Raw genomic sequence first — 55,690 nt, 5'->3', positions numbered from 1 at the left:
TGATCTCGCCGATCGACGTCATCCCCGAGTTCCTGCTGCTCGTCGGGGTGGCCGACGACTTCGGCGTCTTCCTGTGGCTGATGGGCTCACTGCTCGGCGAGAGCGGGCGCTACGTCGACTGGGAGAGGACGCACGTCAGAGTTCTTCCATCCTGAGCCAGGCGCGGGACGGGAGCGGGTGGCCGAACAGGCGGGCGGCGTTGCCGTAGGCCACCCGGGCGATGTCGGCCGGCGGCAGGCTGCCCATGTTGCGGGTGATGTTCTGCTGGGTGTCGGGCCAGGTGGAGTCGGAGTGGGGGTAGCCGCTCTCCAGCAGCACGTGCTCCAGCCCGACCGCCAGGCGCACGCCCGACAGGGCGTGGTCGTTGAGCGTGCCGAAGAAGAAGTTGCGGCGGAGCACCTCGCTGGGCTTGAGCCCGCCCTCCCAGGACGCCTCTCCCGCGACCGGGTGGTCCAGCGCGTAGTCGGCCCGCTCGGCCAGCATCGGCAGCCAGCCCACCCCGCCCTCCACGATCAGGATCCGCAGCGCGGGGAAGCGCAGCGGCACGCCCGACCAGAGCCAGTCGGCGCAGGCGAACATGGCGCTGGCCGGCATGAGCGTGGTGATCGCCTCGATGGGGGTGTCGGCGGACGGCACGGGGGTCCAGGAGCCCGTCCCGGTGTGCAGGCAGACGACGGTGCCGGTCTCCTCGCAGGCGCGGAAGAACGGGTCCCAGTGGTCGCTGTGGATCGACGGCAGGCGGAGCCGGGCCGGGAACTCGGGGAAGAGCACGGCCTTGAAGCCCTTGGAGGCGTTGTCGCGGACCTCCTTGGCGGCGATCTCGGGGTCGGCCAGCCAGGGCAGCTGCAGGGCGATGATCCGCTCGGGGTAGGTGCCCGCCCAGACGTCGACGTGCCACTCGTTCCAGGCCCGCAGGACCGCCAGGCCCAGCTCCTGGTCGCGGGTCCTGGCGAAGACCATGCCGGACTGCCCGGCCAGCATGCCGGGGAAGCAGAGCGACGCCCAGACGCCGCCGCGGTCCATGTCCTCGATCCGGGCCTCGATGTCGTGGCAGCCCGGCCGCATGTGCTCGAACCGGACCGGGTCGAGCGTCCACTGCTCGCGGGGGAGCCCGGCGCCGACGTCGATCCCCGCGCACGGGTAGGTGGCGCCGCCGTACCGCCAGACCTGGTGGCCGGAGTCGGTCTCGACGACCTTGGGGGCGAGCTCGGCGTACTTCTCGGGGAGCCGTCCCTCGAACATGCCGGGCGGCTCGATGAGGTGGTCGTCGACAGAGATGATCACATAGTCCCGCCGCCTGGGCTCGGGATCGGGGAGCAGCGGCGTCGTCACGGGATCAACGGTACGGCGCTGGCATAACACTGAACAAGCCACCAGGTCTCGTGTTGATCCCGGATGTTCCCCGGGACCGCCGGAGGGGGAACGGGCGGCGGCCCCGGGGGTCCGGACCCGCCGGGCCGGTGCAGGTCGTGGCGGGTCCTGGGGGCGCCCCTACCCGTCGGACGGCGAAATATCAGATCTTTACGGGGAATGTAGGTTTGGCCGGGCAAGGTGTCTTCCCGGGGCGCGGACCGCCTCACCGGATCCGGCGAGGCGGTCCGTCAGGGCCCGTCCTGCCGGCCGGGCCGGGGGCTCGCCCTGACGCGGGCGGCCGGCGTTTCGGGGAGGGAGGCGGACGTGCTGACGGATGTTCCGGCGCGGACGGACACGGCGGCTCGGGAGGGCGGCGCGGCGCGGGCGGACGCCTGGGCGGCGCCGGGCGTCGCGGCGCGGGCGGGCCGCGCCGGGCGGGCGACCGGCCGGTTGAGGAGGGCCCTGCGGCGGGAGCCGGGGCCCGTGCGGGGAGCGGGCCTGGCCGCGGTCGTCCCGGTCCGGGGCGGGATCCCGTACGGCGTGCGCCTCGCGCTGCTCTTCGTCCTCGCGCTCTCCACCGTGGTCGTCCACCTGAACCAGGCCCCGCCCCTGCGCGACGCCGAGGAGCTCATCGGCGACCTGCGGGCCGGAGGCGTGACCAAGGTCGTCTACGACGCCAGCTGGCCCGCCTACGGCACCCTGACGTGGTCGCACGGCCCGCTCTCCTGGAGCCAGGCCCGCTTCGACCAGCCCGGAGACGTCTGGGACCCGGAGAGCACCCGGCTGGTCCCCGAGGCACTGGAACGCCGCCAGGAGGCCTTCCTGGCCCGGGTGCGGGCCGCGGCGGGCCCCGAGGTGGAGATCGTGCGGGCCGGGGGCGGCCGGGGGCCGATGGGCATGTCGGCGGTCTCCCCCGCCTACGGGCGGTGGTGGGAGCCGTTCGCGCCGGTCGCGGTGGCGGCCGAGCTGCTGGCCTGGCTGCTCATGCTCACCCGCCGGGACCACCGCCACGCCGGCCGCCCCGCCTGGTTCTGGCTGTTCCTGACCGGTGGTTCGTTCCTCTACGTCCTGCTGGAGCCGTACCCGCTCCGGCGCGGTCCGTACGAGCCGCTGCCGGTCAGGCACCGGCTCGACGGGACGAGCGGGTTCGTGATCGCCGCGACCGTCGCGTTCGCCCTGGGGCTCGCCGCGGCTTGATCACAACGGGTAGGAATAAGGGGTGGAAGACGAACAGATCCGCCCGTTCTGGAGGGTCGCGGGGTTCGCGGTGCGGCTCACACTGCTCGTGCTGCTGCTCGCGGGCGCCTTCCTCGTCGCGCTGAGCGTCACACCCTCCGACCGGACGCTGGGCGAGTTCCGCGCGGCGCTGGAGGCCGATCGCGTCTCCCGGGTCGTCTACCGGCCGCAGGAAGGCGGCGTATCCCGGCTGGTCTGGTCCGAAGGTCCGCTGGTCTGGCACGAGGTCCCGGGACTGCTGACCGGGGAGGGCCCGGGAACCTACCCGGTGGAGCAGTTCCGGCGCGACATCCACACGATCCCGGGCCGGGTGGTCAGGGAAGGGCCGGAGCGCGACTCCAGAGGGATCTTCCCCAACTGGCCGTTCCTCGTTCCTGTGGCACAGGGAGCCTGGACGGTCGGCGTCGCCTGGGTGCTCGCCCTCCTGATCATGATCGGTTCGGTGCCCAGGCTGGGCAACCGGTGGGCCTGGTTCTGGCTGTTCACCGTGGGCCAGATCGGGGCGATCCTCTTCCTGCTGCTGGAACCCCGGCCGATCTGGCGCGGGATCGGGCGGGAGCGCGCCGCCGGGCAGGAGCCGTCGGGAGAGCCGGAGCCCCGCAGCCGGCTGAACGTACGGCTGGGCGGCGGGACGGGCTGCCTGCTCTCGATCGCCGTGGGCATCGTCTCCGCGATCGCCGCCGTGGGGCTCGGCATGCTCATGGGCCTGCTCCTCGGCTGAGCGGCCGCGCCGGGATCCGCGTGCGCGAGGCGTGTGCTCCGGGTGACGCGCCTCTGCGGGAGAGTCGCGTCACCCGATCACGAGACGTGCGGGGCCGCCGTCTCCGGTTCCCCGGCCTGCTCGGTCTCTCCGGCCTGCCCGGTCTTCCCGGCCCGTCCGGCGGCCTCGGCCTTCAGATCGGCGGCCTCGCGGCGGATCAGCAGGGCCCAGCCGCCGACCGCGATCCCGATGAACAGCCACCACTGCACGCCGTAGGCCAGGTTGAGGCCGCCCCCCTCGCCCACGTCGGGCGCGGGCACCGGCTCGGGCGCGTCGGCCGCCGCGGGGGACTGCTCGACGAGCTCCACGTACCCGCCGAGGAGCCGGTACGGCAGGCCCTTCCCGATCGCCCCGGTGTTGATCAGCAGGACCTGCCCCGGCGGGAGCCCCGCCCTGTCGCGGATGCCGGAGGACTCCTCGGTCTCGGCGAGGCGTAGCCGTCCGGTGACAGTTACCTCACCCGTGCTCGGCGCCGGGACCTCGGGAAGGGCGTCGGCCGTCGCGCCCGCCCTGACCCAGCCCCGGTTCACCAGGACGGCCTCGCCGGTCCCGGTGGTCAGGGGGGTGAGCACGTAGAAGCCGACGGCGCTGTTCTGGACGCGGCGCCGTACGAGGAGCTGGCGGGCCGGGTCGAACGTGCCCGTGGCCGTGACGGTCCGGTACTTGTCCTGCTCGCGCACGGCGCCGCCGGCGGAGGTGAGCGAGGAGACCGGGACCGGCGGGGCGTCGAGGTTGGCGGTGGTCCGGTCGCTGCTGGTGGAGCGCTCCTCGTAGCGCCCGAACTGCCACTGGCCGAGGAAGACGAAGGCGGGGATGACCAGCAGCACCACGATGTGGAGCGCGATCCATCGGGGAGTCAGCAGGAACCGGTACACGCCACCAAGGGTAGGCACCGCACCGACCGCCCCGTTCCCCGGACTCTCCGGTGAGCGGGTCTTTCGACGTGGTGGCGTTCCGCGGACGCCGCGATCGTCGGAACCGTGACTCCGGGAACCGTGACTCCAGGAACCGTGACCCTGGGAACCGCGACTCCGGGAATCGCGACTCCGGGAACCGCGACGCCCGTCCTCCCCGTCCCGGGCGGGCCCCCGCCGCGCCCGGCGGGAACGTTCCCGCGCCTCCCGGTGCGGGGCCGGTCGGCGGCGAACCCGGGTGGCCCGGGGACGGGAGTTGAAGAAGTTCTAAGGGAGGCGATCCCGCTGCCGAGTGGACCGATAGAGCCCTTGTTGAATCTACGGGAAACTCTCCCGGACACTTCGGACATCCCGTACGGTCAGTGGGGTTTGTCCCCGAGCCCCGGAGCCGCCGCCCCATGACTCTGCTCCAGTCGCCCTCCGGCGTCCAGGTGTGTCCGCCGTCCTCCGGGGCCTCCGCCCCGTCGCCCTCCGGGGCGCCGGTCCCGCCCGCCGGGACGCCGGCCGCGCCGTCCGGGCGGGGAACTCCGGCCGCGCTGCCCTCGCCGGCGGCGATGTTCAGGCACGCCGCGCCCCGGGTGCTGGAGGCGATGGTCCTCCCCGCCGCGGTCTTCTACGCCGCGATGGTGTTCACCGGCCTGTACGGCGCGCTCGCGGTGGCCCTGGCCTGGGTCTACGGCGGGGTGGCGTGGCGGCTGGTGCGGCGCCGGGCGGCTCCCGGCATGATGCTGCTGGCGGCCGGGGCGATCACGGTGCGCGTGGTGCTGGCCGTCCTGAACAAGAACCCGGTCTTCTTCTTCCTCCCCGAGTGCCTGGGCATCTTCTGCGCGAGCATGGCCTTCCTGCTGACCGCCTCGCTCCGGCGCCCGCTGATCCAGCGGGTGGCGGCCGACCTGGTCCCGCTCCCCGACCACCTGAACGAGCACCCGCTGATGCGCCGCTTCTTCTTCCGGCACTCCGTCCTGTGGGGGTGCGCCCAGTTCCTCAACGCGGGGTTGAGCCTGTGGCTGCTGATCACCCTGGACACGGAGATGTACCTGATCGTCCGGACCTCCGCGGTCGCGGTGCTGCTCGGCGGGGCGGCGCTGGTCTCGGCCCTCGGCTTCCGGCGCTGCCTGCGCGCGCTGCCGGCCTGAGGACCGGGCTCTCCGCCCGGCCGGGACGGTCCGGCGGCCTGCCCGGCCTGCCCGGTCAGCCGGTCGCCCGGCCCGCGGCGGCGGCCGCGGCGGCCGGGGCGCCGGGCCCGGGGACGGGGGTGACCTCGCGCGGCCCGCCGATCTCGTGCCCGTCGGCGCACCGGAAGCGCTGCTCGACGGCGGCGCCGCAGCCGCGGTGGGTGAGGAGCACCGGCGGGCCGTCGGGGTCGGACAGGTAGCGGTCCCCCCAGTGCATCAGCGCGACCATGATCGGATAGAGGTCCAGACCCATCTGGGTCAGCCGGTACTCGTCCCGCTGGCGCTGGCCGGGCTCGCGGTAGGGGACCTTGCGGAGCAGGCCCTCCTCGACCAGCCGGGTGAGTCTGGCGCTCAGCACCTGCCGGGGAGCCCCGGTGGCGGCCTGCATGTCGGCGAAGCGGCGTACCCCGCTGAACGCCTCCCGGAGCACCAGGAACGTCCATTTCTCGCCCACGACGCCCAGCGTGCGCTCGATCGAGCAGTTGTCCACCCGGAAGGGCACGTTGCCGAGATTCACCTCACCCATGCCCGCATCGTAAGTGGCCACGACGTCACCTCCAACGCCACCTAAGTCTAGTTGACAGACCTAGGTGGCGTGCGCGACTCTGAGTCCATGATTCGAACTCAGCTCGTGCGATCCCGCCGCGATCCGGTGCGGACGCCGCCGGGAGGGACGCTGCCGGGAGACGCGCTGCCGGGAGAGGTGCTGCCGGGAGGCGGGGTCGAGATCCGGCCCGCGCGGATGGATGACGAGGAGCGGATCCGCCGGTTCCTCGGAGGGCTGTCCGTGCACACGCAGACGCTGCGGTTCTTCACCGGGATGGGCCGCCCGGCCGCGAGCACGGTGCGGGCGCTGCTGGCGGTGGACGACCGGCGCGACGCGCTGCTGGCGGTGTGCGGGGACGCCGTGGTCGGGCACGCGATGAGCTTCCGGACCTGCGGGTCGGGCCGTGGTGCGGGCGGTGCGGAGGCCGCCCGCACGGAGACCTCCCGGACGGAGACCTCCCGGACGGAGACCTCCCGCACGGAGGCCGCCGGTGCGGAGGCCGCCGCAGTGGAGATCGCCGTCGTGGAGATCGCCGTCGTGGTGGCCGACGACTGGCAGGGCCGCGGGCTCGGCTCCCGGCTGGTCCGCCGCCTGGTCCGCCGGGCGACGGCGGGCGGGGCGCAGGCCCTGCGCATGGACGTGCTCGGCGGCAACCGCAAGGTGCTGAGCATGATCCGCAGAGAGTGGCCGGAGGCCGTCATGCGTGCCTCTTCCGGGACGGTGGAGATCTCCACTAAGATCGGCTCAGCCTGATCCGTGCCGGAACATTTGCGGAACAAGGTTCTGTTGCTCCACCATTGACCTCGTGAAGAGTGCCAAGAACGGACGCGACGGCCGGAGCCGGATCGTCGACGGAGCCCTGCGCCGATTCAGTCAGGACGGCGTCTCGGCGACCACCCTCGCCAGCCTCCGCGACGAGAGCGGGGTCAGCGTCGGCAGCTTCTACCACCACTTCGCGAGCAAGGAGCACGTCTTCGGCGTGCTCTACGCCGAGACCCTCGACATGTACCAGAGCGCCTTCATCACCGAGCTGCGCCGCCACGAGGACGCGCGCGACGGGATCGAGGCCATCGTCGCCCTGCACATGTCCTGGTGCGGCGAGCACCGCGAGCGGGCGCACCTGCTGATCAGCGAGCGCCCGCCCAAGCGGGACGAGCCGGGCGGCACCGAGGTGTCCGATTCGCGCCGGGCGTTCTTCCGGCAGGTCTCCGACTGGTGGCGGCCGCACATGAAGGCCGGCCTGCTCCAGCCCGTCCATCCCACGATGTGCTACGTGCTCTGGCTCGGCCCGGCAATGGAGATGTGCCGGCTGTGGTTCGCCGGGGCGCACCAGCCCACGCCGGAGGAGATCGCCGGGCTCTGCGAGGCGGCCTGGCAGGGCCTGCGCCGGCACCCCGGCTGACCGGACGGCGTCCCGGCGGGCCCGCTCCGGGGACCCCGGCGGGGTGAAGGTCCTCGGCGGCCCGGCCGCGGGGCTCAGCGCGCCGCCGCCAGGTGGCGCATCCTGGTGGGCACGTGCCAGCTCTTCTCGTCCAGCGAGATGTCCAGCCGCAGGTCCTGGCGGTGGCGGCGGAGCCCGGGCACGCGCAGCCGGTCGCTGACGGCGAACCTGCCCTGCCGGGGGTAGCCGAACCCGAGCTCGCCGGGGAGCACCCGCAGCTCGTCGCGGTTCCCGCAGCGGGGGCAGGTCCAGGCGACCAGGTCCATGCCCCGGTGGTAGTCGTGGCAGGCGCGGAAGTACTCGTCGGGGCGGAAGCGGGATTCGCAGGCGAGGCAGGGCAGCAGCATGGTGATCCTTAGGGCCGAGTGCGGCGGCCATCCAGGATTACCCTGAGGCGCTTGAGTTCCGCTTGCAGATTCCTTACGTCGATCTGTAACAGTCTGGTCACTTTACGTATTGAGTCGTGGATCATGTGAAGATGGTGGGGTGAAAGATCCGCTGGTCCGGTTGCGGGAGTCGATGCTCGCGACCGGGTACACCCTCGACGGCGTGCGCGAGCGTCTCGGCGACGTCGCCGCCACGGCCCTCTCCCGGGAGGAGCTCGTCCCGGCCCTGCGCGCCACCCGGGACGGGGATCCGCTCGGCACGCTGATCCGGCTGTGGTGGCTCGGCGTCCCGGTGGAGCCGCCGCCGGGCCTGCCGGTGGCCGAGCTGGCCGCGGCGGGCCTGCTGGCCGCCGCCGACGGCGGGCAGGTGGTCGCCGCGGTCCATCTGCAGCCCTGGGAGACCGGCGGCTACGTCGTCTCCGACCGGAAGGTCCGGCCGGGGGACCCCGCGCTCCGCGCCGACCACGTGGTCGGCGCGGGCGGCGCCTCGGCCAACCTCGCCCAGCTGGTCTCCCGGCGGCCGGTGCGGCGCGCCCTCGACCTGGGCACCGGCTGCGGGGTCCAGGTGCTGCACCTGGCGGACCGGGCCGAGGAGATCGTCGCCACCGACGTCAACCCCCGTGCCCTGGAGCTGGCCCGGCTGAGCTGGGCGCTCTCCGGGATCGAGGGGGTGGACGCCCGCGAGGGCTCGCTCTTCGAGCCGGTGGCGGGCGAGCTGTTCGACCTGGTCGTCTCCAACCCGCCCTTCGTGATCTCTCCCCGCGGCCGGTTCACCTACCGCGAGTCCGGCCTGCGGGGCGACGACTTCTGCCGCGACCTCGTACGGCAGGCGCCCCGCCTGCTCAACCCCGGCGGCACCTGCCAGCTCCTGGCCAACTGGCTGCACGTCGAGGGGGAGGACTGGCGCGATCGGGTCGGCGGCTGGCTGGCCGGGACCGGCTGCGACGGCTGGGCGGTGCAGCGGGACGTGCAGGATCCGGCGGAGTACGTCGAGCTGTGGCTGCGCGACGCCGCCGAGCAGGGCACCGCCCGGTACGGTGAGCTCTACGACGACTGGCTCGGCTGGTTCGAGGCGGAGAACGTCACCGGGGTGGGCTTCGGCTGGATCAGCATGCACGACTCCGGGAGCCTCGACCCGGTCGTCCGGGTGGAGGAGTACGGCGGGCGGGTGGAGCTCCCGGTGGGCGGGTACGTGGACGAGGTGCTCGCCGCGATCGGCCGGGCGCACCGGCTGACCGGCGCCGAGCTGCTCGCGGCCCGGCTGAGGTTGGCCGGCGGCGTGGTGGAGGAGCGGATCGGCCCGCCCGGAGCGGAGGACCCGTCCACGATCATGCTCAGGCAGACCAGGGGACTGGGCAGGACCGCCCGGGCGGGGATGGTCGAGGCGGCCCTCGCGGGCGTCTGCGACGGAGACTATCCACTGGCCCCGCTGCTCTCCGCGATCGCCGACCTGACCGGAGAGAGTGCCGCTGACCTGCTGGAGAAGGCTCCCGACAGCCTCCGCGCGCTGATCGCCGAAGGGTTTTTCCACATATCCACAGGGTGATCCTCCACAGGCTGTGGATATCCCGCGATCGATTGTTGATCGGACGTTGACCGGGATGGGAGACGCTCTGGCCATGGCACGGACCCGGGGGGTGAAGGGCCCGTGCCAGAGGTTCGGCCGGTCGCCGACATGAGGCGGCTAGCCACCGCGAGGTGCACCGGTAAACCCGGGCCCCCTACGCACCGAGCGGTGGCCACGGCGCCCGGCCGGACCTCGGCCCCCGAATCACGGCTCCCCCGAGGCGGCGGCTGCCGGCCTCCGAGCCGCGACGCGCAGCGTCGCCATAGACAAAGGACCCCGGTGATCAACCACGTGTGGATGACGCGTCTCGACGACGACCTATACGACGGGCTCGGAGTCGTTGCCGATCCCGTCCCGGTCGAGGAGCGCGCGCAGGTCCCCGGCCTCCGGGGCGCCCAGGCGGGCGAAGAGGTCGTGGGCGCGCCGGAGGCAGTCCCGGCTCCGCCCGGCGCTGCCCTGCCCGGCGAGCGCCCGGCCTAGCACCCACAGGGCCTGCGCCTCGCCGTACGGGTGGCCGATCTCGCGGCTCACGGCCAGGGCCTGCTCCGCGTGCCGTACGGCGTCGCCCGACCGGTCGGCGGCGATGAACGTCTCGGCCAGCCGGGAGCAGACCCGCTGCTCCCAGACCCGCTGGTTCCCGGCCCGGAAGAAGGCCAGGCACTCGGCGTGGTGGTGGACCGCCTCGTTCAGCCGCCCCACCCGGGACAGGATCATGCCCAGGTGGTAGCGGGCGCGGGCGGTGCCCGCGCTGGAGCCGATCTCACTGAAGATCGCCAAGCCCTGCTCGGCGGCGGCGATGGCCTCCTCGGGCTGGCCGAGGAACAGGTGGTCACGGGCGGAGTAGCTGAGGGTCAGGGCCTCGCCGCCCTGCGCGCCGATCTCCCTGAACGTCTTGCGCGCCGAGTCGAACCAGGCCAGCGCCTCGGTGTGGCGGCGCTGCCTGCCGACCACCACGGCCAGCGCGTTCATCGTCTCGCCGGCGACGATCCGGTCGCCGCCGGCCGCCAGCTCCAGCGAGGCCCGGAACTCCCCCTCCGCCTCGGTCAGCCGGTTCGCGCCGAACAGCAGCCTGCCGAGCACGTAGCGGCAGCGGAGCTCGGCGGAGGCCGCCTCCAGCCGCCGGGCGGCGGCGAGCACCTCCCGGGTGCGCAGGTCGAACTCGCGGCCGTGGCTGCCCGACTCCAGCAGCGGTTCCATGGCCAGCAGCAGGTCGGCCGCGGGCAGCAGCCCGCCGGCCGCGGCGGCGGCGCCCGCCGCCTGGGAGATCGCGGCGAACAGCGCGTCGGCCTCGACCGCGAGCCAGGTCACGGCCTCGTCGGCGGAGGAGAACGGGCGTCCGGGGCCGGAGAGCGCGAACTGGTCGGCGACCACGCTGCCCTCGTAGGCGAGCCGGTGCGCCGCCGCGGCCGAGGCCAGGTAGAAGCCGTGCAGCCGTTCCAGCGCGGCCGGTCCCGCCTCCGGGTCCGGGCCGCGCTCGGCGGTGCGGCGGGCGAAGAGCCGCAGCAGGTCGTGGAAGCGGTACCGCCCGGGGGCGGGAGCCTCCAGGAGGCTGGCGTCCACCAGGGACTCCAGGATGTCCTCGGTCTCCACCGGGTCCAGGTCGAGCACGGCCGCGGCGGCGGAGACCGAGATGTCCGGCCCGCCCGGCAGGGAGAGCAGCCGGAACGCGCGGGCCTGGGCCTCCTCCAGCTGCCCGTACCCGAGGGCGAAGGTGGCCTCCACTGCCAGGTTGCCCACCCGCATCTCGTCCAGGCGGCGGCGCTCGTCGGCCAGGCGCGAGACCAGCGAGGCGACCGTCCAGGTGGGCCGGGCCGCCAGCCGGGCCGCCACGATCCGCACGGCCAGCGGCAGGAACCCGCAGGCGGCGACCACGTCCATGGCGGCGGCCCGCTCGGCCGAGACCCGCTCGGCCCCGGCGACCGCGCCGAACAGGGCCAGCGCCTCGTCGGGCTCCATCACGTCCAGGTCGAACAGGCGGGCGGCGGCCAGGTCGGCCAGCTTGTGGCGGCTGGTCACGATCGCGGCGCACCCGGCCGAGCCGGGCAGCAGGTGGGCGACCTGTACGGCGTCGCGGGCGTTGTCGAGCAGGACCAGCATGCGCCGCTCGGCCAGGAGCGAGCGGAACAGCGCCGAGCGCTCGGCCAGGCCGTCGGGGATGACGTCGGCGGGCAGGCCCAGCCCGCGCAGGAACGCCGCCAGCGCCGACTCCGGCGCGGTCGGCTCCTCGCCGTAGCCGCGCAGGTCGGCGTAGAGCTGCCCGTCGGGGAACAGGTCCTGCATGGCGTGGGCGACGTGCACCGCCAGGGCGGTCTTGCCGACGCCGCCGATCCCGGAGATGGCGGCCACCGGGACGCTCTCCGCGCCGGCCGGGGTGGAGAGCAGGGTGCGCAGCCGGGTGATGATCTGACCGCGGCCGGTGAAGTCGCCGACCGCCGCCGGGAGCTGGGCCGGGCGCGGCAGCTCGGGCGGCTCGGGCGCGGGAGACGCGGTCTCCCCGGCCGGGGCGGCGGGCGCGGGCCGCACCGGGGCGGCGGGGGCGAGGCCGGGGTCGGCGGCCAGGATGCGCCGGTGCAGATCGGCCAGGTCGGGGCCGGGGTCGATGCCCAGCTCGTCGGCGAGCACCCGGCGCGTGTCGGCGAAGACGGCCAGCGCGTCGCCCTGCCGCCCGCACCGGTAGTAGGCCAGCATGAGCTGGGCGCGCAGGCGCTCGCGGAGCGGGTGGTCGGCGGTGAGCGCGACCAGCTCGGAGACGGCGTCGGCGTGCCGGCCCAGCTCCAGGTCGAGGTCCATGAGGCTCTCCACCACGCTCATCCGGCGCTCGGACAGCCGGCCGCGCTGGTGCTCGGCGTAGGGGCCGACGGCCCCGGCCAGCGGCTCCCCGGTGCACAGCGCGAGCCCCGCGCGCAGGTGCTCGGCGGCGGCGCCGAGGTCCCCCGCGCGCCGGGCGGCCTCGGCCTCCTGCGTCCTGCTCTCGAAGAGGGCCAGGTCGAGGGCGTCGGCGGGGATGCGGAGCGCGTAGCCCCGGCCCACCGAGGTCAGCAGCTCCGGCCGGGTGCGGGGGGAGCGCCCCGGCTCCAGTACGGCCCGCAGCCGGGAGACGTAGGTGCGCAGCGCCCCCAGCGCCCGCGGCGGGGAGCCCTCCCCCCAGACCGCGTCGATCATCTCGGTCGGAGTCACCGCCCGGCCCTCGCGCAGGAGCAGCATCGCCAGAATGGAGCGTTGCAGCGGGGTGCCCAGGTCCAGCTCGGCACCGTCACGCCAGGCCTGGACAGGGCCGAGTATCGCGAAGCGCAGCCCGGCCTCGCCGCCCTGAACAGCCATTTTCCGAATCTCCGCACTAATGGGAAGTTTTATGACCGAATGATAGATCCATGCATGCCCACTCCATAGACGGAGCGTCACCGCCGAAGGGGGCGTTGATCGGTCGTTGATCAGGCGTTGAGCCGTATCCGTGATGCTGTGACATGCCGGACATGGCCCCGAACGGGGGCGGTCGTGACCGGCGGAGGGCTGTGGGGACAGCCGTGAATGCATGTCCGATAGATGAACAAAGGCCCACCCGTAAAAAACCGGGTGGGCCTTATGCTCCATGGAGATGCGAAGTTACGGGGGACGCGCTACGCGGCCTCGACCAGTCCGAGCCGCGCGTGCAGGCGTTCTCGCACGATCGGCCACTCGGAACTCAGGATCGAGTAGAACGCGGTATCTCGGACCGTGTCGTCGGCGCCCCGGCTCTCCGCCCGCCGCACACCGTCCAGGTGCGCGCCGAGGGCCTCGATGGCGGCCCGTGAGCGTACGTTCCGTACGTCTGCCTTCAGGGTGATGCGGTGGACCTGCCAGGTCTCGAAGGCGAGCGAGAGCATCAGGAACTTGCTCTCCCGGTTGACACCCGTGCCCTGGGCCGAGGCGGCCAGCCAGGTGTAACCGATGTCCGCCACGGACGGGACCTCGCCCACCGCTCCACGCGCACCCGGAGGCCAGGGCATGGGGCCCTGCCAGTACTCCAGGTTCATGAGACGGGTGGCACCGACGATGCGGTCGGTGTGCAGCCACCGGACGGCGAAGGGCATCGTGCGGCCCTCCGCCTGCTCAGCCAGAGCGGCCTCCACGTAGGAGGCCATCTCCTCCCGGCCATGGGGAACGCGGGTGAAGCCGTAGGTCGAACGGTCTTCACCCGCCGCGGCGACGAGGTCGTCGACGGCCGCGAGGCTGAGCGGTTCCAGGCGCACGGAGCGCCCGGACAGGGTGACAAAAGCGGGCATGAGCACATGATGAGGGCTGAGTCACGTGTCTTATGCCAAATGGCACGCGACATCTCGGTGAGCATCTGGGAAAACACCGTGTCCCCGCACCGAGGGCGGGTGAAATGCCAGCTCAGAGGCGGTGATCCCGCTGCGGGGACGGGGAGCGGCCGGGCGCCGTTATCCAACTGATGCCTGCGGCGAACACCCCGCCGGGAAAGGTCACGCGGCGGTGCCGGCGGAGGCGGGCCCTTCCCGGCGGTGGTCGGCGTCCAGGCGGCGGAGCGCGGCGTCGAGGTGGTCGAGCGAGGCCGCGATCCAGGGCAGCGCGAGGGGGTCGGCGGCGTCCAGCGCGGCCAGCCGCCGCTCGGCGGTCTCGCCGTACAGGAGGCTGGTGGCGACCCGGACCCGGAGCCCGGCGGGGTCGTCGCCGAAGGCGTGCCCGGGGAGCACGCCGACGCCGTACCGGTCGAGCAGGCGGGCGGCCAGCTCGCCGGAGGTCGCGAAGTCCAGGCCGGTGAAGTCCGGGTAGAGGTAGAACCCGCCCCGGGGCGCGGCGACCGTGACGCCGGCCCTGGTGAACCGGGCGTGCGCCGCCCGCGCCACGATTCCGTGCAGCCGCCTGCTCCGCGCGATCCGCTCGCCGATCTCGGCGGGCTCGGTGTAGGCGTAGGCGGCCGCGTGCTGGACGGGGGCCGCCGGGCTGGACCAGAGCTCGCTGGCCACCGCGAGCAGCCGGGCGCGCAGCCCGGCGGAGGGCAGCCGGGTCACGCCGATCCGCCAGCCGCCCAGGGCCAGGCTCTTGCTGAGCCCGGTGGTGACGACGGTGCGCTCCGGGGCCAGGTCGGCGGGGCTGACGAAGCCGGCCGCGGGGTCGTGGACGAGGTCCCGGTAGATCTCGTCGGAGATGATCATCAGGTCGAGCTCGCGGGCGATGTCGACGATCTTCTTGACCGTGTCGGTCTCCGCCAGCGTCCCGGTGGGGTTGTCGGGCAGGGTGACCAGCAGCGAACGCACGTCGCGCCCCCGGGCCCTGGCCCGCCGGACCGCGGAGGCGACCAGCCCGGGGTCCGGCGCCCCTCCCTCGCCGGGGGGCGCCGGAACGGGCAGGGGCCGCACCCCGGCCAGCTCCGCCTGGGCGGCGTAGCTGACCCAGCTCGGCATCGGCAGCACGACGTCACCGCCGATCGCGAGCAGCAGGCCGTACAGCAGGGACTTGCTCCCGGGCCCGCAGACCACCAGGTCGGGGTCGGTGGGCAGGCCGCGGCGGTGCCAGTACCCGGCCGCGGCCTCGCGCAGCGCGGGCAGTCCGGCGACCGGCCCGTACCCGTTCTCCCCGGCGGCGCCGGCCAGCCGTTCGCGCAGGGCCGGGTGCACGGGGAGCCCGGCCTCGCCGAAGGCCAGGTTCAGCACGCGCTCTCCCGCCCGTCTCCGCCGGTCGATTTCCTCATTTGCCGCCAAAGTGGCAGAAATAGTGATGTTCATGGATGTTTCTCCTCTTTTAGGAACGTTCCCAGAATCGGGGGTACAAGGCATCAGGACAAGCTTCGAATCATGTGGGTGGGCGTAAGGAAGTCCGATGCTCGATCTGCGTCGTCTTGCCTTGATCTGCGAGTTCGCCCGGAAGGGGAGCATCGCGGCGACCGCCGTCTCGCTGGGCTACAGCCCCTCGGCGGTCTCCCAGCAACTGGCCGCGCTCGAACGGGAGGCGGGCGCCGTCCTGATCGACCGGACCGCCCGCAGCGCCGAGCTGACCGACGCCGGACGACGCCTCGTCGCCCACGCCGAGCGCATCCTGGCCATGGTCGAGACCGCCGAGTCCGACCTGTCGGCCCAGTCCGGCACCCCGTCGGGCCGGATCGTCCTCACCGCCTTCCCCACGGCGGCCGTGGCATTCGCCCCCGCGCTGGCCGGATCGCTGCGCCGGCACACCTCCCTGACCCTGCGGATGATGCAGAGCCGGGCGGGGCGCGGGTTCCGCGAGGTGCAGTCGGGAGAGGCGGACATCGCGCTGGTGGACGACTGGTACGGCCGCATGCACGCCTCGGCGGCCGTGCGGGTCTTCCCGCTGCTGCACGACCCGCTGGTGCTCGTGGTGCCGCGCAGGCACCGGCTCGCCTCGTCCGACGAGCCCGTCGACCTGGCGGAGCTGCGCGACGAGCCGTGGATGGCCACCCCGGAGGGGGAGCCGTCCCGGCTGGCCGTCGACCGCATGCTCGCCGACGTCGGCGGGGCCCAGCCGGTGCCCTGGGAGTTCGAGGGGCTGAGCACGATCCTCAGCCTGGTGGCCAAGGGGGTCGGCATCGCCGCGGTCCCCGCCCTGGCTCTGGCCGCCGGGGTGCGCGGCATCGCGGTCCGGGAGATCCCCGGGAGTCCGGCCGGCCGCGACGTGCACGCCGTCGCCCGCGCCTCCAGCGTGCACCGTCCCGCCGTCGCCGTCACGCTTCGGGCCATCCACGTCGCCGCCCGCTACCTCGCCGCCGACCTCACCGCGCTGGAGTCGGCGATCCCGGCGGCCCCCGCGGCTCCGGACGCCCGCTGACCGGGGCCGCGGGGGCCGCCCGGTCCGGGGAACGGGCCGCCGGGCGCGCCGCCGCCGTACACTTCAGCCCATGCCTCCCTCGTACGCGCTCGAACGCCTGCTGTCCGGCGGCGGGTCGAAACCGGTGGCCGGGATCGACGAGGTCGGGCGGGGGGCCTGGGCCGGTCCGGTGGCGGTCTGCGCGGTGGTCACCGACCTCTCCGAGCCGCCCGCCGGGCTCACCGACTCCAAGCTGCTCACCCCGGCCCGCCGCGAGGCCCTGGTTCCCGAGATCACCGCGTGGGCGGCCGGGATCGGGTACGGCGAGGCGTCCCATGAGGAGATCGACGCCCTGGGCATGACCGAGGCGCTGCGCCGCGCCGCCGGCCGGGCCCTCGCCGAGCTGCCCGTCCGGCCCGGCGCGGTGATCCTGGACGGCAAGCACGACTACCTCGGCGCCCCCTGGCCGGTCCGGTGCGAGATCAAGGGCGACCAGTCCTGCGTCTCCGTCGCCGCCGCCTCGGTGATCGCCAAGGTCCGCCGGGACGCCTACATGGCCTCCCTCGGCTTCGAGGAGTACGGCTTCGCGAGCAACGCCGGCTACCCCTCCCCGGTCCACCAGCGGGCCCTGGCCGAGCACGGTCCGACCGAGCACCACCGCCTGTCCTGGTCCTACCTCGACAAGCTGCCCCGCTGGAGTCATCTCAGGAAGCACCGGGACACCGCGGCGGGCGCGGGCCAGCTCGGGCTCTTCGGGTAGCGCCGGTGCGCGTCGGAGTCTTCCTGGTCGCGGCGGGCTTCCCGGGACGGCCGCCGGGCCGGGCGCTGCGCGAGACGGTGGAGGCGGTGGCCGCCGCCGAGGAGGCCGGGTTCGACGACGCGTGGATCGCCGAGCACCACTTCATGTCGTACGGCGTGTGCCCGTCGGCGGCGACGCTGGCCGGCGTGGCGCTGGGCCGGACGAGCCGGATCCGGGTGGGGACCGCGGTCAGCGTGCTCTCCACCCGGCACCCGGTGGACCTGGCCGAGCAGGCGGCGGTCCTGGACCATGTCTCGGGCGGGCGGTTCGAGCTCGGCGTGGGCCGGGGCGGGCCGTGGGTGGACCTGGAGGTGTTCGGGACGGGGCTGGACCGGTTCGAGCGGGGCTTCGCCGAGTCCCTCGACCTGCTCTGCGCCGCGCTGGACCGCGACGACGGCGGCACGGTCGCCGCCGACGGGGAGTTCTTCCGGTTCCGGGAGGTGCCGATGGTCCCGGCGGCCCGGCTCCGGCCGGTGGTGGCGTGCACCTCGCCGGAGACCGTGGCGCTGGCGGCCGACCGGGGGCTGCCCATGCTGCTGGGCATGCACGTGGGGGACGAGGAGAAGGCCGCCATGATCCGGTCCTACACGGACCGGGCGTCAAGGAACGCGACAGGGCCGGGGACAACGGGGCCGGGGACAGCGGGGCATCTCGGCTCCGGGACGGGAACCGGCGGGCACGCCGCCGGCCTCGGGGACGCCGGGCACATCGCCGCGGCGGTCGGGTACGTGGCCGACTCGACGGCGCAGGCCGTACGGGAACTGAAGGAGAGCCTGCCGCGCTGGCTGGAGCCCGGGCTCGCGGGCTACGTCCCGGTGGACGGCCGCGCCCGTCCGAAGCGCGATATCTCGGCCTACGTCGACTTCCTCTGCGCGACCCACCCGGTCGGCTCACCGGACCACTGCGTCGCCTCGATCGAACGCACCGCCGCCGCGACCGGCCTGCACCACCTGATCCTCATGGTCGAGGGCACGGGCGACCGCGCCCGCACCCTCGAGAACATCAGAAGACTCGGAGCCGAGGTCCTGCCCCGGGTTCGTCGGCTGGACCAGCCCGGGTAGAGGACGCGTGCTTCTCGGAATATCCGGTCCCGAATGGTTCCGTCGAGATGGCGCTTGGCCACCAGGTCGACAGGACAGAGGTCAGGAGACAGGCGTGTGCGGAGCGGCACACCACCGGCCGCAAGACGATCCGGCATCCCGAGATCGGTGACATCCTGCTCGACTGCGACGTGCTCATCGTTCCGGGCGCCGACCTGCGCATGGTGACCTACACGGCGGCGGCCGGGAGTGAGGACGCGGGCAAGCTCGACCTGCTGCGCGTCACAGAGGGCCGGGCTGCTCACAGAACGCGGCGAGCCGGGCTCTCGGGAGATCAAGACGCATCCGAGTCCGGAGTGATCAGCTCGATGGTCGGGAAGTAGGTCCGGTAGCGAGCCATGTCACGTGTGATCAGGCGGTAGGACTTCACCGCCGCATGTGCTCCTATGAAGAAGTCCGGCAGGGGCGACGTTTTCTGCCCGCCGCGTTGCCGGTATGCGCTGAAGGCCTGGCCCGCAAGGAAAGCCGCTTCGTAGGGGATCTGCTCACGTTCGTAGTCTTCGGCGGAGATGATTTGATCGAGGCTCTCGATCGAGTCGAAGCTCGGGCACACCTCGGCGTACACGATCGGGTTGATGACGAGTCGTCCTTCATCTCTGGCCTGGATGATTCTCTCGCCTGACCAGTCCGCCCATTTGGGGTCCTCTGTCAGGACATCCAGAAGTACGCAGGAGTCCACCAGGGTCACGGGAAGGGGTGGGAGGACATGAAGGTGCACCTTACTGATCCCAGTCGTCGCCGCGGAACAGCCGCATGATCTCGTCGGTGCTCATTTTGGTGGTGGCGGCGCCCCGCATCCTGCGAACCAGCCGCTGGCCCCGGCTCTCGCTGCCCTCACGACGCACGATGGTCAGCGTGTTGCCGACCTCGATCACGTCCACCTCGTCACCTTCGGTGATTCCGTACTTCTCACGAAGATCGGCAGGGATCGTTACCTGTCCCTTGCTGTTGATTCGCATCCCACGGTCGCCTGTTCGAGTAGTCATGTATTACTTCTACTACCCGATACTAAGCTTGTCGCCGGTTTCAGGGAATCCACGGGTGCGGGCGGCGCGCCCGTACCCGTGGGAACGTTGGACGACTCGGGCAGGTCAGCAGTCGACGAGTTCGGGGGACTGGTTGAGGATCTGGGACCTTGCGGTGACGAACTCGGCGTGGGCCTTGGTGGCGGAGGGGTCGAAGACCGCGACCCGGTGGCAGTTCTGGAAGGCCAGCTTCACGCCGAAGTGGCGCTCCAGGGCGCCGCGCATGGAGTCGCTGGCCAGGCAGCGCAGGAGCTGGCCGCGGGCGGCCTCGTCCGGCGGGGGAACGGTGTTGTCGGCGAACTCGGCGCCGGTGCGCGCACGCTCGTGGACCAGGTCGTTGATCAGCGCCCAGGCGTAGGGCAGGGAGTCGCGGACGCAGGCGACGAATGCCTCGTCGTCCACCTCCCCGGCCCTCGCCTGGTCGAGAAGATCGTTCGAAACGGTCAGCGACATGCTGCGTTCTCCTCTCAGAAGGGGATCATTCAGACGGTAGATCGGGTCCGGTGACCGCTCCATCTAGCGCTGGAGCGACACTCGCGTGGGCCCGAAGGTGAAACCGGGGTCGATCTGGGCGGCCAGGTCCTCCCCCGTCGCCTTGTTCGCCCAGGCCTGCGCGTTGCGGAGGTGGAACTCGGCGGCCTGGCGGCCGAACCTCTCCCAGTCCTTCTCCTGGGAGTCGAGGTGCTTGCCGAGCACGGCGAGCGCCTCGGCGTTGGCGGGTTCGAGGTCGCCCAGGGTGAACGGGCGGCCCTGCTCCAGGGCCCGGACGGCGGGCGAGTGCTCCAGGCAGACCAGCAGGTCGTCGCCGACGTGCTCGCGCAGGAAGTCGACGTCGCCGGGACCGTGCACCTTGTTGCCGACGACCGCGATGGGCACGCCGTAGTCGGCGGCGTAGTCGCGGTACTGCCGGTAGACGCCGACGCCCTGCCGGGTCGGCTCGGCGACCAGGAAGGTCATGTCGAACCGGGTGAACAGGCCGGAGGCGAAGGAGTCGGCGCCGGCGGTCATGTCCACCACGACGTACTCGCCGTGGCCGTCGACGAGGTGGTTGAGGTAGAGCTCGACCGCGCCGACCTTGGAGTGGTAGCAGGCCACGCCGAGGTCGTCCTCGGCGAACGGGCCGGTGACCATGAGCCGGACGCCCTCGGGGGCGGTGGCGGCGAAGCGGGAGTGGATCGGGTCGTCGCCCGGGACGAGGCCGAGCAGGCGGGAGCCGCGGCCGGGCGGGGTGGTCTTGACCATGGCGGCGGCCGAGGTGATCCGGGGGTTGTCTCCGCGCAGGTATTCCTTGATCTCGGCCAGGTGGGAGCCCATCGGCCGGGGCAGCCCGGTCTCCTCCACACCCAGCACCATGCCCAGGTGCTGGTTGATGTCGGCGTCGATCGCGACGACCGGCCCGCCCTGGCCCGCGATGTGTCTGGCGAACAGGGCCGACAGGGTCGTCTTGCCGCTCCCGCCCTTGCCGACGAAGGCCACTCTCATGATGACTGATCCAATCTGATTATGAAAACCATTGCAACCCCTGGAGTGGCCATCATGCCACGCTCCGCACGCGGGAGGGGGGAGGATGCCGGGAAAACGAACACGGACCGTGGTCATACTCATCGTGTCATGGTCATTTGACTCAGATTGTCTGCTCCGTCCACCGGTGACAAGGGGAGGGCGGCAGAAGGGACATACCATTCCGTATGGCATGCTCGTCGTATGGCGACACGACAGGACTGGCTGGACGAGGGGCTCACGATCCTGGCCGCCTCGGGTGCCCCGGCCCTGACGATCGAGCTGCTGTGCGAGCGGCTCGGGCTGACCAAGGGCTCCTTCTACCACCACTTCCGGGGCATGCCGGGCTACCGCGCCGCCCTGCTCGACCACTTCGAGACCAGGTGCACCACCGAGCTCATCGACCTCGCCGAGGCGGATCCGCACGCTCCGGCGGCGGCCCGGCTGGAGCGCCTGTTCGACCTGGTCGGCAGCTCCGGCGACTCGCCCGCCCTGGAGGTCGCGATGCGCTCCTGGGCGCAGCAGGACGAGCGGGCGCGGGCCGTACAGGAGCGGGTGGACCGGCGGCGGACGGACTACCTGCGCGCACTGTGGGAGCAGCACGGCGGCGAGGAGCCGGAGACCATGGCACGGCTGCTCTACCTGGTCCTCATCGGCGCGGGCCACCTGGTGCCCCCGCTGACCTTCGCGCAGGTCCGTGAGATCTACGACCTGGCCCTGCGCCCCCACCTCCACGAGAAGGAGCGATCACGGTGATACCGCAGCTGCGCGCGCTGACCGAGGGCGCCGACCACGTCGACGTCAAGACCGTCGAGGGAGACGTCACGCTCAGGGAGTTTTTGGCCGGCTTCATCTCCTACGAGCCGGGCTGGATACGCCTGCTCTACCGGGTCCGGGCGGGATTCGTGCGCCTGCTCGGCATGCGGCAGGACGAGCTGCCCTCGGCGCGGGGCCTGCGCCCCGGGGACATCCCGTTCGCCCCCGGGGAGAAGCTGGCCTTCTTCACCGTGGAGGAGGCGGAGGAGGACCGCTACTTCGTGGCCGGGGCGAGCGAGTCGCACCTGACCGCGTGGCTGGCGGTGGTGGCCGGGCCGGGCGGCCGGTTCGACGTCGTCACCGTCGTGAAGTACCACCGCTGGACCGGCCCGGTCTACTTCAACGTGATCCGGCCCTTCCACCACCTGGTGGTCACGGCCATGGCCAGGGCCGGGGCCGGATACGGGTCCGCGCTCACCTGACGGTGCTCACCTGACGGCGCTCATCCGACGGCGCTCATCCGACGGCGCTCATCCGACGGTGCTATCCGGCAGGGCGCCGTACGGGGGCCTCAGCCGCAGGTGTCGTCGAGGGAGACGGCCTCCTGGGGGAGGGCGGAGACCCCGGGCGGGGTGCCGGCGCCGGAGCCCCCGCCGGCAGGGGCTCCGGGGGCGGGAGCCGCGGCCGGGGTCCCGGGGGCGGCGGTCGGGGCCGGGCTCCGGCGGGCGGCGGTCGCGGGCCTGGCCGCGGACCTCTCCTCCACGGCCGCGGTGACCTTCTTCTTGATCAGGTCGTAGTCGGGGTCGGAGGTGTCGATCAGCGGAGGGACGAACTGGAGGCTCTCGATCCGCGCGGTCCTCACCTTGCCCGCCAGGGCGACCAGCGCCGGGAGCATCTCCCGGGGGATGTCGGTGGAGACCGCGTTCGCCGTCGCGGAGGCCAGCCGCTCGAAGCTCCTGACCACCGTCACCGGATCGGCCTGCTTGACGAGCGCGTTCATCAGGCACTTCTGGCGGCTCATCCGGACGTAGTCGCTGGTGTAGGTGCGGGACCTGCCGTACCAGAGAGCCTCCTCGCCGGAGAGCGTGCGCGTGCCGGCCGGGATGAGGCCCTCGTCGCGCCTGCCGTACACGATGGGGGCGCGGACGGTGACCCGCACCCCGCCCAGCGCGTCGACGATCCTGGCGAAGCCCTGCATGTCGACCATCGCGTAGTGGGAGACGTCGAGCCCGAGGACGCCGCCGACCGTCTTCTTCAGCAGCGCGGGGCCGCGCTCGCCGTCGGCGACGCCCGGGACGACCTCGGGATGGTCCTCGGCGTACTGCCAGACCTCGTTGAGGATCGCCGGGGTGAGCGGCGGCTCGCCCCCGAAGCCGTAGGGGAAGCGGTCGCGGGCCGGGCCGACCGGCATCGGGACGCGCTGCAGGTTCCGGGGCAGGCCGAGCAGGACCGTCCTGCCGGTGCGGGTGTCCACGCTCGCCACGGTCATGCTGTCGGTGCGCACCCCGGCGCGGCTGGGGTGCGCGTCCCCGCCGACGAGCAGGACGTTGATCCGCTCCCGCCCCTTCCACGGGTCCGCGGGGACGGGCGTGGGGCTGAGGCCGAAGATCGAGGCCACCAGGCCCTGGGAGACGTAGGCGAGCCGGGCGGCGTAGGCCATCGGGGCGACCACCAGCACGCAGAGCAGGCCGACGGCGGCGGCCGACAGGTAGTGGGCGGCTCCGGCCAGCGGCCTGGGCCGGACGAGCTGGTAGGACCGGATGACGACGGCCACGGTGGCGAGCGCGAACAGCAGCGCGCCCGCGCCGAAGACCGCGAGCCAGCCGGGCTGCACGGCCAGGGAGAGCAGGAAGGACCTGGCGGTGAGCAGCGCGGCCGCGCTCACGGTGACCAGCGTCAGATAGGTCGCCATCAGCAGGGCGCCCGTCCGGTGGCGGCCGGTGCGCAGATGGGCCAGACCCCACAGCACCGCCGAACCGAACGTGAGCGCCAGACCCGATCCGACGCCAGGACGACCCCCGTTACCTGCCATCTCTCCTACATTCCCCGGTGGCCGGACCGACCGTCACAGGCTAGTAACGGTTTATGACTGGTCGTGTCATGGCGCGGATCACCAGCCCGCGGCGCCCGCGAACGAGGTCGCCTCGGGCCGGTAGCCGAGCACCCGCCGGGCGGCGGTGATGTCCAGCGTGCGCTCGACCGCCAGATGACCGGCGGCGTAGCGGGTGAGGCGGGGCGGACTCGCGCGCCGGAGCAGCCTGAAGGCCGTCTCGGCGGCGGCGGCGACGGGTTCCACGAGCTTCGGCGGCAGGTAGTACGGCTCCGCGTCGATCCCCCTCTCGCCGAGGATCGCACGCAGGGCGTCGTCCAGCACGACCGGCTCGGCGTCGGTCACGTTGAAGACCCTGCGGCCCGCGCCGTGGTCCGCGCAGTGACCCCCGCAGTGACCCCCGCAGTGACCCCCGCAGTGAGCCGCGCCCTGCTCGCCGAGGGGCGCCGTGGCGGCGAGCAGGCAGGCCCGGGCCAGGTTGCCGACCGAGGTCAGGCTGATCCGCTGCCGTCCGTCGCCCACCGCGAGCAGCCGCCGCCCCCTGACGGCCCCGAGGACCCGGGGGAGCAGGGTCGTGTCCCCCGGTCCGTAGACCGCGTGCGGCCGGAGGACGACCGCCCGGCCCGGCGCCGCGCGCGCCGCGGCCCGCTCCGCCTCGGCCTTGGACGCGCCGTAGGCGTTGACGTACCGCGCCACCGGGGCCTCGTCCTCGCGGGCCAGCACGGTCGGCCGGAACGGGTCGTAGACGCTGGCCGTGCTCACGTGCACGAACCTGGCCCCGGGGAAGGCCTCCGCCGCGTTCCTGGTCCCGGTCACGTTGGCCGCCCAGATCTCCCGCGGAGGCCCCCAGTCGGTCACGCTCCCCGCGCAGTGGACCACCGCGTCCACCTCGGGCAGTCCGGGCCGCTCGCCGAGCAGGTCCCACGGGGTGTACGGCGCGCCGCCGACGTGCTCCGGCTCCACCCGCCCCCGCCGCCCGAAGGCGTGCACCCGCCACCCCTCAGCGCGGGCCGCCCGGCAGACCGCCCCGCCCACGAACCCGGAGGCCCCCGTCACCGCGACCCTCACCGCGGACCCCCTCCGCGGACGCCCGGCCGGTGGGCGGGGGCGCGGCGGTCCCGGCGCTCAGCCACGGCGGGCGACCAGGTTCCGGAGGGCGGCGCGGTCGAGCTTGTCGGCGCGGCCCGCGCGGGGGAAGGCGTCGAGGGCGACGATCCGGTCGGGGAGCGCGGCGGCGTCCACGACGTCCGGGAGGGCTTTGCCCAGGAGGGCCTCGTCGTACCCGGCGGTGGGCACGACCGCGAGCACCACCTCCTCGTCCCCGGTCCCGGGGTCGGCCAGGCCGACGATCGCGGCCTCGGCGACGCCGGGCAGGGCGGTGATCGCCGGTTCGTACAGGCCGGGGTAGATGTTGAACCCGTCGCGCAGGAGCATGTCCTTCTTCCGGCCGAGCAGGACCAGGCGGCCGCCCTCGATCCGGACCAGGTCGCCGGTGGCGACCTCGTGCAGCGGCCCCTCGCCGAGGTAGTGCGGGGCGACGTGCGGCCCGGAGACGAACAGCTCGCCGTCGCCGCCGACCCGCACGCCCACGCCGGGCAGCGGAGCGCCGAGCAGGTCCCCTCCGGTGTGGGCCAGTTTCTCCTCCGCCGAGGCGATCGCGATCGGCAGCGCCTCGGTCATCGCGTAGACCGAGAGCACCTGCGGCCCGGCCTCCACCGCCCGGCGCAGCACCCCGGCCGGCGCGGGGGCCGAGCCGAGCAGCAGGTGACGCAGGGTCTCCGGCAGCCTGGGCGTACGGCGGAGCAGCCGGTCCAGGTGAACCGGGACGGCGAACGTGTGGGTCGCCCTCCGCGCCGCCAGCTCCTCGACCAGGGGTCCGCCGCCCGGGAGCGACCAGGCGGCCCCGGCCATCAGCGCGGGCAGCCCGAGCATCAGCTGGTCGGTGTGGACGACGTCCCCCGGCCCCAGCGGGAACGCGCTCCGGAACAGCTCCAGCCCGGCGGCGAGCGACCCCCGGGTGTGCACCACCCCGCGAGGGCTGGCGGTGGTCCCCGAGGTGAAGATCACCGCTGCCGGCTGGTCCGCCGGGATCCCGGACGTGTCCGGCGCGTCCGCTCCGGTGCCCGCCCGCCCCGGTCCGGCCGCTCCGGGGCCGTCGGACCGTGCGATCAGACCGGCCAGCCGTACGGCGCCGCGTGGGACCCCCGGGAGCCAGGGGCCCGTGTAGAGATGGCGGACGGGGTGCCCGGGGAGCGGGTCGCGCAGGTCGGGCAGGAGCAGGCCGCGGCGGCGGGCCAGGGACTTCAGCGGGCCGCCCAACGTGTGCAGCAGCGATTCGGCGACCACCCACGCCGGGCGGGTGGCGGCCATCCGGGCGGCCAGCACGCCGGGGGCCAGCCCGGGATCGGCGAGCACGAGCATCCCGCCCGCGGCCACCGCGCCCAGCGCCGTCACGACCGCGTCCACGCCGGGCCGTACCGCGAACAGCACCCCGTCCCCCGGCCGGAGCCCGCCGCCGTTCCCGGGACCGGTCCCGCCGCCGGCTCCGCGACCGGTCCCGCCGCCCGGCGCGGCCAGCGCGGCGCGGACGGCGTCCACCCGGCGGGCCAGCTCGCCGTAGGCCAGCTCGCGGCCCCGGCCGTCGATGATCGCGGCCCGGTCCGGCTCCCGCCGGGCGGTCGCCATGATCCCGGTGATGATGTCGTTCATGCGGAGGGTCCAGTTCGCAGGGGTCGGGGGCCGGGAGGGCCCCCGGAGGTCAGGAGGCGGTGATCCACAGGTGCTCGTAGGTGGGGATGAGGACCCTCCGGGCCGCGCGGCGCCGTACGACCCGGACACGGCGGGCGAACAGCACCGACGCCACCGCGCGGATCTCGGCCAGCGCCAGGGGGTAGCCGATGCAGAAGTGCGGGCCGGCGCCGAACCAGAGCCGGCGCAGCTCGGGCGGGTGCGGCCGGGACGGGTCGAAGGGGCCGTGGGCGCGGGCGCAGTTGTGGGTGGCGATCAGCACCCGGTCGCCGGGCCGCACCGCCACCCCCCGGGTCCGCCCGGCACCGCCCTTCCCGCCGGTCGCCGGGAGCCCGCGGAGCTCGCCGTTCCCGCCGATCAGCACGGGGGCCGCCACCGAACGGAGCATCACCGGCGTCGGGGTGGTGACCCGCATGGCCTCGTCGATCACCCGGTCCAGGTCGTCCACGGCCGTGCCGTGGTCGTCGACCAGCGCGACCAGCCGGGGGACGAAGGTGGCGACCGTCTCGGTGCCGGTCAGGAAGAACGCGCCCGCCGCACCCCGGGCCTCGGCCGCGGACAGGCCCAGGCCCCGCATCCGGCCCATGATCGTGGACTCGTCCCCGGCCTCGTAGGCGGCCTGGGCGATGTCCCCGATCCGGTCGAGCACCCGCCGGGCGAGGGCCACCTGCCGGTCCGAGAGCCGCCGGGAGCGCAGCGAGACCATGGAGACGATCCGCTCTCCCTCGGCGAACAGCTCCCTGGCCCGCTCCTCGGAGACCCCGCCGGACCCGCTGCCCAGCCCGATCGTCCGGCAGATCACCGCCCCGGCCATCACCCGCATGACGTCCACCAGGTCGACGGTCTCGCCGCGCGCCAGCCGTGCGTCCAGCTCCGCCAGCGGCCCGCGCAGCACCTCGGCCACCAGGTCCGCGACGTATCCGGGGGTGAACAGCGGCATCAGCTTCCTGCGCAGCGCCAGGTGGCCGGGGCCCTCCATGTTGAGCAGCACCGACGGTCCCAGCACCGGGGTCCACAGGTCGCCGGGCGAGCCGGGGCCGTCCTTGCGGAAGCGCTCGTCGGTCAGTACGGCGCGCGCCACGGCGGCGTCGTTGACCACCACGCCCAGCCCCGGCACCCGGACCACCGGCCCCAGCCGGGCCAGCAGCCGGACCAGGGGGTAGGCGAAGGGGTGCGCGGCCAGGTAGAGGCGGGCCTCGTGGTCCAGCGGGCCGCCGGGGGCGCGCAGCCGCCGGAGGGCCGGACCCGTCGCGGCGCGGGCGCCGGATCGCGGGGGCGGCGGGCCGGTCATCGCACGTCGACCACGTCGGGGCGGTAGCGGTGGTCGGCGTACCAGCCCAGGGTGCCCGCCAGGCCGTACGCCCGCAGCCGCCGCACGGATCCGAAGACGACCACGTCGCGGCGGGAGCCGTACGCGGAGGTGACCTTCCGGACCCGGTTGACCAGCGCGCGGTCCTCGTGGAGTTCCTCGATCGCGGTCCTCGGGAAGCCGCCGGCGCGCTCGTAGAGGTCGGCGGTGATTGCCAGGGTGCAGCCGGGAATCATCACGTACGGGCCCTTGTAGAGCGGATCCCGGTTGCCCGGCCGGAAGCGGCCGAACGTCGCGGCGACCTGGACCACGGCCGGGATGAACCGCCGCTCCCAGAACTTCAGCGGGAACTCGTCGGTCCGGGGGCGCAGCCGCCCGCCGACCATCTCCAGGCCGTCGCCGAACGCGCGGCGGATGTTGCGCACCCAGTCGGCGCGGGGCAGGCAGTCGGCGTCGGTCCTGGCGATGTGGGTCGCGCCGCGCCCGATGGCGTGGCGCACGCCGGTGTCGGAGGCGGCGCCGGTGCCCTTGCGGGACTCGGAGATCACCTGCACGCCGTGCCGCCGGACGATCTCGGCCGTGCCGTCGGTGCTCGCGTTGTCCACCACGACCAGCGTGAAGTCCCGGTCGTCCTGCGCCTCCAGCGCCCGCAGCGTCGCTTCGATGCTCGCGGCCTCGTTGTAGGCCGGAATGATCACCCAGAGGTCCATCACATCTCCGCCAGCATCACGCCCGTGCTGATCCCGCCGCCCAGGCCGAGCAGGGCCACCCGGTCGCCGGGCCGCCAGGCGCCCAGGGAGAGCTGGAGCGGGAGCGTGGCCGAGGCGCAGTTGCCGTGCTCGGGCAGGCTGACCACCAGCTTCTCCTCCGGGACGTCCAGCACCTCGGCGAGGAAGCGCAGGTACGGCAGGGCCACCTGGTGCACGGCCACCACGGCGAAGTCGTCCCAGGTCAGACCGGTGCGCTTGAGGGCGTTGAGGAAGATGTCGGGGCCGACCCGCTCGAAGGCCTCCTTCAGCCGCCGCCCGTCCCCCCGGAAGTAGGAGTACTCGAGGTCGCGCGGGTGGGCGGAGCCGCCGCCGGGCAGGGTGCCGATCGCCCAGGCCGTGGAGTCGGCGGAGAAGTCGCGGTAGAAGATGCCGCGCTCGTCGTCGGCGGTGACCAGCACGGCGGCCCCGCTGTCGGAGAGCGTGTACCCGGCGAAGGAGTCGACGAACTGCGCCCGGTCCCGGACCTGCCAGCGGATCGCCCGCGACGGGGTCTCGCCGGAGCACACCAGCACCTTGCGGTGCGCGCCCGACAGGACCAGAGCCTCGGCGACCTGGATGCCGTTGAGCATGCTGTTGCAGGCGTTCTTGACGTCGAACACCGGGCACGACAGGCCGAGCTTGGCCGCGACGATGTGCGCGGTGGCGGGCTCGACCATGTCCTGCGAGGCCGAGGCGAAGATCAGCAGGTCGGCGTCGGCGTAGCCCGGGTGGCCCGCGCCGGCGCCGCCGCCGGCCGTACCGGACCTGCCGGGGACGCCGGGGGCGCCGAGCCTGCGGATCGCCTCGACGGCCAGGTCCGACGCCTGCTGGTCGTCACGCGCCACGTGCCGCCGGCGGATCCCCGTCATCCGCTCGACGATCCCCCGGTGGGGGACGTATCCCTCGATCCGCTGCTCCACCTCGGTGCTGGTCAGCGTCCGCTCGGGCAGATACGTCGCGACGCCCGTGATACGGGCTCTCATCGCGCCCCCTAAGTCAGGCCAAGTCTCCTCATGCCCGCGCAATGTACCTAAAGAACTGACATTTCTCCTAGTCAATGCGGTACGGGGAGATCGTGGCGGCCGCGGACCGGCCCCCGGTTCTCACCGGTGAAGCAGGCCGGAGACCGCCTTCTCCAGGCGGGCCGCGCGTCCGGCGGGGGTCCTGGCCTTGAGCAGCGGCAGGATCACCAGGTAGCGGTCGGTCTTGCCGAGCGCCTCGAAACGGGCGGCGGCCTCCGGCCGGGCCGCCAGCGCCTCGGCCAGGTCGGGCGGGACGGCGGCGTCGCGCTGGGCGGTGTAGGCCGCCGCCCAGCGGCCGTCCGCCCGGGCGGCGGCGACCTCGGCCAGGCCGGGCGGGCGCATGCGCCCGGCGGCGGTCAGCGCCTCCACGTGCTCGACGTTCACCCGCGACCAGGAGCCGCCCCTGCGGCGGCGCGAGTACCGCTGCAGGAAGCAGTGCTCGTCATAGGACCTGCGGTTGCTGTCGATCCAGCCGTAGCACAGCGCGACCTCCAGCGCCTGCGCGATCGTGATCCCCGCGACGGCCGACCCCTTCCTGGCGATCTTCAGCCAGACGCCTCCCCCGGTCTCGTGGTGCCCGGCCAGCCATGCCTCCCACTGGGCGGCGTCCGCGAAGTGCATCGGCCTTCCGGCCGTTCCCAGGTCGTCGGTGAGGCGGGTGGCGGCGGCCGGTGCTCGCGACATCGGTGGTTCCTTCCTCCGGCGGTGTCGACGACCATCCTCCTCTCCAAAGTGCTCACCGATTGAGCACTTTGGAGGGACGGGCTGGGGCATGCGCGGCCGACCGGCCCGTGCCCGCGGAGGTCAGGTGTTCGTGCAGGAGTCGTGGGTGGCGTCGAAGCTGTTCAGGCCGGCGGTGGCGGGAGGCAGTTCCTTGAGCCCCTGCCAGTCGTCGCCGATCGTCAGGATGAGCCGCCCGGTCTTCGCCGCGGGGACGAGCCGGCCGGCGGAGGCCACCAGGTCGCGGGAGAGGGTCGGCGCCTTGGTCGCGCCGAGCGGGCCGTAGGAGATCGTGGTCTTCGGCTGGGGCTTGCGCCGGGTGTCGCCGATCTTGGCGATGTGGTAGCCGCGCTCCTCCAGCAGGGCCGCGGCCACGGTGGCCAGGCCGGAGCGCCAGGTCCCGTTGCGCACCTCGATGTGCACCTTCGACCGGGCCACCTTCGCCTGACCGCCCCTGATGCCGGAGTCGGAGACCGGGCGGTCGTGCGCCACGATGTCGAAGAGCTTCCTGCTCTGCGCCTCCACCCACTCGACCTTGCCGGGGTGGGTGAGCGAGTAGCGCCACGGGGTCGTGATGAAGTGGATCTTTCCGGCGGTCAGGCCCTGCGCGCTGGTCGCCAGGTCCTTCATGACGACGGGGGTGAGGCCGGGGTCGGTGGTGACCGACTTGGTGGCCGCGTCGAGGAAGCCGAAGAGCCTGGCCGGGTCGGTGAGCGTCTCGCCGCTCATGACCTTCTTGACCATCGAGGCGATGAACATCTGCTGCCGCTGGATGCGCCCGATGTCGGAGCCGTCGCCCAGGCTGTAGCGGGCGCGGACGTAGCCGAGGGCCTGCTCGCCCATGAGCGTCTGCCGGCCGGCGGGGAGCGTGAGCAGGGCCTTGGTGTCGTTGACCGGCTCGGGCAGGCAGACCTCGACCCCGCCGACCGCGTCGACCATGCCCTTGAACCCGGTGAAGTCGACCTTCACGAAGTGGTCGATGTGGATGCCGGTGAGCGTCTCGACCGTCTTCCAGGTGCAGGTGATGCCGCCGGAGTTGAACGACTCGTTGATCATCCCGATGTGCGGCTGCTGGCCGGGGAGGCCCTGGCGGGCGCGGCAGGCGGGGAGCTGGACCATCGAGTCGCGCGGGAAGCTGATGACCATCGCGTTGTCCCGCTTCGGCGAGATGTGCGCGAGCATGATCGTGTCGGTCCGCTCCCCGGCGAACCTGCCGTACCTCGCGTTCTTGCCGTTGCGCTGGTCGGAGCCGACGACCAGGACGTTCATCGCCTTGGTCGCCACCTTGGCCGGCCGGACCCCGAGGTCCTCCTTGCCGACCTCGATGTGCTTGACGTTCCCGGCCAGCCTGACGTAGGCGCCGACCGCCGTCGCGGTCAGCGCGACCGCCACGGTCGTGACCGCCCCCGCCAGCCACCACACCCACCGGCGGCGCCGGGGCGTGCCGGGGCGGCGTGCGGGCTTTGCGGATTCGTCGGTCGACCGGCTGCTCACGTGACTCCAGACGGGAATGGGCCAGGACGTGCTCCCGCGGCAGGCGAGCTGTGTAACGGCCGTGACCGAGTGTACTAATCCCTGATAAGGGTCGGATAAGAACTCCGGCCGACTTTTATCGGTGTCGCGTGTGGCGAATCTGGCCCTGTTACGATCCGCCGGTGATTATCCGCAATGGTGATATCGGCGACGTTCATGCTGTTCTGAGGATGTTCGACAGCGCGGTGGCCTGGCTGACGGCGCGGGGCCGTACCGGCCAGTGGGGCAGCGAGCCCTTCTCCGCCGATCCCGCCCGCGTCGAGCGGATCACCGGGTGGGCGGAGTCCGGCGGCATGCGGATCGCCGAGCTCGACGGCGAGCCCGCCGGGTGCATCGTCCTCGGACCTCCGATGCCCTACATCCCGCCCGCGCCCGAGCCCGAGCTCTACGTGCAGGCGCTGGTCACCGACCGGCGTTTCCACGGCCGCGGTGTGGGCTCGGCCCTGCTGGCGCTCGCCCCCGCCGAGGCGGCCGCGCGGGGAGTCTCGCTGGTCAGGGTCGACTGCTACGCCGGTGACGACGGCCGGCTGGTGAAGTACTACGAGGGCCAGGGCTTCACCAGGACCGAGCCGTTCACGGTCGGGGAGTGGCCGGGCCAGCTCTTGGAGATGCGGCTCGGGCGGGCCTCTCAGGACCCCATCGGGTAGATGCGCAGCCAGTCCACCTCCATCCACGCCTCTCCGGGGCTGCCCCGGCCGGGGAACCAGTCGAGCTGCAGGCAGGCCGACATCGGGCTGTGCGCGGCGTTGGGCGAGCGGAACCACTCCCGCCCGTCGAGGTAGCCGACGACCCCGCCCGGGCCGTTCTCCACGGCGTAGGTGTGCCAGGTGGTCATGTCGACCTCGGCGTGGGCCTGCTCCTGCCCCTGCGGGGTGTGCAGGAAGAAGTTCGGCCGCTGCCGCTCGGGGTCGTCGATGACCTCCAGGAAGTCGATCTCCTCACCGGTGGTGCTGCGCACGTTCCCCCCGCCCTGCGCGGGCCAGAGCAGGGCGACCGGGTGGTAGGAGCCCGCGCCGGGGTAGAGCCGGATGCGGGTCTCCCACCGCCCGTACGTCTGGACGTGCCTGCTGGCCAGCCCCGCGGTGGTCCCGTCCGCGAGGCCGTACAGGTAGAGCGTGCCGTCACCCAGGTAGAGCTGGCCGGACGAGCGGCGGCCGTTGCCCGCGTGCCCGGGCGAGTCGTAGAAGACCCAGTCGGACGGCTGCAGGTGGTCGCCGAACTCGGCGCACCAGGCCGGCGCGCCCCAGCCGTGGGCCGCGGCGGCGCTGGAGGCGTCCGGTACGGCGGGGCAGGCCGGGGCGGCCTCCCCCCGGGCCGTGGTGAGCGTGCTCAGGGCCAGCGCCAGCACCATGCTGAACACGCCTGTCCGCAGGTGGGAACGGGAGACCACGGCTACCGTCCTTCCGGCCTGGCGCACAGCGAGGGCGGGCTGAAGGCCCAGCAGCCGGTCCGGCCCGGGAGCGCCCGGCCGTCCGGAACCGCGTCCGCCGCCGGGGCGGGGCGCAGGACGGACGGCGGGGCGAAGACCCAGCGGGGCGCGACCGGCCGCTGCCCGGTCCCGTCCTGCCCGGTCCCGTCCTGTGCAGCCCGGTCCCGTCCGGCCGGGTCCTGTCCCGCCTGGTCCCGCAGGACCGCCGGCGGCGCGGCGCCGGGGGAGCCGGCGGTACGGCCGTGCCACGGAGCCAGGCCCCAGCAGGCGGCGGCGGGCGGGCGGCACTGCCCGGTGGAGGGAACGGCCAGCGGCGGGAGCGGCACGGTCCGCGGCGCCATCGCGAGCACCGACGGCCTCGCCGGGGAGCCCTGCGCAGGTCCTCCGGTGGCGGTGGACGCGGTCTGGTCGGGAACGGCCGTCTGGGGCTGCGGCGCCCGCGGTGCCTGCGCCGGTTTCGTCGCGGGGCGCGGAGCCGTGGCGGAGGTCTTGACCGAGGGCTTGGCGGGGGGCTTGGTGGAGGGCTTGGGGGTGGGGGGCTTGGCGGAGGCGGCCGGCTTGGCGGTGGAGGAGGGCTTGGTGGAGGGCTTGGGGGTGGAGGGCTTGGCGGAGGCGGCCGGCTTGGCGGTAGAGGAGGGCTTGGTGGAGGGCTTGGGGGCGGACGTCTGCGTCTTCTTCCCAGTGGCGGTCGGTTTCGGTTCCGTGGTGGGGCTGGGGGAGGCGGGTTTCTCGGTCGCGGGCGCCGGGCTGGAGGCGGTCTGGGAAGGACGCGGAGTCTCCTCCGGGCGGGAGCTCGCCGTGGCCGACGGAGTGGCCGTGGCGGAGGGGGTGGGCGACGGCGCGGGCGAGGCCGTACGGCTCGCGGCGGGGGCGGGCTGCCGGGCGCGCGCGGGCGGGGCCGTCGCGGGCTGCCGGGCGCGCGGGGACTGCACCGGAGCGGGCCGCCGGGCGGACACGGGAGGAACCTGCTGCCGGGCGGACACGGGAGGAACCGGCTGCCGGGCTCGGGCGGGCGGGAGGAACGGATCCTCCTCCTCCGGCTCGGGCACCGGCATCGAGGTCTCCTCCGCGGAGTCCGTCGGCGCGGGCTCCGCGGAGAAGGGGCGGGGAGGGGACGCGGGGTCGGAGGAGGGCGCGGGCATCGGCATGGGAGCCGGGAGGGGCTCCGCGGCGGCGACCCAGGGCTGGGCGATGACGGCGCTGGTCGTCGCGGAGATCCCCGCCATGAGCAGGCCGGAGACGAGGGTGACGCGCCGGGAGGGGGTGCGTGGGGGCATGGGCTCTTCCTCGGTCTATCTTCCTCGGTCTATGAGGAGGGACGGGCGACGGCCTGCCAGCCGGCCGCGGTGAACTCGGGGGTGCCGGGAGCCGCGACCTCGGGTACGACCGCGGGCAGGGGGTCGGGTGTGTTGACCCAGTCCCCCGCTCCCTCCCGGGCGCCGGGGCTCCAGACCATGAGCACGCTCATGGCGAAGGGGCTGGAGTAGGACGGTCCGGCCTCCGCGGTGCCGCGGACGGCGTCCACCCGGACCAGGAGGGAGACCTGCACCTGGTCCGGCGCCCGGGTGTGCCACTGCACGCCGACCGTCTCGGTCCGCAGCGCGGCCCCCTCGGGCAGCTCGCCCTCCTCCGGCAGGCCGAGGGTCTTCCGCCAGCCGCGGACCGTGGCGTCCGCGCCGTCGCGGGCGGCCTCGCGCTGCTCCGGCAGGGCGTACAGCACCGCGGCCTGCTCGGCCTGGGCGGCGTCCAGCGTCCAGGCGGCCTCCAGCGCGGCGGCCGCGGCCGAGACCGCGCCCAGCTCGGTCCGAGGGAATCCGACGGGGTAGCCGGCCTCGCCGTGGTAGGCGGAGGGCGCGGCGAGGACGACCCCGGAGGAGGGGGCCGGCGTGGCGGAGGAGACCGCCGGGCCGGGTGCGGCGCGCAGGAGAAGCCACGCGCCCAGCGCGACCGCGGCCGCCGCGACGACCGTGAGGACCGCCAGCGCCCGCCGCCGGGACGCGCGCCCGGGCGGGCCCAGGTCGACGTCGAGCACGGACTCCTCCACGGCCGGCGACATCAGCGGCTCCGGGCGGGGTGCAGGCCGAACGACTGGCCGGCGGCCGCGGCCAGCCGCAGGTAGGCGCCCCGGGTGGTGGGCCGCAGGCGGGTCAGGTCCACCTCCGCGCCCTCCTTGAGGTGCGGGTCGTACGGCACGCGGATCACCGTGCGGCAGCGGGAGGCGAAGTGGCGTTCCAGCAGCGTCAGGTCCACGTCGCCCTTGGGCTCCACCGCGTTCAGCACGACGATCGCGTTCTTCGCCAGAGCGGCGTGGCCGTGGGCGTTGAGCCAGTCCAGGGTGGCCGCGGCCGAGTTCGCCCCGTCCACGGCGACCAGGCTGACCAGCACGATCTGGTCGGCCAGTTCCAGGGTCGCGCCCATCGCGCCGTGCAGCAGGCCGGTCCCGCAGTCGGTGATGCAGATCGAGTAGTAGCGCTCGATCAGCCCGGCGACCGTGCGGTAGTCCTCCGCGTCGAAGGCCTCGCTGACGGCGGGGTCGGTGTCGGAGGCGAGGATCTCCAGCCGGGCGGGGGACTGCGAGGTGAAGGCGCGGGCGTCGGCGTAGCGGAGGATGTGGGGGGCCTCGGCGAGCATGGTGCGGATGGTCGCGGCCGTCTCGGACTTGACCTTCAGCCCGAGGGTCCCCCGGTCGGGGTTGGCGTCGATCGCGATCACCCGGTCCCCCCGGAGGGAGGCCAGCGTGTTGCCCAGCGCGGCGGTCGTGGTCGTCTTGCCCACGCCGCCCTTGAGGCTCATCACGGCGATCCGGTGGTGCCCGCTCGCGACCGGCGTCTGGGCGTGGGCGATCAGGGTGCGCCGCTCGATCTCCGCCGCGGACTCCGCGGGGATGTACCTCTTGCCGGAGAGCTGCCAGACGAGCCGCCGCCAGCCGCCCGAGGGCTCGGCCCGCCGGTTGGTGAGCAGGTGCTCCGCGGTGAGCGGGACCGTCTCCGGCTGCGGTTCGGACCCGGTCTCCCGATCCGTCCCGGACGCCGCCTCGGACGGCGCCCCGGCCAGGGTCTCGGACGCCGCCTCCGCCCGCGTCCCGGTGGTGTGAGCAGCGGGCTGCTGCGCGGACGGGGGCGCCGGCTGCGGCTCGGGCGGGGTGGGCGGCACGTGGTGGGCGGGGGAGGAGATCGGGGAAGAGGTCTCTGCCATGGGGCGGGGTCCTTTCGCGGAGGACGGTGGGGCGGGAGGCGGTCAGCAGGTGCGCCAGCGCACCGTCGCGGAGATCGAGTCGTCGGGTCCGTGGAGGGTCAGCGGGGCGGTGACGGGGGCGGGGGCGCCGCACCAGTGGCGGACGCGCACGGCGCGCAGGGTGATCACGACCGTGTCGCCCCGCTCCAGCGTGCCGCCGGAGGGGCTCACGGTCAGGCCGGGGGCGGACACACGCCATTCCAGCGCGTCCTCCGGCGCGCCCCCCGGCAGGGAGGTGAGGGTCGCGCTGCCCCTGCCGTACTCGTCCAGGGTGATCTCGGACGGCATGCGCAGCCGTGCCGCGAGCCCGCTCCCCGCCGTGGCGGAGGGCGCGGAGGACGGGGGGTGCGCGGCGGTCGTGGCGGCCCGGGGCAGGGAGGAGGGGAGGGACCGCGCCGGGGCCTCGCCTCCGATGGCGGGGCCCAGGAGGTTCATCCCGGTCAGGGTGCCCGCGGCGCCCGCGACGACGATGATGACGATCTTGATCGTCGTGGCGCGGACCCTGGCCCCGGCCCACAGGACCGCATCGGCGAGCCGGGATCCGCGGCGGTGCCGCTCCGGCTCGCGTGCTCTCTGCGCGGATCCGGCGCGGGGTCCGGCCGGAGGCCGTACGGCGGAGGCGGGGATGGACGGGGGGACGTCGAGCCGGGCGCGCCCGGCGGCGGGGGCGCCGTCGGTGCGGGCCAGGATCTCGCGGGCCCAGACCTGGGAGAGCAGCGCGTCGTAGAGGGGGGTGTCCCGCCCCGGTTCCGGCGGGACCGGCGGCGGGGCGGGCCGCGCGCGGAGCGCCGGGAGGGAGGGGAGGGTCTCCTCCTCCCGCCGTGCGGAGGGTGCCACGGGTGGCGGTACCGGCGGCGGTTTCGGACGGGCCGTCCTCGCGGGGCCCCGGCCCGCCATCGCGTACGGGGCGGTGCCGCGCCGGGCGGGCAGGCCCATGGCCGCCGGCGGGACCGCGGCTCCGGGAGAACCCGCGGGAGGGTCCGTCACCGGAGCCGGGACCGCGCCCGAGGGGAGGGCCGCGGTCGCCGGGAGGGGGGCGGCCGGTGGCAGGGCGTCCAGGAACCGCCTTCCGGCCTCGGCGGTGAGGGGCTGGATCGGCGGATGGGCGATCATCTGCGGGACCGTGTAGCGGATGCTGATCGGCCGCGTGCACACCGGGCACCTGACCATGTGCGAGAGCAGGTCCGCGCGTGCGCCTCCGGAGTCGTGCGCCTCCGGCGGGGACGCCGGTGCCGCGCCCGTGCTCGCGGGCGGGCGCGCCGGGTGCGTGCCCGCGGGTGACGGGTCCGGGTACGTGCTTCCCGCGGCGGCGGGAGAGTGCCACGGCTCGCCGGGGAACGCGGCGTCCAGCAGCGGGCGGAGTCCGGGGCAGGGGGCGCGCCCGTGGGCGAGGCCGTCCAGCGCGCTCACGAGACTCTCGATGATGTCCTGGGTCCTGGTCGCGAGCCCGCCGATCTCGTCCGCGGGCAGGGCCAGCACGTGGGAGAGGTCGTCCGGTGCCAGCCCGTGGCGGAACATCAGCCGGAGGGCCTCCGCGCCCAGCGGGTCGACGAGCCGCCATGCCCGCTCGATCAGCAGGGCGTCCGGCATGCCCGGCCCCGTGCCCGGGACGTACCCCTCCCGGTGACCGGGCGCGTGGAGGCGGTCGCGGCGGAGTACGGCCAGCAGCCGCGCCCGGACCGAGACGCCCACGGGAGCGGCCGTCGTCCCGCACACGGCGACGGCGCGGGCGGCCGCCGCCGTCGCCTGCTCCGCGCCGAGGTGGTATCCGGCGTAGTCCAGCAGGTGGGCACCGTGCTCACCCACCCATGCCGCCCACTGGCCGGGGTCGAGCACGGTGTCCCCGGTTCCGGCGGACGCGTTCACGGGCCCGTGTACTCGCCGGAGTCCGGTGGGAACTCGCCGGGATCGGGCTGCGCGGGTCCGTTCCGCCCGGGATCGGGCTGCGCGGGTCCGTTCCGTGCGGGGGCGACCGGGCCGGAGTCGGGCAGGTAGGGGTCGACCTGGTAGGGGTCGACCTGGTACGGGTCCGGCTGCCGACTGCCGGGCGAACCGGAGTCGGGCCGCTGGTGGCCGGACGGCGCGGAGCTGGGCCGTACGGTGGGGGAATCCGTCACCACGAGCTCCAGGTCGCGTTCGGGCAGGCCGGTGAACTTGGTCCAGTTGCTGACCTCGCCGGGGGCCGGATCCGCGAACAGCCAGCGGATGAAGGCGGGCCACTGGCACGAGTCACGGGGGATGACGCCTTCGGGCAGGGCCGTGCCGTCCTGGGCCGAGCGCAGCGCGCGGAGTTCGTCGGCGGTGTAGTTCCGGCACGGAGGGGTGCCCGGCGGCGCGATGTTGAGGTCCCAGACGCCGTTGGCGTCCGTGTACCGCATGTTCCTGTCCAGGCCGAGGGCCTCGTAGGCGCGCCGGAGGAGTTCCGGGTCCTGGAAGACGGGAAGGGAGGGGTCGCCCCGGACCGAATCCCCGGAGGAGGAGGACTCGGAGGGAGGCGGGGCGGCGGGCGGTTCCACGTCCGTGCCGCGGGTCTCCAACCGCTCCGGTCCGGAAGTCCGGAGGGGCGGTGAGGTCTGGGTCCCGTCCTGGTCGGGAGGCCGCATGTCAGGGGAGGTCCGGGTCCCGTCCTGGTCGGGAGGCCGCATGTCAGGGGAGGCCGCCGGGCCCCGGGCGCCCCGGGACGGCAGCGCCGGGCGGAGCGTCTCGACGGAGGGCGGCGCGACCCTGCCGTTGGACGGGGTGCGGGTGGGGGACGAGGTCGCGGACGGGGCGGTGGCGGGGGGCGCCGGGGTGGCGGACCTGCCGGTGTTCGCTCGCGGGCGGTTCCCGCTGCTCCCCGGTGGGGTGGACTTCCCCGCGGTCGCGGACGGGGACGGCTTCCCCGCGGTCGCGGACGGGGACGGCTTCCCGGCGGCCACGGGCGGGGACGGCTGTCCGGTGGCTCCGGTGCGGGCGGGCCCGGGGGAGGGCGAAGCGCCGCCGGAGGGCCGGGTGTCGATGGTCTTGATGGGTTGCTTCAGGGTGACGTCGCTGCCCTCCAGCTCGTTGGTGGCCTTCTTGGTGAGCTTGGGGTCGGGAGCCGGGGTGGACTTCTTGGTCGTCGAGGGCTGCACCGGAGGGGGCTGGACGGGGTCCGGCTGCGCCGGTGGCTGTTTGGGAGGGGTGGAGGCGGTCGGTTTCGGCGGATCGGACGACTTCTTCGGCGGATCGGACGACTTCTTGGAAGGGCGAACCGGATCAGAACTGGGATTACCGGGGATGAGAGCGGTGAGGGCGCCGCCGATCGAGGGGAGGGCGAGGCAGTCGGAGCCTCCCGCGTTCACCGCCTGCCCGCCGGTGGTGAGGGAGAGGCAGACCCGCGTGTCCTTGCTCGCGGCGGCCGGGCCGCCGTCGCCGGAGCCCGAGGGCGGTGCGTCGTCCCGCTGTGCCGCGGTGGTCCACGCCTCCGTCCCGGCGTTGAGGACGTAGGTGCCTGCGGCGAGCCGTACCGTCTCCGTCTGGGCGGCCCGGGAGTTCGCGGACATGACGGCCCCCAGTCCCGCGCCGGCCCCGAACACCCCGATCGCGACACCCGCGGTGATCATCGTCGCGCGCGAGGGCTTACGTGGTGGTGCCATCAGCGTTTCTCTCCTTCCGGTGAGGACGTCAGGTGCCGTGGCTCTCCAGGACCTCGGACCACTCGCCGAGCACGCGGACCTTCTCGTTGGAACCTGCTGGGGGGATGTAGGCCGCGTACATGCGGCCGTAGGTCACGCTCGCCGAACGGGCGAACGACTCACCGCCGGTACGGACGGCCGCGGCTCCCTTCAACGTGACCGTCGCGCCGTCACGCCGCGCCTCGCGGAGGTCGGTGGAGCGGGCGCCGTACCAGATCAGCGCGCCCCCGTCGCTGGTCATGATCGAGCGCACCGGGCCTTCGGGCAGGTAGGAGAGCGAGAGCCGCCACCCGGCCCGCTCCAGCTGCGCGCGTTCCTGCCGCCAGAACCGCACGGCCTCGTCGGTCCAGGGGCCGCCGGCGAACCGCGGATCCGGCGTGGTGCTCTCCAAGCTCTCCAGATGGGCCTGGGCGATCTGGCGCGGGGTCGCGAGCAGCCCGGAGGCGTTCTCCGGCAGGCTGGTGGCGTATCCGCCGGTGTCGGTCGCGATGCCGGGCAACGCCGCCGGAGGGGTTCTGGGGTCGGCGGTGAACGCCGTCAGCCGCCATCCGGCAGAGGTGTGGGTCATCACTTTGCTGACCCTGGCGACGCCCTGCTGATGGGAGACGGCCAGGAACCAGTCAGTGGTGCCTTTGGTGTCGCGGGGGACCCACACCTTCGGCTTGGGCCATGGTCCCGCCGGCACTTTTGTGCCCTGCATACGTGCGGTCTCGAAATTCGCCTGCGACATCTCCAGCGCGAGCCCCTGTTCCAGCTTGCTCATCGCGCGGCTGTCCATCGTGAACTGGGTAATGGAGAGATTCCGTGCATGCTGATCGTGGACCTGCTGCGCTTCCTTGACGGTCAGCCGGGACGGCCGCGTCTCCACCCGGGGCCCGGTGGAGGCCGACGGCTCTGCCGGGGGCTCCGCCTTCTCCGTCTTCTCCGCGGAGGCGGCCGGGGGTTTCCAGGAGGAACCGGCCGTCTCCTCCTGCTCCGGCGGCGGGAGCACCGCCTCCCAGTCGCTGCGGGCGGGCGCGGGAGTGGAGTTCACGAGCATGGTCCCCGGCTCCTGGGAACCGGATCCGGCGACCCAGATCCCCGCGCCTCCCGCGACCGCGAGGACCACTCCGGTCAGGGCGGCCTTCCGCCACCCGGACGCCGCCAGCCGCTCGGGCTCCCGGTCCTCGTCCTCGGAGCCGCGTCCGGCGGCGACACCGATGCGCCCAGATGGCCAGACGAGTTTGTCTGGGGGATCTGATGCATGCCGCGACATAGATCCCGATATTAGACTGACAATGATCCCCGGGGAAGGTAAAGGCGGGAGGTTATTCGTAATAAAGACTTAGGTCACTCAAATAGCATAAGATTATGAATATGGACGATCCGAAACCCCCGGTTAGGTGGCCCTGATAAGAGGGGTCCCGCCTTAACCTGGCCTTCTCTAGAGATTTCTCTTGGTGACCGGTCGGTCGTGAATTCGGTACCGGGTGCCCGTACGGCCTCCCGGGCCGCCCGGTTGTCAATGATCACGCGATCTTTTCCGGGCTTGACATGAATGGTTCTCATATATGTGGCCGGGGTCATTCGCGACAGAAGGACGGACGGCTCTTGACCCGTATCCGGAAGAAGAGTCTCCTCGTGGTGGAACCCGGCGGACCGGCCGGGGAGAGGGGCGTGGTGACAGATGTCCTCCGATCCGCGCACCGGGCGCCGCCTCCCGGCGAGGAAGATCATCTCCGTGGTGACGGCGACCCTCCTCGTCGGCTACCTCGTCCTGGTGCCGCTCGGCCTGATCGGCCCGGACCGGCGCCTGTCCACCCCGGAGATCCTGGTCGCGGTGGCGGTCCTCGTGCTCTCCCAGTACTCGGTCGAGGACCTCACCTTCGACCCGGGCGGGGCGAGCCGGATCAGGCTGCGTCGCATCGAGGACCGCCAGCGGGCCATCGAGTCCGACATCCACGTCCTGCAGGTGGCGCTCTCGGGCATCGTGACCAAGCACGAGCTCCGGCACCTGAGAGGGCTGGCCGCCGACCGGCCGTTCGACGTCCAGTACTCCAACCACATGGTCCGCGAGCTGGAACGGCTGGACGCCATGCGGTTCGTGGTCCCGCTCCGGGAGACGGGGATCAACGCCATCCGCATCGACCACCAGGGACCCGACGACAGGTTCGACCTCCAGGCCTACGTCGGGATCACCAATCGCGGCCGGGAGTACCTCAAGCTCCTCGACAGCCTCGCGGCCCAGGAGGACGGGACCCGGCCGGACGAGGCCGCACCGGCGGCGGGCTGACCGCAGCGGGACGCCGCCTCGCCGAGCCACTCCATGGCGGCGGCGCGGTCACCCCGGCCTGCAGTCGAGCTCGGCCCGGAGAGCCTGCGGCCAGGGCAGGAACGCCATCCAGCGCTGCTCGTGCACCAGCTCCAGCGAGCGCGCCGGCGCGGCGGCGGCCTGGCCGTGCTCGGCGCGCAGCAGGTGCGCGCGGGTGCGATCTCCAGCCGGTGATCTCCATAATCTGTGCGTGACCGGATATTCCAGGCGATCGTTCCTCCGGCTCGGCGGTGCCGCCGCGGCGGGAGCGCTGATCCCGGCACACGCCGTACCCGCGACCGGCGATCCGCGCGCGGGAGACGACGCCTTCGCCCTGCTGCGCCGCCGGTGGCGGGAGGTGACGGCGGGCCCGGGGTTCGACGCGGAGGCCGAGCCGTACCGGACCCGGCTGGCGGAGCTGGGCGCGCGGGCGGCCGGGTACCGGGACGCCATGTCGCCGGCCGGCGCGTCGCTCTGGCCCGGCCTGCCGTTCCCCTCGCTCACCGCCACCCCGGCCCGGCTGCAGGCCATGGCCCGCGCGTACGTCCTGCCGGGGACCGGCCTGACCGGCGACGCCGGCCTGGCCGCCGCCGTCGCGGCCGGCGTCGACCACTACCGGCGGCGGGTGTACGCCGTGGGCGCGGACCCGGTGGGCAACTGGTGGCACTGGGAGATCGGCGCCCCGAAGAAGCTCCTGGACGCCGCCCTGCTGGTCGGCCCGCACCTGACGGACCGCCAGGTGCGGGCGCTGCGGAACGCGGTGGACCACTTCGTCCCCGCGTGCCGCCTGGACGACTACAGCGGCACCAGCACGGGGGCCAACCGGGTGGACCTGTGCACGGTGACGCTGCTACGCGCGATCCTCGACGCCGACCCGGACAGGGCCGTGCTGGCAGCTTCGGCGCTCTCCCCGGTCTTCCGCCACGTCTCCGAGGGGGACGGGTTCTACCGGGACGGCTCGTTCCTCCAGCACACGACCGTTCCCTACCAGGGCACGTACGGGGCGTCGCTGCTGTCCGGGATCGCGACGCTGCTGGCGGTGCTGCGCGGCTCGCCGTGGGAGATCACCGATCCGGCCCGGCAGGTCGTCTTCGACGCGGTCGAGAGGTCGTTCGCTCCGGCCGTGCACGACGGTCTCTGCATGGACCTCTTCAGCGGCCGCGCGGTCGGCAGGGAGCCGTACGGCGACCACCGGAGGGGGCGCGAGATCGCCTCTGCGATCCTGCTGCTCGGGCAGGCGGCCTCCGCCGCCGAACGGGCCCGCTGGCAGGCCGTGGTCAAGGGGTGGGCGCTGCGGGACACCACCGTGCCCATGCTGGAGGCGGCCGAGCGCGGCGACCTGGAGTTCCACGCCCGGCTCGCCGCGGTCCTGGCCGACGAGGCGATCCCCGCGGCCGGCGAACCCGCCGGGCACCGGCTGCTGGCGATGAGCGCCCGGGCCGTCCACCGCAGGCCGGGCTGGTGCGCGGGGCTCAGCATGGCCTCGGACCGGATCGGCCACTACGAGCACGGCAACGGCGAGAACCTGCGCGGCTGGCACACCGGATCGGGGATGCTCTACTGGTGGGGGGAGGGCCACGGAGACCAGTACTCCGACTCCTTCTGGTCCACCGTCGACCCCTACCGGCTGCCGGGGACGACCGTCTCCACCCGGCGGCTGGCCGACGGCGAGGGCGAGGGGTGGGGCGAGACCTGCCCGCCGTGGCGCTGGGTGGGCGGGGCCACCGACGGCGTGTACGGGGCGGTCGGCCAGCACCTGGGCGGCTTCGCCAGCACGCTGGAGGCCTTCAAGTCGTGGTTCTTCCTCGACGACGCGGTGGTCTGCCTGGGCGCCGGGATCACCGCCGGGGACGGCGTGCCGGTCGAGACGATCGTGGACAACCGCAGGACCGACGCGGCGCTCACCGTCGGCGGCGGTGCGGACGGGCAGGCGGGCTGGGCGCACCTGGAGGGGCACGGCGGGTACGTCCTCCTCGGCGGCGGCCGCCTGCACACGCTGCGCGAGCGGCGCACGGGCGGTGAGCGGGCCGGTGGTCCGGCGACCCGGGGCTACGCGACCCTCTGGATCGACCACGGCGTCGATCCCGTCGCGGCGGGGTACGCCTACCTGCTCCTGCCGGGCGCGACCCCCGCCGGGACGCGGGCCCGCGCCGCCGCCCCCGGCGGGGTGTGCGTGCTGGCCAACACCGACCGCCTGCAGGGCGTCCGGGTGCCGTCCCTGGGGCTCACCGCGGTCAACTTCTGGAACGGCGGAGCGGCCGGCGGCCTGGCGGCCTCCGCGCCGTGCGCGGTCCTGGTGAGGGAGAGGGGCGACGGCACGGCCACGCTGACCGTGTCGGACCCCCGGCGCGACCTGGACGGGCTGACGGTGACCTGGGACCGGCCGGTGGCCGGGGTGCTCGGCGGGCACCCGCTCCTGACGGCCGCCACGACCGGGGCGGGGCTCACGCTCGGCTTCGGGCGGCTCGCGGACCGGGGCGGCGCCTCGCAGACGGTCACCGTACGGCTCGGCCGGTCCTGACCGGGCCGACGCACGGGGACCCGGACGGCGGTGACCGCGAATCCGGCGGCCGCTCCGGCGGAAACCCGGCCCCGGGCCCGGAATCGACGACCGGTCCCGGCCGTGCCGAATATAAGCAATATGTAAGAAAAGACTTACGGTGGGGCGGGGGAGAAGGCCCGGTGCGCCCTGGGGAAGCGGATCCCCCGGAAACGTGGCCCCCTCTGCGGAGGGGACCACGCGGCATTTCCTAGTGCTCCTTCTCGTACTCCTCCACGATCGACGAGGCGATCCGGCCGCGCTCGCTGACGTTCTTCCCGCGCGCCTTGGCCCATTCCCGAATCTTGGCGCTCTTCTCGCGGTCCACGGCGCGGCTGCCGGTTCCGCTCCCCTTGCGGCCGCGTCCCGGCTTCTCCTGGCGGACCGGGCGGGCGGCATTGATGAAAGGAGCCAGAGCCCTGCGGAGCTTGTCCGCGTTCTCGTCGCTCAGGTCGATCTCGTAGGCAGCGCCCTCGATGGCGAAGGCAATGGTGCCCGAGGCCTCGCCACCGTCGAGGTCGTCGACGAAAGTCTCCACGACCTTCTTAGCCATGTCATGCTCCAAATGGTGTTGTGGTGCTGTGTACTTTAGCGGTTCACGAGAACCCTTCATGGCAAAGGCTCGTGCATGGCGGCATGCGGGGCGGCCAGTGGTAACCCGTCCTACCAGAAGGAGCGGGGTTCCCGGTCCCTGATATCGCAAGCATAGTCGGGCCGTCCCGGAGGCGGGCGGCTCCGCGATTCCTTCTTCTTCTCCGGCGCCGCCGGGGTTGCGCGAGGACGGGTAAGAGGCCGGTTTTTTCCGGCGCCGGGTCATATCCGTGCACGGCGGCCGGCCGGGGCGCACCCGGTCCGGCCCGGAAGGCGGGATCGTGCGCGGTGCGGCGTGTTCCCCGGACGGGCGGCATCGCAATGATCGTTCGGATCACGAGGTACGGCCGACGCCGGACGCCCGCCTCATCCGGGAGGTCCCGGATGAGGCGGGCGTCGGTGTTCCCGGAGGGCGGCCGGGACCGTGGGCGGCGGGTCAGGGGCAGGAGCCGGCGGCGGTCAGCTCAGGTTCTTCTGCCGAACGTCCCATTCGGTGGCGCACAGCCCGCAGGAGGAGCCGACGAACTGGGCCCTGGCGGCGGTGCCGCCCTTGAGCCGCCACTTGAGCCAGGCGGAGCCCACCCGGCCGAACTCGCCGCCGTTGGGCTGGGAGAAGGTTCCGTAGTGGCCCACGTCGAGGTTGCCGATGAAGGCGGGCAGGCCGGTGCGGCGGCTGTTCCCGCGACGGCCCAGTCGATCGAGCGTGCTGGAGCAGTCGAGGGCGGGCAGGCGGACCGGCTACGGGCTCGCGAGCCGGGCGTCGACGGCGATCCTGCTCGACACCATCATGACCGCGCAGGTCCTGCCGGTGGTCCCCCACGGCGTCGATCCGCTCGACGCGTGGGACCTCGACGAGATCAGGTCACGCTACGACGGGTTCGCGACCGGCTGGGAACGGTGGCTGGAACGCGCCCGGGCGGGCACCATCGGCGCGGCGGAGGCGCTGAGGGCCCGCACCGGGCTCGTGTACGCCTGGCTGCACTTCCCCAGCCTCGATCCCGACCTGCCCGCGGAACTGCTCCCGGCCGGCTGGCCGCGCAGGCGCGCCTACGAGATCTTCGCCGAGCTCTACGACGCCCTGGGTCCGCTCGCCGGGATACGGGTCCGGCAGATCGTCGCGGGTTTTTCACCGGAGCTGGCCCCGCTCGTCAGGCACCACACGCACCGAGGAGCCTGAACGGGCCCCTGAGGCCTCCCACCCCGCGACGGCCGCCGTCCCGCGGGGTTCAGTGGCCGGCCCCCGTGATCTCACCGGCGTTCTCCGCCCGGGCCGGCAGGAGCAGGGCGGTGACGACCACGGCCACGGACAGCGCCGCGCCGATGATGAAGGCCAGCCGCATGCCGTCGAGGCTGGCGAGCGCCTCGGTGACTCCGGTGGCCTTCAGAGCGTCGGCCCGCGCGCTCATCACGGTGATCACGAGCGCGGTGCCGATGGCCGCGGCGACCTGCTGCAGCGTGCTCAGGATCGAGCTGCCGTGGGAGTAGAGCCGCGGGGGGAGCGCTCCGAGCCCGAGGGTGAACACCGGGGTGAAGGTCGCGGCCAGGCTCACCATCAGCAGCGCGTGCAGGCCGAGGAGCTGCCAGTACGGCGTGGTCATCGTGATCTGGGTGAAACCGGTGAGCGCGAGCATGATCCCGATCGCGCCGGGGACGACCAGGACCCGGCCGCCGAACCGGTCGAACAGGCGGCCGACGGTCGGGCCGAGCAGTCCCATCGCGAGGCCGCCCGGCATCATGAGGAGGCCGGTCTCCAGAGCGGCGAGCCCGCGGACGTTCTGCAGGTACAGCGGCAGCAGGATCATCGAGCCGAGCATCGCCATGAAGGCCACCGACATCAGGATCAGCGCGACCGTGTAGGTGCGGTGGCGCAGGGTGCGCAGGTCCAGCAGCGGCGCGTCGCGCTTCTGCAGCGACAGCTGGCGGAAGACGAAGACGACGATGGTGGCCAGGCCACCCGCCACGATCGCGGCGGCGGTGCCGACGTCACCGCCCTCGAACCGGCTGAGCCCGTAGACCAGGCCGCCGAAGCCGGCGGCGGCGGCGACCACGCTGAACCAGTCGACGGTGCCAAGCTTGGGTTCGCCGACGTTCTTGAGCTGCTTCAGCCCGCCCCAGGCGATCAGGGCCGCGATGGGGAGCACCAGGACGAACAGCAGGCGCCAGGACCCGAACTGGAGGATCAGCCCCGAGATCGCCGGACCCATGGCGGGCGCGACCGAGATGGCCAGCGTGACGTTGCCCATCACCCGGCCCCGGTCCTGCTCGGGCACCACCTGCATCAGCGTGGTCATCAGCAGCGGCATCATCACGGCCGTCCCGGACGCCTGGACGATGCGGGCGCCCAGCAGCACCTCGAACGAGGGCGCGGCCGCGGCCAGCGCCGTGCCGGCCAGGAACAGGCTCATCGCGGTGGCGTACGCGCTGCGGGTGGACACCCGCTGCAGGAACCACCCGGTGATCGGGATGACCGCGGCCATGGTCAGCATGAAGGCCGTCGAGAGCCACTGCGCGGTCTGCGCGTCGATGCTCAGCGCGGTCATCAGCTCCGGGATCGCGTTGAGCAGGAGCGTCTCGTTGAGGATGACGACGAATGTGGCGAGCACCAGCAGCCGGATCACGGCCGGTGTGCGGCCTGAGACGCGGGCCGCGGTTTTGGCGGGTGAGTCGAGCAGTTGGCTGGACACGATACCTCGATCGGGATTGTCGGACATGGCGTGGTCGCGGCTGGCGTTCCAGCCTTCGGTCTCACACGGAGTTGCGGTCATATAAAGAGTGCCGGGCCCCACCGACAAAACTGATCGACCACGTCCCACCATCCGGCAAATAACGCGAGATGTCACCTGATTTTCACCGGCCCGTGGACCCGCCGCCGCGGGGGCCGACAGGGGTCCCGCGGTCATGCGGGCCCGCGGCGCCACCGTTCTCACCTGCGCGGCGGGCGCCGGCCGGGACGAACGCGCCGCCGCCGCCGCGGCCTCCTGACGCGCCCGGCCGCCGAGCGCACCGAATATCCTTCGCTTCCGTGTCTCGACGATCATTGGCCCTGTGGGCGGCGGCACTGGCGGCGGCGTCGGCCCCGGATCTGTACTTCTGGGTGGGCGCGCTCCTGAGCGGGGACGGGGGAGAACGGGTCTTCGCGTGGATGTCGTCGGGATGGTGCGCCGGTTATGAGATCAACCGCGAGGTGCGGGGTGTTCTCGGGCTCCTGCGCGGGCTCCCGCTGTTCTGGTACGGCTTCGCGCCCCTGGTCGTCGTGGCCTTCGCCGGCTGGCTGCTGAGCACCCGGGCCGGCCGGCCCCGGCTCGGCCGGACCATCGGCCTCGCGGCCGCCGGGACCATGCTCGTCGTCTCGCTGCCCGCGCCCGCGCTGCTCACGGTCGACGCGGCCCTCGACCGGGACTGCCTGAGCGTGTGGGGCCCGCCGGAGCTGGTGAACCGGATCCTCCTGGACGGTTTCTGCACTCTCGTCCCCGCGGTCCTGACGGCGCTCGCGGCCCGCCCGCCGGCCAGGACGCGGCCGGTACGGCGCGGCCGCCCGGCCCGGGCGGCGGTCACGGTCGCGGTCGTGGCCGCGCTGCTGCTCGCCGCGGCGGGTGACGGCCGGCCGGACCGGGTGAGCGACTCCGGCGACCTCGACTGCGCCGGGTTCGGCGACGTCCGGGTGCCCGCGATGAGCGAGCGGGAGAAGGCGTTCCTGTGCCGGGTGCGGTCCGACGGCTTCGGGGCCGACGGGCCCGGCGTGCCGCAGCTGGCCGGCATGCCCGACCGGGCGCTGATCGCCTACGGCCGCAACCTGTGCCACGCGGCCACACGGCACGGCGGCGACACCGGGGCGAAGGCCGTACAGCAGATGATGGGCGAGGCTGCGGGCGGGCCGCTGACCGGGGCCCTGGCGGAGATGTGCCCGGCGGTGGACAGGGTGCTGCAGGCCGAGGGCGAGCGGCGGCAGGCGGAGGAGAAGGCGTTCTACGCCGCCGCGGAGAACGCCTGCGCCGCCCACCCCCGCCACCGCCCGAGGATCAGGCCGGTACGGCAGGCCCGCGCCACCATGTGGACGGAGTTCTGGACCATCCACGCCTGGGACGAGGGGCGGGAGGGCGAGGAGGCCTCCGACAGGGTCGCGGACCTGGTCGGAGGCGGAGATGGGGTGCTGGAGGTCTGGGCCGCCGACGAGATCGGCCACGCCTGCGTGACCGGTGAGGCCTACACCAGGCGCCCGCCGGTGGAGACCCGCGGCTGGGAGCAGGTCGTCGAGGTCGGCTACACGACCGGGACCGGTGCCCTGGTCCTGGTGGACGGCAACGGCGACGAACTGCCCGACCTGGCCGCCGGGGGAGCGGGACGGTACCGGGTCCGGGTCCATGTGCGGGGCCGCAAGGCAGCCCGGGAGCACATCGACGTGCCCGACGGCACCGTCCAGCTTCTGGTCATGGTGTTCCCGGGAGAGGAGCGGAAGCCGGTGATCTACCGGTAGCGGCTCCCCGCGGTGGTCGTCAGCCGTTCTCTTCCAGCCGCACCGTGCCCGCGGCTCCGTCGATCGTGATCAGCTGCCCGGTCCTGATCTCATGGGTGGCGTTGCGGACGCAGATGACGGCCGGGATGCCGTACTCCCTGGCGACGGTGGGGCCGTGCGCCACCGGTGATCCGGTCTCGGTCACCAGCCCGGCCGTCGTCATGAACAGCGGGGTCCAGCCGGGGTCCGTCGTGGGGGCCACGAGGATCTCGCCCGGTTCGATGTGCGCGCCGGCCGGGTCGCGGATCACCCGCGCCCTGCCGGTCACGCGGCCGGCGGCCCCCGGCATCCCGGTCAGCACCCCGTCTTCCACGGGCCCCTGCGGGGCGAGCGCCTCCACGTCGGTCCCGTCGGACAGGAGGGCTCCCGGGACGGTGGGCCTCCGCAGCTCCCGCGTGTACTCGGCGCGTCGCGCCGCGACCGGGCCCCGAAGGTCGGCTCCGCCGTGTACGGCGGCCCGGACCTCGGACAGGTCGAGGAACATGATGTCGTCGGCGCTCTCCAGCAGGCCGCGGGAGGCCAGGTCGTCGCCGATCAGCAGGAGCTGGCGGCGCGCCGCCTGGATCGCCGGCAGCCAGGCGAACTTCCCGATCTCCCGGAGCCCGGTGAGCTTGCGCGAGCGGCGCATGAGGAAGGCCGCGAGCCGGCCGCGCACCGGTCTGGTGCGCCGCGCCCGCCGCGACAGCGTCCCGATCATCTTCTCCGCCCGCTCCGCAGCCCGCTCGAACCGCAGGTCGGGCGCCTGTTCGGGGTCGTCCACCCGGAGGTAGTTGGCGATCGTGGCGAAGAGGGGGGCCGGGTCCTCCGCCCAGCGGGGCATCCCGACGTCGATCTCGGCGGCCGCGCGCATGCCGTACCTGTCGAGGAAGCCGGCCATCCCGATGCCGGGGAGCTCTCCCGCGAGGTACTTCGCGGCGAGCTCGTGCGGCGGGGTGCCGAGGAACAGCTCGCGGTGTTCGCGCGCGTTCACCGCGACGCCCCAGAGCGCGAGGTCCATCTCCGTGGTCACGTTGTAGGGCATCCCGCCCAGGACCACGTCCAGCTCCTCCTGGGTGGCGACGCCGTCGAGCAGCCCGGACGGCACCATGCCGGCGATCATCCCGGCCATCAGCGGCCACACGATGCCCATCATGTCGGGACTCATGACCGCCCGGTGGGAGTCCTCGACCACCCAGCGGAGCCGCTCGGCCGCCGTGGCCGGCTCGCGCGGCGGTGTCGTCTGTCGCCTGATCTCCTGCACGGCGCGGTAGGCCCTGGCCCGGGCGGCGTCCGGCCGCGCCAGGCTCCGGACGAGGCCGAGGACCGCACCGGGCGCCAGCCGTGCCGTCATCTTCACCGCGCTGCCCGGGCGGAACGGCAGGCCGCGCCGCGGGGCGAACCGCGGATCGTCCAGCATGCGCTCGACGGCGCCCCGCACCCGCGGCCCGTACACCTCCAGCGACGTCCGCAGCCCCTCCCGCATGGTCGTGCTGCGGATGAAATCGGTCAGATCGAAATAGAGGCGCCCGCCGATGGGGACCAGCCGGGGCAGCGGATCGCGCGGATCGACCGTGGCGCCCACGGCTCCGAACCACATGCCCGAGCCCATCTTGAGCAGCGACACCCCCATCGGCGTGACCGGCCGGAGCATCCCCTGGATGTGGCCGACCTCCAGGTAGAGCCGCATGTCGCCGGTGTCCGGCGGGGCCGGGAACAGGGTGGTGATCGGCCGGGACTGCAGCAGCCACAGCGTGCCGTCCGCGTCGATCGCCCACTCGACGTCCTGCGGCGAGCCGAAGTGCTCCTGCAGCCGCCGCCCGGCGTCCCGCAGCCTTCCGAGCTGCTCCCGGCCGAGGCAGCCGCCCGCGTCCGGTACGGCCGCCTGGTGGCCGAGGACGTAGTGATCGGGGACGACGGTGCCCTCGACGATGGCGGTGCCCAGTCCGGGAGCGGCGTCGACGACCATCTCGGTGCGGCAGCCGGTGATCGGGTCGGCGGTGAACAGCACCCCCGCGACCACAGGGTCGACCATGCGCTGGACCACCACGGCCATGGCGGCCTCATCGATGCCCATCGCGGCGCGGTAGGCCACGGCGCGTTCGGTGTGCAGGGAGTCCCAGCACCTGCGGACCGCCTCGACGAGCGGGCCGGCGCCCTCGACGTCGAGGTAGGTGTCCTGCTGGCCGGCGAAACTGGCGTCCGGCAGATCCTCGGCGGTGGCACTGGAACGCACGGCCACGCGCCCGCCGCCGAGCCGTTCGTAGGCGCTGATCAGCTCCTCCTCCGGGAGATCCCCGGAGGTGTAGGACTCGACGGTCAGGCAGAAGCCGTCCGGAACGCGCTCACCCGCCCTGACCATCTCGCCGAGCCCGGCGGCCTTCCCGCCCGCCAGGTCGATCATGGAGGAGTCGATCTCAGACAGGTGGATCAGTTTCATCCCTTATCCTCCTCGCGGCCTTCGCGTAGATCTCCATGGAGTGGAGCACGACCCCCCGCTCCTCCTCCGTGAACTGCTCCCAGAGCGCCAGCTGCCCGTCGATCCGGATCTCCCGGATCCTCCGCAGGACCGCGACCCCCTCCTCGCTGATGCGGATCCTGCGCACCCGGCGGTCGGCCTCGTCCTCCTGCCGCTCGGCGAGTCCGCGCCGGACGAGGCCGTCGACGATCCGGCTGGTCCGCGAGACCGACCGGCCGACCAGGGCCGCCAGCTCCTTGACCGTCGGCGCACCGCCCCGGTCGAGGACCTGCAGCATGACGCTGTCGAGCATCCGCAGGTCGTCGCTCTCGTGCATCCGCATCAGCGACGGCATCAGGTCGCGCTGCATCGAGGCGAGAAGTTCGAGGAGATACTCCCGGTCGTTCATTTGCTACCTAACACTAGTTGCGAACTAGCAACTAAATTATCCCGTCACCGGCCGGCCGTCCATTCCGGAGCGCGGATCGTTCTCTCAGCGGCTCCGCGCGGACCCCAGGACATGGCTCACACGGTCGAAGACGAGACGGTCGAGCCGTTCGACGGGCTCATGAAGAACCGCGGTTCGGAGACCGACGCCGGTGCTCGACAGCAGGCCGGAGAGCTCGCCGGGACGGCCGGGGACCGTCGTCATGGCTCCTCCTGCGGTGCTCCCACTACGGCGCGCCGGTCCCGCGAGCGCTACATGAGGTAGCGCAGCCACAGGTACGGCGCGACCAGCGCGACGGTCACCACCGTGACGATGAGGCCGTACTTGGTGAACTGCCAGAAGCTGATCGGCGTGCGGTTGCGGGCCGCGATGCCGAGGACGACCACGTTGGCCGCGGCGCCGACCGCGGTGGCGTTGCCGCCCAGGTCGGCGCCGAAAGCGAGCGCCCACCACAGCACCTGGGCCTGATCGTTGCCGCCGTTGGCCTGTACGAGCTGCTCGACGATCGGGCTCATGGTCGCCACGTACGGGATGTTGTCCACGATGGCCGACAGCCCGGCCGAGGCCCCCAGCAGGCCCATGGTGGTCAGCTCCAGCTCACCGGCGGTGGCGCCGACCGCGGCCTCGGACAGCTGCCCGATGACGCCGGTCTCGACCAGGGCGCCGACCATGACGAACAGGCCGGCGAAGAACACCAGGGTGGGCCACTCCACCTCGGCGATCGCCTGCTCGGTCGTCACCTTCGTGGCGGCCACCAGGATCCCGGCGCCCAGGATCGCCACCACCGACGGCTCGTAGTGCAGCACCGGGTGCAGCACGAACGCGGCCATCACCAGGGCGAGCACGACCAGGCTCTGCCACAGCAGCCGCCGGTCGGCGATCGCCTCGCGCTCGTCCAGGGCCATGATCTGCGCCGCCCGCTCGGGGTCGTAGGTGAAGGAGCGGCCGAACATGAACCAGCACAGCCCGACGAACACGACCATGAGCACGACGACCAGGGGCGCCATGTGCACGAGGAAGTCGTTGAAGCTCAGGTTCCCCCGGCTGGCGATGATGATGTTGGGCGGATCGCCGACCAGGGTGGCGGCCCCGCCGATGTTGGAGGCCATCGCCTCGGCGATGAGGAACGGCGCCGCAGGCAGGGCGAGGCGCTCGCACACCAGGAACGTGACCGGTGCGATCAGCAGCACGGTGGTGACGTTGTCCAGCAGCGCCGACGCCGATGCGGTGATGAGCACCAGCAGGACCATCAGCCGGAACGGCCGCCCCCGGGCCTTCTTGGCGGCCCAGATCGCCAGGTACTCGAAGACGCCGGTCTCCTTGAGCACCCCGACGATGACCATCATGCCCAGCAGCAGGAAGACGACGTTCCAGTCGATGCCGGCATGCTCGGAGAAGAACGCCGCCTCCGCGTCGGTGGCATGGATCAGCAACATGATGCCGGCGCCACCGAGAGCGGCGGCGACCCGGTGGATCTTCTCGGTGGCGATCAGCGCGTACGCGCACAGGAACACCGCCACCGACACCCAGGCGAGCACGCTCATGCGGCCAGCACCCGGTCCAGCAGCGCCTGCAGCGTGACCGCGCCGACCAGCCGGCCCTCGGCCAGTACGGCGACCAGCGGGCTGTGCGTGCGGGCCATCAGCGCGGCCAGCTCCAGGACGGTGGCGTCGGGGTCGGCGACCGGCAGCTCACGCGGCCGGGGCGGCAGGCATTCGCGCACCGTCCGATCACTCAGCCCGCGCAGGAAGCCGTCGGCGTGGGCCTCGTCGACCACCCGGGCCAGGGCCGGATCGTCCTGGCAGTAGGCGGGCACGGCCAGGCGCAGCACCTCGGTGCCGGGCAGGATGGCCAGCGGGGATCCATCGTCATCGATCACGATGAGACCGGGCAGGTCCTGGTCGGCCAGGAGCCTGGCCGCCTCGATGACGGGTGAGTCCAGTCCGACCACCGGGAAATCGGCAAGCAGGTCACGGGCGCGCACGGCACATCCTTCGCTCGACGGAGTATGACGTGCCGACCAGACTTCCCGGCTCACCTGCCGCCACCGTACCAGGAGCCACGCGATTGGAGCGATCTTGACTATGACGTGAGACGGGCACGCCCTTGCTCACCCGGCAGGGGCTACGACGATTCGTCGCCGGCCGTGTCCCTGCCCCGCAGGCGGGCGCGGACCCGGCCGGCGACGCCGTACCAGGCGGGCACCTCGCGCTCGTCGTCGAACCAGCGCGCCACGACGATGTCGGTGGAGGAGTGCAGCAGGATCGACAACACGATGGTCACCGCGACCAGCTGGAAGACCTCGTCCGCCGCGGCGATGCCCGAGCCCAGGACGATCAGGCCGTACACCACCGACGCGAAGCCCTTGGGGCCGAACCAGGCCACCGCGGCCTGCTCGCGCACCGACAGCCCCGAGCCGAGGAAGGAGATCCAGATCGCGATCGGCCGGGCGGCCACCAGCGCCGGCACGGCGAACAGCCAGCCGGTCCAGCCGACCGCGCCCAGCAGGGCCGGGGTGATGAGCGCGCCGAAGACCAGCAGCGCGGCCAGCTTGAACAGCTCGGCGATGAGCTCGCCGAAGTGCTCGAAGGACTCGCGCTGCCGCGCCCCGTACTTCCACCCTCACACGTCCATGAACGGGTAGGGAACCCTGGCGTCCGTTCCGGAACAAAGGCGTCGGGCGGCGGCCGTGGAGAACCTGACGGAACAGAGTGTTCGGCAGGCTCAGGATTCCACTGATGTCTCCGGTGAGAGGAATGCGTTATCCGCGCCTGTGGAAAGGTTGGGGTCCTCGTTGATAATGGCCTGATACAGCACTCCCAACTGCTGTCCCGGTTCGCTTCCCAGCTCCCTGACGAAGAGTTCGCGCCTATCGTGATACAGCGCCAGCGCTCTGTTGGGCTGGCTGTCACGGCACAGGGCCAAGATGAGCTGACCTAGTACTCCAGCCGCACATCGGGATGTGAGCTGGTACCCGGGCCGGCAGGGCCGCCCGTGCTCGTCGTGGCCGGCGCATACAAGCGCAAACGAGTAGGAACGAGTGTGCTCGTAGCCGGATGACAAGCAGACGGCCACCGCTGTGATCATTCAGGTGTGATGGAACT

52 protein-coding genes and 2 pseudogenes (1 of these 54 cut by a window edge) are annotated in these 55,690 nt (G+C 73.3%); 18 read left to right on the top strand and 36 right to left on the bottom strand.

The window, feature by feature from the left end:
- Nucleotides 1-155, top strand: the final stretch of a protein-coding gene (locus FHS22_RS29905; protein WP_184947170.1) for a YkvA family protein. It extends 184 nt beyond the left edge of the window; 155 of the gene's 339 nt are visible here — the last part of the coding sequence; its start codon lies off the left edge, out of view; it ends in the stop codon at nt 153-155.
- Here the strand turns inward: FHS22_RS29905 and FHS22_RS29900 are convergent.
- Nucleotides 136-1,332, bottom strand: a complete 1,197-nt coding sequence (locus FHS22_RS29900) for an amidohydrolase family protein (RefSeq protein WP_184947168.1) — start codon at nt 1,330-1,332, stop codon at nt 136-138. The two genes, FHS22_RS29905 and FHS22_RS29900, sit on opposite strands and share 20 nt — an antisense overlap.
- A gap of 345 nt (nt 1,333-1,677) precedes the next feature.
- Between FHS22_RS29900 and FHS22_RS29895 the strand changes: the two genes are divergently transcribed.
- Nucleotides 1,678-2,550, top strand: a complete 873-nt coding sequence (locus tag FHS22_RS29895; RefSeq protein ID WP_184947165.1) for a hypothetical protein — start codon at nt 1,678-1,680, stop codon at nt 2,548-2,550.
- Nucleotides 2,551-2,572: 22 nt separating this feature from the next.
- Nucleotides 2,573-3,310: a hypothetical protein gene (locus FHS22_RS29890; protein WP_184947162.1), complete on the top strand. Its 738-nt coding sequence runs from the start codon at nt 2,573-2,575 to the stop codon at nt 3,308-3,310.
- Nucleotides 3,311-3,387: 77 nt separating this feature from the next.
- Here FHS22_RS29890 and FHS22_RS29885 read toward each other — a convergent pair whose 3' ends face one another.
- Nucleotides 3,388-4,224: an SURF1 family cytochrome oxidase biogenesis protein gene (locus FHS22_RS29885; RefSeq protein WP_184947159.1), complete on the bottom strand. Its 837-nt coding sequence runs from the start codon at nt 4,222-4,224 to the stop codon at nt 3,388-3,390.
- Nucleotides 4,225-4,661: 437 nt separating this feature from the next.
- Between FHS22_RS29885 and FHS22_RS29880 the strand changes: the two genes are divergently transcribed.
- Nucleotides 4,662-5,399, top strand: a complete 738-nt coding sequence (locus tag FHS22_RS29880) for a VC0807 family protein (protein ID WP_260408431.1) — start codon at nt 4,662-4,664, stop codon at nt 5,397-5,399.
- Between the two features lie 55 nt (nt 5,400-5,454).
- Here the strand turns inward: FHS22_RS29880 and FHS22_RS29875 are convergent, their stop codons facing one another.
- The gene (locus FHS22_RS29875) at nt 5,455-5,964 is read right to left on the bottom strand and encodes a winged helix-turn-helix transcriptional regulator (protein ID WP_184947156.1); all 510 of its coding nucleotides are present in this window, start codon (nt 5,962-5,964) and stop codon (nt 5,455-5,457) included.
- 87 nt (nt 5,965-6,051) lie between these two features.
- Between FHS22_RS29875 and FHS22_RS29870 the strand changes: the two genes are divergently transcribed.
- Nucleotides 6,052-6,738, top strand: coding sequence for a GNAT family N-acetyltransferase (locus FHS22_RS29870; protein ID WP_260408430.1), 687 nt, complete (start codon nt 6,052-6,054; stop codon nt 6,736-6,738).
- Nucleotides 6,739-6,790: 52 nt separating this feature from the next.
- The gene (locus FHS22_RS29865; RefSeq protein WP_184947152.1) at nt 6,791-7,387 is read left to right on the top strand and encodes a TetR/AcrR family transcriptional regulator; all 597 of its coding nucleotides are present in this window, start codon (nt 6,791-6,793) and stop codon (nt 7,385-7,387) included.
- 74 nt (nt 7,388-7,461) lie between these two features.
- On the opposite strand, the gene FHS22_RS29860 is transcribed toward FHS22_RS29865, so the two are convergent.
- Nucleotides 7,462-7,773, bottom strand: a complete 312-nt coding sequence (locus FHS22_RS29860; protein ID WP_184947149.1) for a hypothetical protein — start codon at nt 7,771-7,773, stop codon at nt 7,462-7,464.
- Between the two features lie 172 nt (nt 7,774-7,945).
- Between FHS22_RS29860 and FHS22_RS29855 the strand changes: the two genes are divergently transcribed.
- A complete protein-coding gene (locus FHS22_RS29855) occupies nt 7,946-9,358 on the top strand; it encodes a DUF7059 domain-containing protein (RefSeq protein ID WP_184947364.1) in 1,413 nt (470 codons plus the stop codon).
- A 339-nt stretch (nt 9,359-9,697) separates the two neighbouring features.
- On the opposite strand, the gene FHS22_RS29850 is transcribed toward FHS22_RS29855, so the two are convergent.
- The 3 genes from FHS22_RS29850 to FHS22_RS29840 form a co-directional block, all read right to left on the bottom strand.
- Nucleotides 9,698-12,700, bottom strand: a complete 3,003-nt coding sequence (locus FHS22_RS29850; protein WP_184947146.1) for an AfsR/SARP family transcriptional regulator — start codon at nt 12,698-12,700, stop codon at nt 9,698-9,700.
- Nucleotides 12,701-12,996: 296 nt separating this feature from the next.
- Nucleotides 12,997-13,641, bottom strand: a complete 645-nt coding sequence (locus FHS22_RS29845) for a GNAT family N-acetyltransferase (protein ID WP_184947142.1) — start codon at nt 13,639-13,641, stop codon at nt 12,997-12,999.
- A 201-nt stretch (nt 13,642-13,842) separates the two neighbouring features.
- The gene (locus FHS22_RS29840; protein ID WP_184947139.1) at nt 13,843-15,105 is read right to left on the bottom strand and encodes a pyridoxal phosphate-dependent aminotransferase; all 1,263 of its coding nucleotides are present in this window, start codon (nt 15,103-15,105) and stop codon (nt 13,843-13,845) included.
- Nucleotides 15,106-15,199: 94 nt separating this feature from the next.
- On the opposite strand from FHS22_RS29840, the gene FHS22_RS29835 reads away from it, so the two are divergent.
- From FHS22_RS29835 to FHS22_RS29820, 4 genes are all read left to right on the top strand, one after another.
- Nucleotides 15,200-16,162 (top strand): LysR family transcriptional regulator, encoded by a 963-nt coding sequence (locus tag FHS22_RS29835; RefSeq protein WP_184947137.1) that lies wholly within the window; start codon nt 15,200-15,202, stop codon nt 16,160-16,162.
- 70 nt (nt 16,163-16,232) lie between these two features.
- A complete protein-coding gene (locus FHS22_RS29830) occupies nt 16,233-16,901 on the top strand; it encodes a ribonuclease HII (RefSeq protein ID WP_184947134.1) in 669 nt (222 codons plus the stop codon).
- A gap of 5 nt (nt 16,902-16,906) precedes the next feature.
- Nucleotides 16,907-18,001, top strand: a complete 1,095-nt coding sequence (locus tag FHS22_RS29825; protein WP_184947131.1) for an LLM class flavin-dependent oxidoreductase — start codon at nt 16,907-16,909, stop codon at nt 17,999-18,001.
- A gap of 47 nt (nt 18,002-18,048) precedes the next feature.
- Nucleotides 18,049-18,363 (top strand): MmyB family transcriptional regulator, encoded by a 315-nt coding sequence (locus FHS22_RS29820; RefSeq protein WP_221474283.1) that lies wholly within the window; start codon nt 18,049-18,051, stop codon nt 18,361-18,363.
- Here the strand turns inward: FHS22_RS29820 and FHS22_RS29815 are convergent.
- From FHS22_RS29815 to FHS22_RS29800, 4 genes are all read right to left on the bottom strand, one after another.
- Nucleotides 18,315-18,728, bottom strand: a complete 414-nt coding sequence (locus FHS22_RS29815) for a type II toxin-antitoxin system VapC family toxin (RefSeq protein ID WP_221474282.1) — start codon at nt 18,726-18,728, stop codon at nt 18,315-18,317. The two genes, FHS22_RS29820 and FHS22_RS29815, sit on opposite strands and share 49 nt — an antisense overlap.
- A gap of 31 nt (nt 18,729-18,759) precedes the next feature.
- Nucleotides 18,760-18,999 carry an AbrB/MazE/SpoVT family DNA-binding domain-containing protein gene (locus FHS22_RS29810; protein WP_184947128.1) on the bottom strand — a complete coding sequence of 80 codons (240 nt, stop codon included), beginning with the start codon at nt 18,997-18,999 and terminating at the stop codon, nt 18,760-18,762.
- A 132-nt stretch (nt 19,000-19,131) separates the two neighbouring features.
- The gene (locus tag FHS22_RS29805) at nt 19,132-19,518 is read right to left on the bottom strand and encodes an SCO5389 family protein (protein ID WP_184947125.1); all 387 of its coding nucleotides are present in this window, start codon (nt 19,516-19,518) and stop codon (nt 19,132-19,134) included.
- 63 nt (nt 19,519-19,581) lie between these two features.
- On the bottom strand, nt 19,582-20,547 hold the full coding sequence (locus FHS22_RS29800; protein ID WP_184947123.1) for an ATP-binding protein: 966 nt from the start codon (nt 20,545-20,547) through the stop codon (nt 19,582-19,584).
- A gap of 222 nt (nt 20,548-20,769) precedes the next feature.
- On the opposite strand from FHS22_RS29800, the gene FHS22_RS29795 reads away from it, so the two are divergent.
- Together FHS22_RS29795 and FHS22_RS29790 are read left to right on the top strand one after the other, a co-directional pair.
- Nucleotides 20,770-21,321, top strand: coding sequence for a TetR/AcrR family transcriptional regulator (locus FHS22_RS29795; RefSeq protein WP_184947120.1), 552 nt, complete (start codon nt 20,770-20,772; stop codon nt 21,319-21,321).
- The gene (locus FHS22_RS29790; protein WP_184947117.1) at nt 21,318-21,803 is read left to right on the top strand and encodes a DUF2867 domain-containing protein; all 486 of its coding nucleotides are present in this window, start codon (nt 21,318-21,320) and stop codon (nt 21,801-21,803) included. Before FHS22_RS29795 ends, FHS22_RS29790 begins: the two co-directional genes overlap by 4 nt.
- Before the next feature lie 89 nt (nt 21,804-21,892).
- Here the strand turns inward: FHS22_RS29790 and FHS22_RS29785 are convergent, their stop codons facing one another.
- The 8 genes from FHS22_RS29785 to FHS22_RS29750 form a co-directional block, all read right to left on the bottom strand.
- Complete coding sequence (locus tag FHS22_RS29785; RefSeq protein WP_184947114.1) at nt 21,893-23,353, bottom strand: LCP family protein; 1,461 nt, start codon at nt 23,351-23,353, stop codon at nt 21,893-21,895.
- A 78-nt stretch (nt 23,354-23,431) separates the two neighbouring features.
- A complete protein-coding gene (locus FHS22_RS29780) occupies nt 23,432-24,439 on the bottom strand; it encodes an NAD-dependent epimerase/dehydratase family protein (RefSeq protein WP_184947110.1) in 1,008 nt (335 codons plus the stop codon).
- A gap of 57 nt (nt 24,440-24,496) precedes the next feature.
- Nucleotides 24,497-26,080, bottom strand: coding sequence for a class I adenylate-forming enzyme family protein (locus FHS22_RS29775; protein ID WP_184947107.1), 1,584 nt, complete (start codon nt 26,078-26,080; stop codon nt 24,497-24,499).
- Nucleotides 26,081-26,129: 49 nt separating this feature from the next.
- Nucleotides 26,130-27,410, bottom strand: a complete 1,281-nt coding sequence (locus FHS22_RS29770; protein ID WP_260408429.1) for a cytochrome P450 — start codon at nt 27,408-27,410, stop codon at nt 26,130-26,132.
- On the bottom strand, nt 27,407-28,138 hold the full coding sequence (locus FHS22_RS29765) for a glycosyltransferase (RefSeq protein ID WP_184947104.1): 732 nt from the start codon (nt 28,136-28,138) through the stop codon (nt 27,407-27,409). The genes FHS22_RS29770 and FHS22_RS29765 overlap by 4 nt, the downstream gene beginning before the upstream one ends.
- Nucleotides 28,138-29,160, bottom strand: a complete 1,023-nt coding sequence (locus FHS22_RS29760) for a 3-oxoacyl-ACP synthase III family protein (protein ID WP_184947101.1) — start codon at nt 29,158-29,160, stop codon at nt 28,138-28,140. The genes FHS22_RS29765 and FHS22_RS29760 overlap by 1 nt, the downstream gene beginning before the upstream one ends.
- Nucleotides 29,161-29,280: 120 nt before the next feature.
- Nucleotides 29,281-29,883, bottom strand: coding sequence for a YdeI/OmpD-associated family protein (locus FHS22_RS29755; protein ID WP_260408428.1), 603 nt, complete (start codon nt 29,881-29,883; stop codon nt 29,281-29,283).
- A gap of 120 nt (nt 29,884-30,003) precedes the next feature.
- Nucleotides 30,004-31,413: an LCP family protein gene (locus tag FHS22_RS29750; protein WP_338048013.1), complete on the bottom strand. Its 1,410-nt coding sequence runs from the start codon at nt 31,411-31,413 to the stop codon at nt 30,004-30,006.
- A gap of 209 nt (nt 31,414-31,622) precedes the next feature.
- Between FHS22_RS29750 and FHS22_RS29745 the strand changes: the two genes are divergently transcribed.
- A complete protein-coding gene (locus tag FHS22_RS29745) occupies nt 31,623-32,099 on the top strand; it encodes a GNAT family N-acetyltransferase (protein ID WP_184947098.1) in 477 nt (158 codons plus the stop codon).
- On the opposite strand, the gene FHS22_RS29740 is transcribed toward FHS22_RS29745, so the two are convergent.
- The 7 genes from FHS22_RS29740 to FHS22_RS29710 are packed head-to-tail and all read right to left on the bottom strand — an operon-like array spanning nt 32,081 to nt 41,026.
- Nucleotides 32,081-32,842 (bottom strand): glycoside hydrolase family 16 protein, encoded by a 762-nt coding sequence (locus FHS22_RS29740; protein WP_184947095.1) that lies wholly within the window; start codon nt 32,840-32,842, stop codon nt 32,081-32,083. The two genes, FHS22_RS29745 and FHS22_RS29740, sit on opposite strands and share 19 nt — an antisense overlap.
- A 2-nt stretch (nt 32,843-32,844) precedes the next feature.
- Nucleotides 32,845-34,158: a hypothetical protein gene (locus tag FHS22_RS29735; RefSeq protein ID WP_184947092.1), complete on the bottom strand. Its 1,314-nt coding sequence runs from the start codon at nt 34,156-34,158 to the stop codon at nt 32,845-32,847.
- A gap of 29 nt (nt 34,159-34,187) precedes the next feature.
- Nucleotides 34,188-34,937, bottom strand: a complete 750-nt coding sequence (locus FHS22_RS29730) for a hypothetical protein (RefSeq protein ID WP_184947089.1) — start codon at nt 34,935-34,937, stop codon at nt 34,188-34,190.
- The gene (locus FHS22_RS29725) at nt 34,937-36,076 is read right to left on the bottom strand and encodes a MinD/ParA family ATP-binding protein (protein ID WP_260408427.1); all 1,140 of its coding nucleotides are present in this window, start codon (nt 36,074-36,076) and stop codon (nt 34,937-34,939) included. Before FHS22_RS29725 ends, FHS22_RS29730 begins: the two co-directional genes overlap by 1 nt.
- Nucleotides 36,077-36,118: 42 nt before the next feature.
- A complete protein-coding gene (locus tag FHS22_RS29720; RefSeq protein WP_184947086.1) occupies nt 36,119-37,981 on the bottom strand; it encodes a hypothetical protein in 1,863 nt (620 codons plus the stop codon).
- The gene (locus FHS22_RS29715) at nt 37,978-39,732 is read right to left on the bottom strand and encodes a hypothetical protein (RefSeq protein ID WP_184947083.1); all 1,755 of its coding nucleotides are present in this window, start codon (nt 39,730-39,732) and stop codon (nt 37,978-37,980) included. The genes FHS22_RS29720 and FHS22_RS29715 overlap by 4 nt, the downstream gene beginning before the upstream one ends.
- Nucleotides 39,733-39,760: 28 nt before the next feature.
- Nucleotides 39,761-41,026 carry a DUF8094 domain-containing protein gene (locus FHS22_RS29710; RefSeq protein WP_184947080.1) on the bottom strand — a complete coding sequence of 422 codons (1,266 nt, stop codon included), beginning with the start codon at nt 41,024-41,026 and terminating at the stop codon, nt 39,761-39,763.
- A gap of 468 nt (nt 41,027-41,494) precedes the next feature.
- Between FHS22_RS29710 and FHS22_RS29705 the strand changes: the two genes are divergently transcribed.
- Both FHS22_RS29705 and FHS22_RS29700 read left to right on the top strand, forming a co-directional pair.
- Nucleotides 41,495-42,043 (top strand): hypothetical protein, encoded by a 549-nt coding sequence (locus tag FHS22_RS29705; protein ID WP_184947077.1) that lies wholly within the window; start codon nt 41,495-41,497, stop codon nt 42,041-42,043.
- 229 nt (nt 42,044-42,272) lie between these two features.
- Nucleotides 42,273-44,582, top strand: coding sequence for a polysaccharide lyase 8 family protein (locus tag FHS22_RS29700; protein WP_184947074.1), 2,310 nt, complete (start codon nt 42,273-42,275; stop codon nt 44,580-44,582).
- Between the two features lie 229 nt (nt 44,583-44,811).
- On the opposite strand, the gene FHS22_RS29695 is transcribed toward FHS22_RS29700, so the two are convergent.
- Nucleotides 44,812-45,153: a histone-like nucleoid-structuring protein Lsr2 gene (locus tag FHS22_RS29695; RefSeq protein ID WP_184947071.1), complete on the bottom strand. Its 342-nt coding sequence runs from the start codon at nt 45,151-45,153 to the stop codon at nt 44,812-44,814.
- A gap of 497 nt (nt 45,154-45,650) precedes the next feature.
- Nucleotides 45,651-45,854: pseudogene (locus tag FHS22_RS29690) on the bottom strand (alpha/beta hydrolase); the annotation flags it as partial.
- Here FHS22_RS29690 and FHS22_RS29685 point away from each other — a divergent pair.
- Nucleotides 45,838-46,368, top strand: a complete 531-nt coding sequence (locus FHS22_RS29685) for a PaaX family transcriptional regulator C-terminal domain-containing protein (protein WP_184947068.1) — start codon at nt 45,838-45,840, stop codon at nt 46,366-46,368. The pseudogene FHS22_RS29690 and the gene FHS22_RS29685 overlap by 17 nt on opposite strands.
- Nucleotides 46,369-46,417: 49 nt before the next feature.
- Here FHS22_RS29685 and FHS22_RS29680 read toward each other — a convergent pair whose 3' ends face one another.
- Complete coding sequence (locus FHS22_RS29680; protein ID WP_338048012.1) at nt 46,418-47,875, bottom strand: MDR family MFS transporter; 1,458 nt, start codon at nt 47,873-47,875, stop codon at nt 46,418-46,420.
- A 338-nt stretch (nt 47,876-48,213) separates the two neighbouring features.
- Between FHS22_RS29680 and FHS22_RS29675 the strand changes: the two genes are divergently transcribed.
- Nucleotides 48,214-49,665 carry a hypothetical protein gene (locus tag FHS22_RS29675; protein ID WP_184947063.1) on the top strand — a complete coding sequence of 484 codons (1,452 nt, stop codon included), beginning with the start codon at nt 48,214-48,216 and terminating at the stop codon, nt 49,663-49,665.
- 19 nt (nt 49,666-49,684) lie between these two features.
- On the opposite strand, the gene FHS22_RS29670 is transcribed toward FHS22_RS29675, so the two are convergent.
- The 7 genes and pseudogenes from FHS22_RS29670 to FHS22_RS39700 all read right to left on the bottom strand — a co-directional run bounded on the left by FHS22_RS29670 (nt 49,685) and on the right by FHS22_RS39700 (nt 55,673).
- Complete coding sequence (locus FHS22_RS29670) at nt 49,685-52,120, bottom strand: PEP/pyruvate-binding domain-containing protein (RefSeq protein WP_184947060.1); 2,436 nt, start codon at nt 52,118-52,120, stop codon at nt 49,685-49,687.
- Nucleotides 52,098-52,547, bottom strand: coding sequence for a MarR family winged helix-turn-helix transcriptional regulator (locus tag FHS22_RS29665; RefSeq protein ID WP_184947058.1), 450 nt, complete (start codon nt 52,545-52,547; stop codon nt 52,098-52,100). The genes FHS22_RS29670 and FHS22_RS29665 overlap by 23 nt, the downstream gene beginning before the upstream one ends.
- Nucleotides 52,548-52,631: 84 nt before the next feature.
- Nucleotides 52,632-52,790 carry a hypothetical protein gene (locus FHS22_RS29660; protein WP_184947056.1) on the bottom strand — a complete coding sequence of 53 codons (159 nt, stop codon included), beginning with the start codon at nt 52,788-52,790 and terminating at the stop codon, nt 52,632-52,634.
- Nucleotides 52,791-52,837: 47 nt separating this feature from the next.
- Nucleotides 52,838-54,130, bottom strand: a complete 1,293-nt coding sequence (locus FHS22_RS29655; protein ID WP_184947054.1) for an ArsB/NhaD family transporter — start codon at nt 54,128-54,130, stop codon at nt 52,838-52,840.
- A complete protein-coding gene (locus FHS22_RS29650) occupies nt 54,127-54,570 on the bottom strand; it encodes a CBS domain-containing protein (RefSeq protein WP_184947052.1) in 444 nt (147 codons plus the stop codon). Before FHS22_RS29650 ends, FHS22_RS29655 begins: the two co-directional genes overlap by 4 nt.
- A gap of 140 nt (nt 54,571-54,710) precedes the next feature.
- Nucleotides 54,711-55,172, bottom strand: a pseudogene (locus FHS22_RS29645) (cation:proton antiporter domain-containing protein); the annotation flags it as partial.
- A gap of 138 nt (nt 55,173-55,310) precedes the next feature.
- Nucleotides 55,311-55,673, bottom strand: coding sequence for a BTAD domain-containing putative transcriptional regulator (locus tag FHS22_RS39700; RefSeq protein ID WP_184947051.1), 363 nt, complete (start codon nt 55,671-55,673; stop codon nt 55,311-55,313).
- Between the last annotated feature and the right edge of the window lie 17 nt (nt 55,674-55,690).

The organism is Thiemannella venezuelensis (assembly GCF_014203605.1).
Lineage (GTDB): Bacteria > Actinomycetota > Actinomycetes > Streptosporangiales > Streptosporangiaceae > Planomonospora_A > Planomonospora_A venezuelensis.
This window is presented reverse-complemented; position numbering and strand designations above follow the sequence as displayed.

What these genes read in the sequence shown, in the direction of transcription:
- FHS22_RS29880 (WP_260408431.1), top strand. Translation starts at nt 4,662, where the DNA reads ATGACTCTGCTCCAGTCGCCCTCCGGCGTCCAGGTGTGTCCGCCGTCC.
- FHS22_RS29875 (WP_184947156.1), bottom strand. Translation starts at nt 5,964, where the DNA reads ATGGGTGAGGTGAATCTCGGCAACGTGCCCTTCCGGGTGGACAACTGC.
- FHS22_RS29870 (WP_260408430.1), top strand. Translation starts at nt 6,052, where the DNA reads ATGATTCGAACTCAGCTCGTGCGATCCCGCCGCGATCCGGTGCGGACG.
- FHS22_RS29860 (WP_184947149.1), bottom strand. Translation starts at nt 7,773, where the DNA reads ATGCTGCTGCCCTGCCTCGCCTGCGAATCCCGCTTCCGCCCCGACGAG.
- FHS22_RS29855 (WP_184947364.1), top strand. Translation starts at nt 7,946, where the DNA reads ATGCTCGCGACCGGGTACACCCTCGACGGCGTGCGCGAGCGTCTCGGC.
- FHS22_RS29850 (WP_184947146.1), bottom strand. Translation starts at nt 12,700, where the DNA reads ATGGCTGTTCAGGGCGGCGAGGCCGGGCTGCGCTTCGCGATACTCGGC.
- FHS22_RS29845 (WP_184947142.1), bottom strand. Translation starts at nt 13,641, where the DNA reads ATGCCCGCTTTTGTCACCCTGTCCGGGCGCTCCGTGCGCCTGGAACCG.
- FHS22_RS29840 (WP_184947139.1), bottom strand. Translation starts at nt 15,105, where the DNA reads ATGAACATCACTATTTCTGCCACTTTGGCGGCAAATGAGGAAATCGAC.
- FHS22_RS29835 (WP_184947137.1), top strand. Translation starts at nt 15,200, where the DNA reads ATGCTCGATCTGCGTCGTCTTGCCTTGATCTGCGAGTTCGCCCGGAAG.
- FHS22_RS29830 (WP_184947134.1), top strand. Translation starts at nt 16,233, where the DNA reads ATGCCTCCCTCGTACGCGCTCGAACGCCTGCTGTCCGGCGGCGGGTCG.
- FHS22_RS29820 (WP_221474283.1), top strand. Translation starts at nt 18,049, where the DNA reads ATGGCGCTTGGCCACCAGGTCGACAGGACAGAGGTCAGGAGACAGGCG.
- FHS22_RS29810 (WP_184947128.1), bottom strand. Translation starts at nt 18,999, where the DNA reads ATGCGAATCAACAGCAAGGGACAGGTAACGATCCCTGCCGATCTTCGT.
- FHS22_RS29805 (WP_184947125.1), bottom strand. Translation starts at nt 19,518, where the DNA reads ATGTCGCTGACCGTTTCGAACGATCTTCTCGACCAGGCGAGGGCCGGG.
- FHS22_RS29800 (WP_184947123.1), bottom strand. Translation starts at nt 20,547, where the DNA reads ATGAGAGTGGCCTTCGTCGGCAAGGGCGGGAGCGGCAAGACGACCCTG.
- FHS22_RS29795 (WP_184947120.1), top strand. Translation starts at nt 20,770, where the DNA reads ATGGCGACACGACAGGACTGGCTGGACGAGGGGCTCACGATCCTGGCC.
- FHS22_RS29785 (WP_184947114.1), bottom strand. Translation starts at nt 23,353, where the DNA reads ATGGCAGGTAACGGGGGTCGTCCTGGCGTCGGATCGGGTCTGGCGCTC.
- FHS22_RS29775 (WP_184947107.1), bottom strand. Translation starts at nt 26,080, where the DNA reads ATGAACGACATCATCACCGGGATCATGGCGACCGCCCGGCGGGAGCCG.
- FHS22_RS29770 (WP_260408429.1), bottom strand. Translation starts at nt 27,410, where the DNA reads ATGACCGGCCCGCCGCCCCCGCGATCCGGCGCCCGCGCCGCGACGGGT.
- FHS22_RS29765 (WP_184947104.1), bottom strand. Translation starts at nt 28,138, where the DNA reads ATGGACCTCTGGGTGATCATTCCGGCCTACAACGAGGCCGCGAGCATC.
- FHS22_RS29760 (WP_184947101.1), bottom strand. Translation starts at nt 29,160, where the DNA reads ATGAGAGCCCGTATCACGGGCGTCGCGACGTATCTGCCCGAGCGGACG.
- FHS22_RS29755 (WP_260408428.1), bottom strand. Translation starts at nt 29,883, where the DNA reads ATGTCGCGAGCACCGGCCGCCGCCACCCGCCTCACCGACGACCTGGGA.
- FHS22_RS29745 (WP_184947098.1), top strand. Translation starts at nt 31,623, where the DNA reads ATGTTCGACAGCGCGGTGGCCTGGCTGACGGCGCGGGGCCGTACCGGC.
- FHS22_RS29735 (WP_184947092.1), bottom strand. Translation starts at nt 34,158, where the DNA reads ATGCCCCCACGCACCCCCTCCCGGCGCGTCACCCTCGTCTCCGGCCTG.
- FHS22_RS29730 (WP_184947089.1), bottom strand. Translation starts at nt 34,937, where the DNA reads ATGTCGCCGGCCGTGGAGGAGTCCGTGCTCGACGTCGACCTGGGCCCG.
- FHS22_RS29725 (WP_260408427.1), bottom strand. Translation starts at nt 36,076, where the DNA reads ATGGCAGAGACCTCTTCCCCGATCTCCTCCCCCGCCCACCACGTGCCG.
- FHS22_RS29715 (WP_184947083.1), bottom strand. Translation starts at nt 39,732, where the DNA reads ATGGCACCACCACGTAAGCCCTCGCGCGCGACGATGATCACCGCGGGT.
- FHS22_RS29710 (WP_184947080.1), bottom strand. Translation starts at nt 41,026, where the DNA reads ATGTCGCGGCATGCATCAGATCCCCCAGACAAACTCGTCTGGCCATCT.
- FHS22_RS29695 (WP_184947071.1), bottom strand. Translation starts at nt 45,153, where the DNA reads ATGGCTAAGAAGGTCGTGGAGACTTTCGTCGACGACCTCGACGGTGGC.
- FHS22_RS29685 (WP_184947068.1), top strand. Translation starts at nt 45,838, where the DNA reads ATGAAGGCGGGCAGGCCGGTGCGGCGGCTGTTCCCGCGACGGCCCAGT.
- FHS22_RS29670 (WP_184947060.1), bottom strand. Translation starts at nt 52,120, where the DNA reads ATGAAACTGATCCACCTGTCTGAGATCGACTCCTCCATGATCGACCTG.
- FHS22_RS29665 (WP_184947058.1), bottom strand. Translation starts at nt 52,547, where the DNA reads ATGAACGACCGGGAGTATCTCCTCGAACTTCTCGCCTCGATGCAGCGC.
- FHS22_RS29660 (WP_184947056.1), bottom strand. Translation starts at nt 52,790, where the DNA reads ATGACGACGGTCCCCGGCCGTCCCGGCGAGCTCTCCGGCCTGCTGTCG.
- FHS22_RS29655 (WP_184947054.1), bottom strand. Translation starts at nt 54,130, where the DNA reads ATGAGCGTGCTCGCCTGGGTGTCGGTGGCGGTGTTCCTGTGCGCGTAC.
- FHS22_RS39700 (WP_184947051.1), bottom strand. Translation starts at nt 55,673, where the DNA reads ATGATCACAGCGGTGGCCGTCTGCTTGTCATCCGGCTACGAGCACACT.